Source organism: Vibrio ulleungensis, from assembly GCF_016900875.1.
Taxonomy (GTDB): Bacteria; Pseudomonadota; Gammaproteobacteria; order Enterobacterales; family Vibrionaceae; genus Vibrio; species Vibrio ulleungensis.
Genome location: NZ_JAFEUM010000001.1, coordinates 794,945 through 852,615, shown reverse-complemented (window position 1 = coordinate 852,615; position 57,671 = coordinate 794,945). Strand labels below are relative to the sequence as shown.

Genomic DNA, 57,671 nt, shown 5'->3' with positions numbered 1-57,671 from the left:
TGTGAAGAAAACTTCCACGGTTATTTTGGTAGCGACAGCAGCGCAGAGCTTACTGAAGACCACGCAAGGTATGGCGTTAAGACTGGCGATACAAGGTATCAGTGGCATAAGTCTGACCCACGATTCGACGTTGCGAAAAATCCACAAGAGCCGAATAGACACGGATGGGTCGTAGAAATAGATCCTAACGATCCTAAGTCAACGCCACTTAAGCGCACAGCCTTGGGACGCTTTAAACACGAAAATGCCGCCCTGCACGTGAATTCAGATGGGCATGTAGTGGTTTATTTGGGTGATGACGAACGCGGTGAACACCTCTATAAGTTTGTTTCTAAGAATCGCTACCAACAAGGTAATGATTCAGCCAATAGAGAATTGCTTGAGGAAGGCACTCTGTACGTAGCCAAGTTCAGTATGGACGAGAATGCGTTACAAGGCAGTGGCGAATGGCTTGAACTAACGTATGGTAAAAATGGCTTAACCAAAGACAATGGTTTCAATGACCAAGCCGAAGTTATGATCTTTGCGCGTCGCGCTGCAACGGTCGTGGGCGCAACCACTATGGATAGACCAGAGTGGGTTGCGGTACACCCTAAAGGCCAGCATGTATTTTGTACTTTAACCAACAACAAGAATCGTGGCGTCAAAGAGAATCAACCTGTTGGCGGACCAAACCCAAGAGCAGAAAACCATTATGGACAAATTGTTCGTTGGATGCCGACAAACAATGATCATACGTCCGATTCGTTTAAGTGGGATCTGTATGTCATAGCGGGTAACCCGACAGTACATGAGGGCAATCTGTATGGTGGTAGCCCTAACGTTAATGCAAACAACATGTTTAACAGTCCCGACGGGATTGGGTTTGATCAAGACGCAAGACTTTGGATCCAAACAGATGGCAACTATTCTAACGAAGGGGACTTTGCTGGACAGGGTAACAATCAGATGCTTTGCGGCGACCCGATCTCAGGAGAAATCAAACGCTTTGCGACTGGCCCTATTGCTTGCGAAATAACTGGATTGGCATTTTCTAGTGATAGCACGGCGATGTTTGTTGGTGTCCAACATCCAGGAGAGCGTGGCGCTCCCTCTCATTTCCCCCAAGGAGGCTCAACAAAGCCTCGTTCGACAGTAATGGTAGTTACTCGTGATGATGGCGGCATTATAGGCGCATAAAACACGATGTAAGGTATATGAGCCTACACTATGGGAGGTCTAGCGCCTCCCATTTATTTGTTTACCTAGGTAAACCGAACAACAAACTCACCGCTTCTTCAATGCCACAATGCCGCAAGTAACATCACAAACAGTACCAAACAGCAGCGTTGCCAAAACATGATTGGATTTTTTTCAATTATCGGTAATGCGCGGTGCTGCCGACTGTCTAAACTTGGCGCCTCTAACTCATTCACAAACTCCGACACTTCTAACTGTCTTTTGTCAGGTCGTAAATCACAACCTTTTTTAATGCAGTAGTCGACCCAGTTAGGAACATCATCCCTATGGCTTGCGAGTGGCACATACTGGAGGCTCTGTAGCTGTTTGGACGTATGGCATTTCGCTATGCCAGTTCCATACGGTAATTTTCCTGTCAGCATCTGGTAGGTGATCACGGATAAAGAAAACAGATCCGATTGACTGCTACCAATATCTCCCAAAAAGTACTCAGGAGCACTGTACTGCGCCGTGCCCATGATTAACGATGGTCTAGTATCTGTTTCGACAAGTCCAGCCACACGAGTAGCACCAAAATCAACGAGCATCACCGTGCCTTGCGCGTCAATCATGATATTGGCAGGACGAAGGTCTTGATGGACCATTTCTTGACGGTGCATAGCTTGGAGTCCCTTTGCAACCTGCGCCACAATTCGACGCACAGTTTCTAAGTCTGGCTCTGGATTGTCGAGCATCCAACGCTCCAATGTGCTCCCTTCAATAAAGTCACTGACAACATACAAAGCCGTTTTTGGGGCATCCAGTTTGGGAAAGGACAATAAATGTGGATTTCGTACTCGCTGCCCCACCCACTCTTCCATCAACATCGCTTCAATCGCTGTTTGATCATTGCTCAGCTCTGTCGACAAAACTTTCAGTGCATATAGCCTGTCGTCATTTTCCTGTTTCCGTGATGCTAAAAATACGTGACTTCGACTACTGACATACAATTCTCGAATCAGCTCAAAGCCATCAATCGAGTGACCGACAGCGGCCTGTTTTGGAGCTTTAAGCCCTTGCATTTGCAATTCATGAAAGCTGGCACTAGGTAGCTGATTTACCTCTACCACCACCGCGCTAAGGTTGTCATCGCTACCATTTTTTAGCGCCAAACTCACTAGTTGTTGCGCGCAGTCGTGAGCCGACAGTTGGCTCATTAAATCTACAATATCTTGCTCTGCGACAAAATCAAACACGCCATCACTGGCCAACAGAAACGAGTCTCCAACAGAAACTGACTGTTCTTGGAAATCTAGATGTATCTGCGAATGCAAACCCAGTGCGTTAGCGAGGTAGCTCTGTGTTGTTTGATAGGTACGATGATCTTGGGTTAACTGAGTCAGGGTTGCTTTTTTGTCGGGTAATGGCGCTGCTAAATGATAGATACGACTGTCGCCACAATGAAATATATACGCTGTATGAGATTTAATAATTAACGCACTTAACGTGCACACATAGCCGGTGTTTAAATCGAACCGCGATTCTGTTTTCATCGATTGCGCATGCAACCATGCGTTTGTTGCGCTTATCACCTTAAGCGCCGAGTTTTTTGTAGACCAAGCGTCTGGTGTCGAATAATAGTCATTAGCGAGGGCAGCAACCGCAGTTTGACTTGCCTGGTCACTGACTAAACTACTGCTAATACCATCTGCAACGGCAAAAACGGCCCCTTTGTTTTGAATTACCGACTCTTTAGGGATGACCGAAACAATCGCATCTTGATTAACCGGTTTATTGCCCTTATTGGTCGCGCTTCCAACGTATAACTCTAACGACTGACTCAATAGGCCTCCTCGCACTTAAGGTAGTAAGGAAAACAGAAAAAGGGGCAATGCCCCTTCTTAATTTATCGCAAAGCGGACGCTACTATGAAGACAAGCTTGCTTTTGCGGAAGTGTTTACCTTGCGCTCTGGATTGGTTTTTACGTGCGTCCAGTAAAGTGGCAAGCCAACTAATAAGAAGCCACCAACAAGGTTACCTAGGGCTGTAGGGATCTCGTTCCAAATAAAGTAGTCAACAACCGTAAATTCACCACCCATAATCATTGAGAACGGGAACAAGAACATGTTTACAATCGAGTGCTCAAAGCCCATAAAGAAGAACAGCATAACCGGCATCCACATCGCAGCCATTTTCCCGCTCACAGATGTAGAAATCATCGCGCCAACAACACCCATCGACACCATCCAGTTACATAACATGCCGCGAATGAAGATGGTCATCCAACCTGCAAATCCGTGCTCCTGATAGCCAAGTGTGCGAGACTCACCAATTGAACTTACTTTGGCCGCTAATGTTCCGCCATCTGTGTTGTAACCGTATGTCAAAATGAAAGAAGCAAAAAAGGCCACGGTTAACGCACCAGCGAAGTTGCCAACAAAGACTAAACCCCAGTTTCGTAGCATTTGATCGACAGTACATCCTGCACGCTTGTTAAGTACTGCAAGAGGCACCAGCGTAAACACACCGGTTAGCAAGTCAAACTTCATTAGGTATAGCATGATAAACCCGACAGGGAACAACATTGCTCCCACTATTGGCATGCCTGTTTGTACAATAACAGTAATGGCGAAAAAGGCAGCTAACCCGAGTATCGCTCCCGCCATAAAAGCCCTAACTAGTGTATCTTTGGTCGACATAAAGATTTTTTGTTCGCCAGCATCAACCATTTTGGTGGCAAACTCTTTTGGTTCAATATAGGACATGTTAACTCTCCCTGTTAGTCCGTCGATCTCATATGGATCATTTTGTTACTAAACAGGGTATTGCCAATCTCATGCCACAATATCATAACCATATAATACAACAACTTACGAATTTAGCATCAAACGCAAAACATCACAACGGTGCAACAAATCATTGACAGTGCGTTAAAGTGCACCAAATCAATGCAGAATGCGTTACTCTCATTCATAAGTATTAGCTGCAACGCTGTCAAACCAATAACTTAAGCGATGGTGTCTAACTGTCAGACATAAAAAAAGGCCTTTCGGCCTTTTAAAATCAATGTGCTGTTTACAAATACTCACATAGGTAAGCTGTGGGCTGCTCTACCTTTAGATCAAAATAGGAGTTTTCTTTTACATTAAAGCTTTGACCGTCTGCAAAGGTTGTCCACTCGTTTGCACCTTCAAGTTTTATCGTCAATGCGCCGCTAATGACACTCATTTTTTCTGCAGCCGCTGTATCGAAGCGATACTCACCGGGCATCATCACTCCAACGCTTTTAGGGTCACTTTGCTGAGTAAAACCTAAAGACTGAACACCACCATCAAAATACGTATTATGCTTAATCACTTCTCTTCCTTGATTGTTTGTAACCCCTCATTTGTATATCAAATAAACGTCAAACTCAACGGACAACGATTGATCACTCTAAAAATCAGGCAAAAAAAAACCAACCGCTAATTTGCGATTGGTTCGATTAAGTCTATTCGACCTATTGTGTGAACAATGTACATTCACTAACAACGTCAGTTGGCTAGGTGACTTCAACAATAAGATTATCGAAGTCACTGATATATATTCATAAACTGTGCCAATAATTACAAGCGATATTCGCTTAATTATTAATCAATATTTGAGCTATATTAACATTTTATTCATCTGGTTACATAATATTCACGGAAACAATTGCATTATGCGGCGCTCCTGTTGCAAAATGCAATAAGCAAAAGTCCTTAGAAGACCTCATTTACGTGGAAATAAAAGGCTGTTTCATCTTCAGCAAACCCAATATCGGCCCGTACATTGACTTTATCTTTGATGGCAAAACGAAAACCAGTTCCATAGGTTGTAAGCACATTGTCGCCCAATTGGTTTACTTCTGGTGCTACCGACCCTACTCCGCCCCAAAACACCATACCTAAGCGCCAATAAACAGGAACTCGATACTCAACTTGAGTCATTGCCATTTGGTTATCTCTGTACCGCCCTTTTAGGTAACCTCTCATGGCATTATCCCCTCCAAGGTCTGGTAGTCGGTTCCAAGGCACCTCTCCACTGGTAAACTCGCCTTGTACTTGCCATGCAAGCAGACCAGGAAAGGATCCCAATGCATAATACTGAGCATATTCGGCACTGTACTCCCCAAACCATTTGTCCGTTTCGGACGAGTGATAAGCACCAGCTTGCAAATCAAATAGAACGCCTTGCGTAGAGTTCGCCACATTGTCTCGTGAGTCATACACGCCGCTAATTGAGCCACCCCAGCTTACGTTAGGATAGAGATCAATAGCATGACTCATATCTTCTCCATCCACTTCGGCCGAGAAATCTGTCGCGCGCGTGCTGTTGTAGTTCAACCCAACACCTAAGAAATAGTTATTCGCTACACGCTTTAACCATGAAGGTTCTGCAATGAACGCGCGCTCAGCGTAATTGAGTCGGTTATTTTGGTCCTGACCTTGTTGGTAACCCACGCCATAATACGCACCAGCATCATCGTAAATCTCCATATCTAGATACAACCGATGAGAATCGTTTGGATAAAAGTGTCTGTTTTCGATGGTGATACCCATCGAGCCATTTGACGAGTAATAAGGGTTTAAGATCAATGTTGATGGCTGAGTAGTCCCGCCGTGTGTACTGCCATACAAGCCAACGTATAAAAGGCCAATACCTGCACCTTTTTCTGGTGTGTAGTAAATTGCAGGGATATAACTTGAGTCCATACCTGCTGACTCGTCATAGTCTTCCTCGGCACCAAATACTGCCATCACATCGTCCATGGCACCTGTCACGGCATTTGGTTCATGCTCAAAGATAGGCGTTATATCGTCTGCATAGAGTGCAGTCGACACTAAACTGGTTGCGAGTAATGCGCTAACCGAAAAATAATGCGCTTTAGGATTAAAACAATGCAAAGCCAAGTCCTTTTAATTAAGATCGCTGTATTGTAAAACATTCACCTCAGTTTTACCTTAATCAAAACGAATGCTGATATGCTAACCATAACTCAACAACAATAAAGTATTGCCATGACACACTTTTACCCAATTGGAACAGCCAATACCCCTTGGACCGCCGCAAATAAAACTCAATGGTTTGAGTCGCAAAGCATCAAAAGAAGCTATCTAAAAGAAGTGTTAGAGCCGATTAATCAATTATCTGATATATACACTGTAGAGCAATATGGCGCTCTCCCCATTGATGCTGTCCGTTATCCGCTGATGGTCCTTAAGTCAAAAAATTGGATAAACGACCTCCCCACCATCCTCATTACAGGCGGTGTGCACGGCTACGAAACAAGTGGAGTTCAAGGTGCGTTACTGTTTGCTAAACAATCAGCTCAGCACTATGAATCATTATTCAACTTTGTCATTGTGCCGTGCGTGAGCCCTTGGGGGTATGAAGTAGTCAATCGCTGGAACCCAAACGCCATTGACCCGAATCGTTCGTTCTACACCGACTCTCCATCAGAAGAGTCCGCCTACTTAATGGATATGGTTGCCGCTCTTTCAACCGAGGTTTATGGACACTTCGATCTTCACGAAACCACAGATTCAGATGAAACTGAGTTTCGCCCTGCACTTGCAGCGCGCGATGGGAAAGAGTATGAAGCCGGTATGATTCCAGACGGATTTTATACAGTTGATAACAGTGAGGCGCCTTGTGACGCACTGCAAAAGGCAATTATTGACAGCGTCCGTGAGGTTACTCATATTGCGCCAGCCGATCATAACAATCAGATCATTGGCTCGGACGTTGTGCAAGAAGGTGTTATCCGTTACCCACTCAAAGCCCTATCACTGTGTGCAGGTCTGTCCGGCGCTCGCTTTTGCACCACGACGGAGGTTTATCCTGATAGTCCCAAGGTTGATTCAAACAACTGCAATTTAGCTCAGGTAGCTGCGATTGAAGGCGCACTAAAATACCTTTCTAAGCAAATGTAACTTGAGAGCCCTCTTTTTGAGGGCTTTTTCTATTTGAGATGAAGCATCACAAGTATTGTGTCACTTGTTTCAAAATCACTGTGACGCGTTAAGCCAATCATCTCGTTTAATAGAGTAAATTGCATGATCGACTAACCTACCGTTAAAATTTTCACAATGAGGCAAGGTCCCTTGTAAATGAAAGCCTAAGCGCTCAGCGACTCGTCGACTATTCCTATTCTCGGTTGCAGCAGCAATCGTCACCACAGCCAGTTCCATCTTTACGAAAGCAATTTCTAACATGGCATTCACGGCTCTGCTCATGATGCCTAGCCCTTGCTTCTCTTGCGAAAGCCAGTAACCAATTTCTGCTTTTTTTAGTGAAAATGACACACTGTTAAACGAAATATTACCAACAAACTCGCCTTGATAAAATATCGAACACACCATGGATTTTTGAGTGGCGTAGTCGTGTAAAGATTGCTCGATAAAAGCGCTGAAATGTTCCTCTTTTGTACAATGCGGAGGCCATAATAACCATTGAGATAAGTACTCTCGCTGCGCAGAAACTAGCCGATGTATCTTTGGCGCGAACGTAGGGTGTATCAGCTGTAGCTCTAAGTCATTGTCAATTGTGTAAGAAAACATAAGTCATTCCATAACTGCGGTTAGCTCAAAGTAATCCATTGGTTAAACAAATGCAATTTAGCGACAATTATTGATCCAGCGCATGACCTTGCACGCACGACTCGCGTTAAGTAATAGTCATACAAATTGCTCCACACCATTAAAAGAGGCCAATCGCCAATATGATTTCAATTAACCGTGACCGTCTAGTTGACCATTTCATTTCGTTAGTAAAAATCGACAGTGAATCGGGTAACGAGCTTGCCATTGCTTCCACGCTTGATAAAGAACTTACAGCTCTAGGGTTTGAAGTAACTGCTCTGCCTGTTCCAAGCGACATTTCAAATGGCTTCAATATCTACGCAAAGTTAGCGGGGAAATTGGATGGTAGTGTCGTGGTGAGTGCGCACATGGATACAGTGGCTCCTGGTCAATCTATTGAGCCAATTATTGAAGACGGCATCATTCGCTCTAAGGGAAACACCATATTAGGCGGTGACGACAAGTCCGGAATTGCGGCAATTATGGAAGCGGTTCGTATTCTGCAAGCCAATAACCTTGAACACCAAACGCTAGAATTGGCCTTCACTGTATATGAAGAAGGCGGCCTTCACGGTTCAAAGCATTACGATATGAGTAAGATTGAGTCGCAGCAAGCTATCGTGCTTGATTCTGGCGGCCCTATTGGCACCATTATTACTACTGCACCTGGGCAACAAAACTTAAAAGTTACCATCACTGGTAAACCTGCCCACGCTGGCTTAGCCCCGGAAACCGGAATTAACGCTTTAACCGTTGCCGCCGATGCCATCGCGCAAATGAACCTTTCTCGCATCGACGAGGAAACGACGGCAAACATTGGTGTTGTTCGTGGTGGTGAAGCAACCAACGTTGTGATGCCGAGCTTATACATCGAAGCAGAAGCTCGCTCTCTCAATGACCAAAAACTTGCCGAGCAAGTAGACCATATGGTTGCAACGTTCGAAAAGGCTGCGTCGTGTCACGGCGCCGAAATTGACATAGAGTCTTCTCGTTCGTACAACGCGTTCCGTATCGAGCATAACCATCCGTTCATTCAAAAGCTGATGAAATCCTTTACTGCACTGGATATAGAACCTCTACTGGCGTCCACTGGCGGTGGAAGCGACGCTAATATATTCAACGAAAAAGGATTGGTCACGGCGAATCTTTCAACTGGCATGGCAAAAGTGCACACCACTGAAGAGTACATTGCCATTGATGATATGGAAAAAATCACTCAATTCTTAACCAGTTACCTCAGTAAATCGTGATCTAGATTCCTAAATCAATAACGCCCTGATATAGTCAGGGCGTTTTTTTTTTGCATTCAGGAATATAAACGTCTTGGGATCTAATTTTTCGTTTAATGAGACAGACTGAACCCAAAGACCCGAGTATTCTTTTGACAATCACCTTTGTTAGCTGGTAATTCTTTTTAGATGAACTATTTAAATACGTTTTTTAAGGGTATGGCAATGGGCGCAGCCGATGTCGTACCTGGTGTATCGGGTGGAACCATTGCCTTCATAACCGGTATCTACGATACCCTACTCGACAGCATTCGACGAATATCTCCCAAAGTGCTGGTGATGTGGAAAAAAGAAGGGTTTAAAGCCGCATTCAATTACATCAATGGCCCTTTTCTACTTGCGCTGTTTAGTGGCATCTTATTAAGTATATTAACCTTAGCTAAAGGGATCACTTGGGCATTAGACACGCACCCTATTCCCGTGTGGTCGTTCTTTTTTGGCCTCATTTTGGTGTCGGTGTGGCACATTCTACGGCAGGTCAAAATCGCTCATTTAGCGCAATGGATGGCGTTGCCCGTAGGGATGTTTTTTGCCTACAGCATCACCATTTTAAATCCGTTATCCATGGATCCAACCAGCCTCAATATTGTCATTGCGGGCTCAATCGCTATTAGTGCCATGATATTGCCTGGTATCTCTGGAAGCTTTATTCTGCTATTGCTTGGCATGTACACGCCCATTTTAGCCGCAGTTAAGAGTTTCGACATTGTGAGCTTACTTTTGTTCGCTTCAGGTTGCGTGATTGGCCTACTATCATTCTCGCACCTACTGTCTTGGTTACTTAAGCAGTACCGCGCAATTACCCTCACATTTTTGGTTGGGCTGATGATTGGCACTTTGCCAAAGATCTGGCCATGGAAACAGACTCTGTCATTTCGTACCAATTCGAGTGGTGAACAAGTGCCATTGATTCAAGAGAATCTTACCCCTCAGCAGTTTGAAGCGTTAACCGGAAACCCATCTCAGATCCTCATTGCCGTATTAATGATGTCTGTCGCCATAATTTTGGTACTAGCTCTAGAAAAGTGGGCGGAAAGATGAGTAAACAGCAAGCGATCCTTAGTAAACTAGGACTTGTGGTCATAGTGTTTGTCTTAGGTTATGGCTTAGCTGAAATACCCAACCTGCTAGAGCGCCACAACGAAACAGTTGATACAGAATCATTGTGCCATATGACTACCTCAGAATGTCGCTGGGACACTACAAGTGCCGCACTAGCTCAGGATGTTGTTAAGGCAATGCAGCCAACAATGATGACCGTAACATGGCCAAATACCGACGCAGACCATATTAAGGTCTCTCTAAAAGGTGTGGAGATGGAGATGGGTGAGCCTCGCTTTGTGCTTAACCGTACTCAAGAAAACACGTTTACAGGTGATTTACTTCTGCCGGTTTGCACCTCGGATGCAATGACCTGGGTTGGCGAAATTAATGATGGGCACAGTAGCCACACTTTTAAATTAAGCATGGAGCGTTAATGTGAGTAAAAATTGGACGTTAGTTCTGGTGGTTGCCTTTGCTCTGGGGTTTGCAACCAAACTTTATTTTGATGGCCAGCAAGAAATCACCCACCAGCAAGCTCAGCAAGGCAGTGCGATGGTGGTTGGTAATGACGGTGTGATGAATCTCTTCGACCCACAAGACAGCCGTATTCGCATTCTCTATTTTGGATTTACACGCTGTCCAGATGTTTGCCCTACTTCACTTGCCATGTTGTCGGGGGCCTATAATCAGCTCGACGATGAGACCCTTAATCAGTATTACCCCGTTTTTGTGACGCTGGATCCGGAACGTGATAAGGGCGAAGACGCTCACAAGTACTCTCAGTACTTTCATCCACGCTTTAGCGGTGTCGCTGGCACCACGGAAGTCACCGAAGAGTTGGCCAAACGCTACGGCGTTATTTACCAAAAAACCGAGATGGAAGACTCGGCGCTAGAGTACAGTATTGACCACAACTCTTATTTCTATTTTGTTGATAAGGAAGGTAAACTTATTAGCAAGGTGCCTCATACGCTTTCACCAGACCCAATCAAAGCAACCATGTTGCAACTGACTCAAGACGCAAAAGAATAAGGAAATCACTATGCGCAAAGGACTCGTTTTATTTTCAAGCCTGCTGTTAACATCGCTTTCTGTTCACGCATCAAATACCTTAATGATTGATGGTGCTTATGCGCGTGCTACACCACCTAATGCCCCAACCTCAGCGGTTTTTTTTACAGCGCATAACCATAGTGATTCCTCTATAGATATAGTGTCTGCAACGACGCCTGCCGCAAAAATAGTTGAGCTACATACTGTTGTGATGGACGGTGACGTAATGAAAATGCGACAGCTAGACGCACTCACAGTCGACGCTTCTGGTGAGCTAGTATTAAAACCTGGTAGTTACCATGTGATGTTGTTTGAACTGACCCGCGAGTTTGTAGAGGGCGACGATATCGAGGTGACGCTGTCACTTAGCGATGGCACAACACAAACCATTGTTGCTCCAATCAAAAAAGTCATGGCGGGTATGAGCCACCACAAACACTGATAGCGCTCTAAAACCTTTTCGAGATCAATTGTTATGGTGTTTATATCAATTTACGCCTTGCAAAGGTTTTTTACTGCCATAAAGCTGTGGTAGACTCGCAGCGTTTAACACGTTCCACATATTAGGAGGACAAGAATGATTGTATTCAACCCAAAGCGCCACGAGAGTAAGACAGGCCTTTAATTTCTATTACCCCTCTCCATCTCTCTTCGGTGCATGTGCTGGGCTTCGCCCAATTTTTAGCGCATTGATTGCGCACACATTCAATTTATGGCATCGAAACCAATGACAAACAATTCAAATACTAACCAGTCTCTAACCCTTAGTCAGTTAGGCTGGCAACCGTTTTTTCAACAACAACTAACACTCGATGATTACGATGGAAACATTGTTGCACGAGTCACGGCTCACCACCGTTCGCAATATAATTTGATCACAGAGCAAGGCGAAATAAGCTTGGCTATTCATGCCGACTTTCCCTCGCTCACTGTTGGTGACTGGATTATTTTAGACAGTGAACAGCGCTTTGTGCGTGAGCTAGATAGGTCTTCATTCTTTAGCCGCAAGGCTCCAGGAAGTAAAGTTGCACGTCAATACATTGCAGCCAATGTCGATACATTGTTTATCGTCTGTTCACTCAATCAAGACTTCAACCTAAGTCGAATTGAGCGCTACCTTGTATTAGCAAACGAAGCTCAAGTAGAGCCGGTTATCGTTCTAACCAAAGCAGACTTGTGCGACGACGTCGATGAGAAAAAGGCCCAAGTACAAAGCCTCGACCCTCTATTGATGATCGAGTCTGTTAATGCGCTTAGTCAAGAGGACGTATCCAAACTAAGCCAATGGTGCAATGCAGGGCAAACCGTTGCGTTTCTTGGCTCTTCTGGCGTAGGAAAGTCGACATTAGTCAACAGCTTGATGGGTGGCGAAACTCAAGCCACTGGCGGGATCCGTGAAGACGACAGTAAAGGCCGTCATACTACGACGTCTCGCTCAATTCATTTCCTACCCACTGGCGGTGTTCTCATTGATACCCCTGGAATGAGAGAGTTGCAACTTGCCGACAGTGAACATGGTGTCAGTGAAACATTTTCGGATATCGAAACATTGGCCGAACAATGCCGTTTCAGTAATTGCCACCATGAAAATGAACCTGGTTGCGCTATTCAAGCCGCATTGTCCGCGGGCGAAATAGACCAACGAAGGCTTAATAACTACTTTAAGCTATTGCGAGAACAAGCAAGAAATGGTGCCTCTTTGGCAGAGCTTCGCTCCAAAAACAAAGCTCTGGGTAAAATGTATCGTTCAATTCAAAGTGAATCTCGTCATCGCAAAAAAGGGTTTTAAACTTCATTTATCTGACGTTTAAGAACTAAACCACCCAGTGTTAGCGCCGTCACAGGTGCTAACACTTTTTAACACCTTCATACAATCAGCATAAATTTGTCACTTATTTGTCATTTGTCAAAGTCACACTTTTTGGCAACTAAATGACCCAAGTGATTGATACTAAAATGCAAAATTTAACGTTAAACCCTCTTGTAAAAACGACTGTTTCCATCTCACTTCTCGCTGTTTTAACAGCATGCTCCAGCAACAAGCCAGAGCAACATTCAACACAATTATGCAAAGTCGATCCGCCTCCACTGCATTCCGAGTTTTCTGTAAGTGGCCTTAAACCTATTGCCACCTTCGCCTCGGATTCACCGTTTGATACCTCTGCAGCAGAAATCGTTAGCTATGATTCATGCAGCGATCTGCTCTTTGTGGTCAATGCACAAGCCAAAACCGTTGAAGTACTGGCGCAACCCAACAATGCTATTGAGCGAATCGCATCGCTAGACCTATCACAGGCTGGCGACATGGCTGGGATAACTATTGGTGCGGCAAACAGTGTTGCGACTTTTGAGGGGTTAGTTGCTGTCGCCATCGAACATGAAGATAAGCAAAGCTCGGGGATTATTGCACTGTATGATGCACATACATTAACGTTACTCACTACTTTTAACGCTGGTGCACTACCAGATATGGTCTCATTTTCAAAGGACGGCGTGTGGATTGCCAGTGCGAATGAAGGTGAACCTTCCGGTGATTATGAGCGAGATCCAGAAGGAAGCGTTACGCTTGTAAACATCGCTAATGGATGGCAAGCGCCCAAGGTTGTACAGATAGATTTTCGAGACTTCAATCAAAATGGTCACCGCCATAACGAGCTATCCCCCATGGTTCGCCTCTCGGGTCCAAAGGCCACCGTGGCTCAAGATCTTGAGCCAGAATACCTTTCGTTCGCAGACAACGGTAAGCTTTATGTGAGCCTTCAAGAAAACAACGCTATCGCAAAAATCGATGTTGAAGCCGCTACCGTTGATGCAATTTTACCGCTAGGCACAAAATCTTGGACAAACCTAGATATCGATGCCTCCAACAAGGACAAGAAAGTCGCGAATTTTAGGCAATACCCAATGCTCGAGAGCTACTACATGCCGGATTCCATCAGCAGCTTTACTGTTGATGGCAACACCTACATCGCAACAGCCAATGAAGGTGATGGGCGTGAATACTTATACGAGACTACACGCGAACGTTGTGAGACTGCCGGTCATGAGTGGGATGATGATATCTGTTTGTCACACATCGATGAAGTTCGCGGCGCTAAATTAGACATATCAAGTGATCATCCTCTGTATTTGTCACTGCAAGATAACGCCCTACTCGGTCGACTAAAATTCATTTCACCAAACCGAACCATTGATGCAAGCGAGCCGGTTGTCGCCTTCGGTGGACGATCTTTTTCTATTTGGGATGAAGATGGTAAGCAAGTATTCGATAGTGGCGACCAGTTTGCCCACATCGTTGCACAGCACAGCCCTGGCTACCTCAATAGTTCTAACGACTCCAACCAAAGCGCTGATGATCGTAGTGACGACAAAGGCGTAGAGCCAGAGGCTATTACTACCGCGACCATAAACGATCGAGTTTACGCCTTTATAGGTTTAGAAAGACAAGGTGGGATCATGGTGTACGATGTTACTTCGCCGTCGCAAGCTTTATTCGTTCACTACACCAATCGCCGTGATTTTGCACAACCAGTATGTACAGTTATGGAAGACGACTCATGCGTAAGTGATGTATGGAACCCTGCTTCTGGCGATCTAGGTCCAGAATCAATCGAGTACTTCACCCGAATGAGTAAACACTATATTGCAGTAGGCAACGAAGTAAGCGGAACCACCACAGTTTACGAGCTGCAATTTTAAACTCGGCCTGTTAACTAAGACAATGCATGGCACTGCTTCCGCGATGCATCATCGGTAAATAGTTATCGTTTTAAGCTGGCAATTTACGACTAAAAACACTAATGTGGAATGTCACATTAGTGTTTTTTAGTAACAAGGACAGTCACTTGAGTGCGTTCATTGCAGGTTTTTCTCTAGGCCTTTCTCTGATTTTAGCCATCGGTTCTCAAAATGCGTTTGTATTGAAACAAGGGCTAAAAAGACACCACGTATTTGCCGTGTGCTTTGTATGCGCACTCTCTGACGCGCTGTTAATATCAGCCGGTGTGGCTGGTTTTGGTACGATAGTCCAACAATTTCCTACCATAGAAACCTTCGCCCGATATGGTGGCGCTCTATTTTTAACCGTTTATGCGCTACTCAGTTTTCGATCGGCTTTTACTCAAAAGCACGCCATCCAAACGAAGGATCAACCGACAACATCACTGGTAAGAACGATCTCTATTGCGCTTGCGTTTACTTGGCTTAATCCCCATGTCTATCTGGATACTGTTGTGTTGCTTGGTTCTATTTCAACCCAGTATCAACCACACCATTTTGTCTTTGGTGCGGGCGCAGTGTGTGCTTCTTTTTTCTTTTTCTTAAGTCTTGGGTATGGGGCTCGTTTACTTGCACCTGTATTTGAAAAACCGCGCTCTTGGCAAATACTAGAAGCACTCATTGGCGTGATTATGTTGGCCATTGCCTACAGTTTAGTCACGGGTTAGATGACTACTATGGATACTGTCACCTTAACGGGATACATTATTGTACCGTCAAAGCAACTTGCACAAGTTCGCGCCGCAATGGTTAGACATATACAACTTACTCGCCAAGAAAGTGGCTGTTTGTCGTTTACTATTTCGCAAGATCAGGCCAACCCTCAAAAGTTCTATGTTAACGAGTCTTTTGTCGATAAAGCGGCTTTTGAGTTTCATCAAAGTAGAGTGAAACGTTCGTACTGGGGACGAGTGTCGCAAGACGTAGAGCGACACTATAAAATCAATGGACTCGACAGGGACGAGCCAACAACAAGGATCGTTAACTGAGTTTTTCGCCTAAGGAGTGAACATATGGACATTAAATCGGGTGTGCTTCGACACCCACAAATCATAAGCTTGTTGGAAGAGCACCTTAGCGATATGCACGCAACCTCTCCAGCCGAAAGTGTCCATGCACTTGACCTTACAAAACTCAGTACGCCCGACATCAGTTTTTATAGTGCATGGCATGAAGACACTTTGCTTGGCTGTGCTGCCATTAGCCAGCATTGTGACAAAATGGCAGAGATCAAATCGATGCGAACTACCCAGGCATCGCGTAACAAAGGTGTGGCTAAAGCTCTTCTCAACCACCTTATTGAGACCGCAAAAAATAGAGGCTATGACGAACTCTATCTTGAGACAGGCACGATGGACTACTTCAAACCAGCCAGAGCGTTGTATAAATCTTTTGGCTTCACGCCCTGTGAGCCTTTCGCCGACTATCAACACGATCCCAATTCAACACATATGGTGCTATCGCTGACTAAAGCCTGACCCTTCTATTGGCGTCGATTATGTGTTGTGACTCGAAAAAGCCTCGTTAGAAACTGAGTAAGCTACTCTCGTGTCCAAGTTTTGTGAATAGGAGAGAAAATGCCGAATACACAGCTATATACAATTCCGCCTATCCGATGGTTTGTCCTCGGCCTTATTGTCTTGGGCTTTTCAGTCCCAACACTGCTGTATTTGGGCGCTGAGTCACTAGACAATGGTATTCCATCATATTGGTCTTGGTTGATCGGTGCCTTAGGGTTTCAACTGGCTTTTCTGATGGTTAGCTTGGTATTTATAAGGTGGAATAAACTCAATACTAAAGCGCTGTTTGGCCGACCAGTGTTATACGATGTGGGAGTCGCTGTAGAATTCTCCTTTGTTAATATCGCGCTCACTTATGTTGTCCTGTATGCCTTGTACTTTCCGCTGTCATACTCGGCAGACTATCAAAGTTGGGTTGTAAGCCTGTTGTTAGAAGCACCATCAATCATCCTATATGATGGTAACCATTTTCCTATCTTCGCCAACCTGGTGTCTTTTGCATCTATTGTGGTGTTCGCTCCGCTGATAGAAGAGTTTGTATTTAGAGGGGTCATCTACGCACGCCTCAACCAAAAATACACGGTGTGGGTTGCTGTATTCGTATCGTCGCTATTGTTTGGACTTTTGCATGGCGAAGTGTTCAGTGCCGCTCTATTTGGTGCTCTGTTATGTTACAGCTATCAAAAATCGGGTCGACTAATTGTCCCAATCATCATTCATTCGCTCAACAACCTCACCGTCTGGTTGGTTATGGCTTGGGACGCGATGGTTCACGGTAAACTAACCCTCTATTCACTCACGCAGTTTCAGTCTGAATGGCGCTATGGTTTGTATGCAGCATTCGCTATTTCGGTGTGGGCCATCTATTGCTTAGCTCGTAAGTCGACGCTGTTTACATTACCAGCCACCAACACTTCTAAAAGCGTATCAACCTCACAGCAAACGGAGGTAGTGTGAAGGAAATTATCTTGTATACTGCTGCCGGCTCCAATTGTAGCCAGCGCGTCGAATGGGTACTCAATTACAAACAAATCCCCTACGCAAAGATCGATGTAGGAGAAAGCAAGCGCTGGAAACAATACCTACACATCAACCCCATGGGTTACGTACCTTGTCTATCTCTAAGTGGCGTTATCATTCCAGAATCAATGGCGATCATCGAGACGTTAGAAGAAGGATACCCAACCCCAACAATACTGGGCAGCAACTGGCAGCAACGAGCTGAAGTTAGGGCGATGTGCGAGTTCGTTAACGGTAGTTTGCACATGCCGCAAAACCGAACCATCCTTACTCTATTGCGCCCCGACTTAGACGAGTCCGCAAAACAGCCACTACGAGCTGATTTCTTATCTCGTCAGCTGACGACACTCTCACCCCGTTTATTTAAACAAAGCCAGTTTGCAATAGGCAAACAATTTACACTCGCTGATATCTTTATCGCATCAATCTACAAAAAGGCCTTACAACACGGTATGGCCAAGCAGGCACCCTACCAATGTCACTTAAGCTACTTACGGAAGATTACTGCTGTTGCAGGCGCTGAGCCAAATTAGATTAATGGTTGAAAACCGAGCGACATAGGCAGTATGCTATTGTAATGCTTGTTTATTTTAGATAGGACGGTCATGATTTTAGCGAGGGAAATGCAGCCTGAGGACTATAACAACGTGATTACTCTTTGGCATGATACCAGTGAAATGCTTTTGCGCGATGCGGATTCAGAGCAAAACATTCACCGTTACCTAAAACACAACCCAGGACTTAGTTTTGTATTGTGTGACAGCGCCAAAATAGTAGGGGCAATACTGGTAGGAACTGACGGTCGTCGTGGCTATGTTCAGCACCTGGCAATTGCATCGACACACCGCGGTCAAGGATTAGGAAAACAACTGCTAAAGTGCGCGACAGTCGCTTTGCAAAATCAAGGCATTGATAAAACGCATCTGTTTGTTAATCAAGACAATGCAACCGCACAGCAGTTTTATCAAAAGCTAGGATGGGAAAGAAGAGAAGAAGTTAGAATGTACTCCCACAATGCGTCCAGCAATCACAATGTATAAGAGGTCGTTATAATGACAAAGCCCATTCATTTTGCACGATGCCATTGCGGTACAGTAGAACTTAAACTGACTCTACCCGAAGGTTTAAAAGATCCTAGACGTTGCACCTGCTCAATGTGCCGAAAACGTGGAGCCATTGCAATATCGGTTGATCTTGAGCACTTAGAGATTGTGCAAGGGGCCGACAACCTTAGCCTCTATCAATTCAATACCATGACAGCAAAGCATTACTTTTGTAAAACCTGCGGAATTTACACTCACCATCAGCGACGATCCAACCCACATCAGTTTGGTGTTAACGCCGCATGTGTGGATGGTGTGCAGCCTTTCGAACTTGAACCTGTTCGCTATGTCGACGGTGTCAATCACCCAAAGGATAAACCATGATAACGATTAAAGCCGTTTTATTTGATTGGGGCGATACCCTAATGGTGGATTACCCTCAGTTCAGTGGAAAAATGTGCGATTGGCCGAAAGTAGAGGCCGTCGAAGGAGCGCTAGAAGGGTTGAAACGGCTGTCTAAACACTGCCCGCTGTATCTTGCGACCAATGCCCAAGAGTCAACGGTAGATGATATTGAATTAGCTCTCGACAAGGTTGGCTTACGGCCTTATTTAAGCGGCATATTTTGTAAAAGTGAACTCGGCGTCGATAAAAAGAGCCCCGAATTCTACCCAGCAATAGTAAAGCAGTTAGCGCTGGAACCCCATCAAGTGGTGATGGTCGGCGACTCCATCGTAAAAGATATTTCACCCGCCAAACAGGCTGGTTTGCCTACGGTTTGGCTATCAAACAGTGACTTATCGCACCCTGACGCAGACCTAGTCGTCCCTAATCTAACTGTACTTAACTTGGAATTACTTACGTAACTACATGAAACCAACATTAATAACACCGCGACTCCAATTACAGGCAATCTCCCTATCCTATCAAAACGCCTATTGTGATCTTCTGGCAACGCCCGAAATTGCTCTGTTTCTCCCTCTAGGTCGCCCCTATTCAAAACAAGAATCCCTAGATGCTATTCAGCAAAGCATTGACCATTGGAAACACGGTTTTGGAACTTTTATGGTGTCTGAGCGGAGCAACCCTGACGATGTCATTGGTTATGCAGGTATAGAGCTTTGCCCTAATCCACAATACCGAGATATTCGATTCGCTATTAAACCGTCGATGCAAAGTAAGGGCTTTGCGAAAGAAGCAGCGCAGGCGGTCATTCAAGAATACTTTGTACAGCATAGCGAATCGATATTGGGCGTCGCTATCGACTCAAATGACGCAAGCCTTGCTCTGCTTAGCGTGCTGGGCTTTTGTAATGACGAAACTGCGACCCCATATTCAAGTCGAGAAGGTTTAATCATACTACGATTAAATAAGCCAATTTACAGTGTTAAGTGACCTAGCTAAACAGCACAGATTCATCGTGGCTCTGGGCAGTTACAGCTGTCGCGCTTTGTATAATCGATAAGATTACCCTGCGTATCTCGCGTGAATAAACAGCACCGATTAAACAATTGGTAAAGATCATCGCGAGCTCTTTGTACTCTTGATTTAACCGTTGAATAATTAATCTTGTGTTGCTCGGCATACTGTTTTTGACTCATGCCTTCAAGTTCTATTGCTTTTAGCAATTCCTGTTGCTCTGTAGCAAGGCAATTAATGAAGGGCTCAATGCAGGGGCCCATTTCAACGATGAGCAGTGTTTCCGATGCTTCCAGTTCGTGAAGCTGTTCAGAGAACTCCTCACTTGGCTTCTGTTTTCGGTAAAAATCCATCATCGCGTTATGAGCAATTTGAAATAGCCAAGACTTTAGCTTACTAACGTCATTTAACGTGTCGATGTTTTGATAGGTTTTTAGCATCACATCTTGAAGAATGTCGTCTACATCAGCTTGGTTTCGTAAGTTTTTAAACAAAAATGCTCGCAAACTCACTTCATACTGATGCCATATCTGCTCTAATTCCATATTGGTTACCTTCTTCAACACTGGTGACAGTATAACCGAAGCTACAAATGTGAAGAAAGTAAGGAGTTAAGCGTTCAACGCTTTCTAATTAAGGTTTTTTAAGCGATTATTCGTAACATTACCCTCTTTTTGGTGTTTAGCTTTCCATGCGCATGCCGATCTTTGTAAAACTGTTTACCTCTTTTGTACTCGTGAGTTTGATTTTGATTGTGGGCGCAGTCGCGTTATCAAACTATAGCTTCCAAAAAGGGTTTCAGAACTACCTAAATCAGACCGAACAACAAAGAGTTCAAGAGTTATCAAGCCTAGTCGCTGAAGTCTATTCAGACGAGACCCAGTGGAACACGCTATCCAGTAATCCTAGCCTGTGGGCAGAAATGTTTCGCGAGTTAGGCGAGACCCCTCCAGATAGAATGCGTCCTCGCCGAGGAGAACCAAAGCCAGAGCGAGCAATAGAAGGAGATCCTCCTATTACGGTGGGGCCATTTGGCGAACGAACCTTTTTGCAAGATATCGAAGGTCAATGGGTTGTTGGTCATCAACCGCCACTATCCGCTGATGCTCAGTTTTTCTACACTGATGTAATACACAATCAACAACTTGTTGGTCACTTGGTGTTGCTACAACAAGATTTGATGTCGGGCCCGCTAGTTGAAAGCTTTAAAAATCAACAAAGTAAGAACCTATTTTGGATTATCGCTGCCGCTGGCCTAGTTTGCTTGGTGGTTACGCTTATTTTAGTAAAACACTTTCTGTCACCGCTGACGCAGCTTAAAGAAGGTTCAAAAGCACTGGCCAAAGGCGATTACAATTACCCTATCGCAATTAAAACCAACGACGAGCTTCAAGATCTTGCTGAGAATTTTCGCTCGTTAAGGGTTCAATTGAAACAACAAAAAGCCAGTAGAGAGCAGTGGATTTCGGACATCTCGCACGAATTGCGAACCCCCATTGCCGTATTACGGGCCGAGTCAGAAGCCATACTCGATGGTATTAGAAAACCGGAACTGCGATACATAGAATCGATGCACCGACAAATCATGGTTCTTGCTGCTTTAGTGGACGATCTTTATCAGCTCATAAAATCCGATAGCGGACAATTTGACATGCAGTTCCATAATTTTAGTTTCAGCCAGTTAATGGAACAAAGCATCGAGCAGTTTGAGTTGCGCGCAAAACAGCACTCAGTGTCAATAAATACACGCATCACCCCCAAGCTTTTTATCGAAGGCGATAAGACAGCGCTAAGCCAAGTATTGATGAACCTATTTGAGAATAGCCTTCGCTATACCGACGCCCCTGGTCATATTCAGGTCGAACTGTACGAGACGGTTGAAGGGATCGAGCTGCATTGGCAAGATTCATCCCCTGGAGTCGAGTGCGAGCACAGACAAAAAATATTCGAACGGCTTTATCGAATCGATAAATCTCGTAGTCGTGAATTTGGTGGTTCAGGCTTAGGGCTCTCTATTTGTAAAAGTATCATTGAGCTTCATCAAGGCAACATCAGAGCAGAACAATCTACACTAGGCGGGCTTTGTATAATCATTCAGTTGCCAAATGGAGGGGCTTAACCATGACACCTGTAAAGGATCACATTTTAGTGGTCGAAGACGAGCCAACATTGGCCGAAGTATTGGCTGAATACCTAAAGGCAGCGGAATTTGATACTCATATCATTGGTGACGGTGGGTTAGTCATTGATTGGGTACAACGCAATCAACCCACTCTGATCATATTGGATCTAATGCTGCCCAATAAAAATGGGTTGGATATATTCAAAGAGCTTCGTTCATTCTCTGATATACCTGTCATTATGGCGACGGCAAAAGTTGAAGAGATTGACCGCTTGCTCGGCTTGGAGCTTGGTGCTGATGATTATATCTGTAAGCCTTATAGCGCGCGCGAAGTAGTGGTACGAGTTAAAAATATCCTTCGCCGCATTCGCCCATCGCACGCTAGCCAGCAACCGTCGCTCTCCTTGTCATTGGATCATGACACCATGCAAGTTCACTATCATGGCGAGTTAGTGACACTGACCCCAGCTGAGTTTCGGCTGTTAGCCAAACTTAACCATCGACAAGGGATTATTTTTAGCCGTGAAAAGCTCATGGATGCAATCTACGATGACTCGCGTATTGTTACCGACAGAACCATCGACAGCCATATTAAAAACCTGCGTAAAAAGCTGCTTTGTATAGATGACTCTCAAGAGTGCATTAAATCTGTCTATGGCGTTGGATATAAGCTCGAATTGTAAAAGGACATAACGTGGAAGCGACGATCGAAATACGAAAGGCCGCCCCTAGTGAACTAAACGATCTGTACGAGCTAGTCACAAACAACAGTGAGTGGACGCGATTTAACGGTCCCTACTTTCCATACAGCCACCCAACTTATGAGCAGTTTCGAGCTGATCTCTTTAATAAGCTGTTATTGGGTGAGTCCATTAAGTTAATAACTCTCAACGGTGTACCCGTTGGTTCAGTCAGTTATTACTGGGAGTGCGAGTCGACACGTTGGCTTGAAGTGGGCGTCATAATTTACGATCAAGCTCATTGGGGAAAAGGCATCGCGCGCCCTGCCCTTCGGTTGTGGATATCTGAGCTGTTTAACCGCTTTGATATTGCTCGGGTCGGATTAACTACCTGGTCTGGTAACCCACGAATGATGAAATGTGCAGAAAAACTCGGCATGACGCAAGAGGCTCGCCTTCGTAAAGTTCGCTACTTCAGTGGTCACTATTATGATTCGGTTAAATATGGTGTATTACGCGAAGAGTGGAAGCAGTTGATGGCTCGAGTTTGCGCATAAAGAGGAAATTTTTTGGTCATTAATTTTCTGTTTTATTGCCTCTAGTTTCAAGGCATTCTACGTCCAACAACAAGTTGCAAGTCATGCTCCGCAACACATTGGATTAGTCTCCCAATGGTTGTTATGTTAATCGTTGTTCCCCCTAAGAAACTGCGATAAAAAAGCGCCAATATCGATTTTGATGTTGGCGCTTTTAACTAAGTCTCGTGCTGATAGTTAGCTTACCTACTTCGCTATGACCCATTTCCTATTGACGATCTTTACGCCGAATAGTGGGTTGTAGACAAACACCATAAACGGCAAGTGAACTTTTCCGCCTCATCAGAGTCTAAAACTTTAGTTTAGATAATTAGGTAGCTGGCCTTTAATCAGTATGTTCGTTCGCGATGAGGACTCGCCTGAAAGTGACTCGGTTCTCCCTACATGTAGGTGGTCACTTCAATTACACACCAACCTTGCCACTCAAAACACTGTCAATGAATTGATTCATCTGCGCTACCGACTTGATGATCACAACATCTTTTGCGTTCGATCTTTCCTGTAATTTGGACTCAAATTCAGAATTCCAAAACGCTGGACAACGCCTTAGGGTTTTATAACTTTGTATTGTCCCTTTAAGCACCGAACTGCCATCAGGCCAACCTTCTGGCTTAACAAACGAACCTTTTAAAAAGCGCTTTGTTACCCACCAATAACTAAGTGGGTAAGGCAAATCGATATACACGAGGGTATCAGCAACGTCTAACCGCTGATGAAACGACGCCATCGGACCTAAACCTTCGATGATCCAGCGCTCAGCTTCCAAGATATTAGTATGCGTTTTATCATATACATCCCTTGCGACAAGCGAACCATCTGACGCATAGACAATAGAGTCCAGAGGGTGCAGTGGTATGCCTGTTGCGGCTGATAACCTTTTACTCAACGTCGATTTGCCATTACCGGGCTTTCCAAATATAGCGACTCTGTTCATTTCATCTCCTTAAAGCGTTTATCGATAAGGCAGATACTAAAAACCCACCTTAGAGGTGGGTTGGTTATCTCGCACGCGCACTCTATCCCACCACTCCTATGGAATGATGCTAATTCGGTGCATGTAAGACGTTTGATTACTATTCATACAAACACTGTCTAACAACAACCATTGTTTGTCAATGTTCTCGACGATGGAGCATAAGTATCACCAATATATTTTCTAGCAAAATAGCTTACTCACAATGCTCCAAACCTTTCCACAAAAGTGCTTGTCTGTCGCTTTTACCCTGCGTACGATAGCATCGGTACTTCTCTTATTTTAAGACCCTTTAATGAAACTTTTGGCGGACAAAACTGGCGAGCAGTTTCTCACCATACTCAAGCAATTAGATGATTCGGTTGTCGTTCAATTTATTACCAATGAAGGACAGCAAAAAGGTCAACCCTTTCAAGACTCGTTAAGAGGCTTAGCGCTAGCCGGTTGGACAGAAAGAAGCACCTCGTCTGCGATAGGTTTGTATCGGTTTAAGCAGGGGTACCTGGAAGATGCGCATGTTAGCTTCGCGCTACACCAACTTTACCCGTTAGGGCGGAAGGTCAAATTGCCATCTGGTGATGTGGCAAAAATAGCAAGTTACGCAAACACACACCCTGATGGGTATTATATGTTTGTTATCAAACAGGGTGAATCTCAACTAAGCCGCTTAAAAATCAGCCCAGACTGGGAGTTGTTGCCATCCGAAGAGTTGTTGAGACTGCCCTTTTATCCTCAACCAAAGACTCAACAAGAGATAGACACCATCGATGAGTTTCAACATTGGGCTGGCGGTTTCTAACACTTGCTCAAAGACAGTGCGTTTAGCAAAACTAAGTATGGTTTCTTTTGCTAGGGAGCATAAATAACGCCGTTATCGTTTAAGTAGGCCGCTTTGTCGACAACGTATAGCCCTGAAATATTGTCGGAAATAACGACTAGAGAATGGCCATAACGGTGTGAGCCAGGTTAATAGCGCGTTTTTAACCAAAAAAAGAACCCAATAAATTGGGTCCTTTATCCAGTCTTCTTTACAATGTAACCAGTAGAGCTTGTTATATCGTAATTAACTCTCCTGGCTCCGGCCACTGGTCGAATCGTTGTTTTTCAAATTGCATGCTCCCATCTTCCGCTTGAATGATGTTCAACCAGGCTTGCCAGTTTTCATAATCAATGTCTGGACAATCGACACGGTAATGACTGCAGCGGCTTTCCGTTCGTATTATTGAAGCTTTAAGCTTCATTTCGGCGGAGATCAACATATTTTCGGACTCGTGCGCAAGTCGCAGCGCGTGCAAATCGTCAGCAACCAACATTGGCAAATGACTTTCTTGAAGCTCTTCGACATAAGCCAAAGCAGCATTCATCATGCGCTCCTTTTTAATATAAAGAACAAAGTTAGGAATCATCACACCTTGTAAAACTTGCGTCACCCAAGCTGGGCTATATCCGCGTTCACGCTTTAACGGTGCTAAAATTTCTAGCTCAATATTTGCTAACGTAGATTTTGCTGGAAACGCGAGTGTAAGGTTGCGACATTCTCGTGCTGCAGCAATACCAGCTAAATGCCCTTGCACTGCAGAGCCGGCCAATGAGCTACCAATTTGCGTATAAATACCACCAGACATATAAGAGCCAAGGGCATCTCCGGCAGCGTATAGACCTTTAATAGTGCTTTGCCCATACTCGTCAATTGGGACTAACCCTTCCGCTTTGTGTATAGCCATCCCTGCGCTTGATCCGCCGACACGCATACCACTTGTCATGCCTGGAGGCCCACTTGGTTTGTCGCTACTAAAGAAGCTAAATAGCCCTCCTCCTTGCTGAGGTGGACCGCCATCCCCTTCCGGTGGTCGACCCGTTTGGCGAAACTCTGCAGGAGTAAACGGTCCACCGCTATCTGATTGAGAGCTCGTTGGGGGGCCACCCGCGCCTTCTCGTTGTGGTCCTAGTGCGTAAGCTTGATAGTTATCGTCTACACCAAGGTGATGGTTAATCTGAGTGCCAGTAACGTTTGGTTTTTCTTCAATCTGACCGTGCCAGTTGTCGTAACTTGATGCTGAATTCTCAGCCGAACCGGGATGGCCATCATTCCACTCTTTACCCGTCACTTTCGCGCCAATTTTATAGGCCATAATTGTGCCGTCATGGGTAAGGTCACAGACTGGAAAACCGTTTGGTTTAAACGCACCAGCGCCCGTACACATCACAACTGTTTTAGCTCTAAAGTGAACGATTTTTTGCTCATCTAAACTAAACCCAGAGGCTCCCACAACACGGTCTTCATCTTTGATGAGATGCGTGATCATGATGCGTTCATGTAATGGAATATTGCGTTGATTAATTGGCACCATAAACGAGTGATTACACAGCGGCGATTCAAAAAAGCCCCACTGCTTTAACTCTCCCACTCGTGCTGTTGAGTGTTCTGCTAATTGGCGAGTAAACACTGGATTGTTGGTCTCTATGGCAGAGCGACCAACCTTAGCGACAAAGTCGTCAACAGTCATGGTTGGATTGTTGTCGTAACTAAAGATGCCTTTTGCAAAGGGGGTAAGGCCTGAGCTGCCTAAACGTCCTTTTGATACAATCATAGTGCTCGCACCTTCATCAGCAGCACGCACTGCGGCAAACAATCCCGCCATGCCTCCACCAATTACTAATACATCGGTGGTTAATTCTGACACTTCGAAACTGTCCGCATTAATCTTTGGCTGATTGACCTGAGGAGGACGATTAAGATCTATAAGGCCTGCAGTATTTGCAAGTACTGCTGTCGAACCTAACACTCCACCTGCGACTCCCATAAACTGACGTCGGCTCATTTTTGATTCTGATTGACTCATAATTTATCTCCAAGAAACCATAACTGGGATTGTTTTTTCTGGGGTAATGGTAATTGCCCCGACAGGACAATACAGACGACACAAATGACAAATCTGACAATCTTCTGGGTAGGCAATGGTCGCTTTGTGTGTGTTGGGGTCCATTTTGATGACGTCGGTAGGACAGCTTTTTACGCACTCTTTACAACCGATACAGCCCGAAATTTGATTAATAGCCATGAGAATACTTCCTAAATTTTTTAAAACGATAACTGTTCGAAATGCACGCTTTTTGGCTTAATACCAAGCGCTTTAGTGTGTTGTGCAACAGCGTCGATCATTGGGGCTGGACCACAGGCATACACTGCCCAGTCAGGAATCGATTCCATATCGACACTGCTACCAATGGCAAACAAATCGATACGCCCACAATAGGAGGCCTTGGTTGCGGCTTGCTCACTCACAGTAAATAGTCGGAAATTGGGCATACGTCGTTCTAGCCTCTGCAACTCATTAACCATGACCATTTGATCCCAATGTCGATTACCGTAAATCAGTCGAATTGGGCGCGTGTCGCCATTTTCAGCAAGCTGCTTAAGTAGGCCCACCATAGGACCAATACCGGCACCACCTGCGATTAAGGTAATTCCTTTTGCATGAGCAGTTTTTTCCAACGTGAGCTCGCCATACGGGCCATCTACATACACCGCTTGTCCACTATTTAACTGCCCTAACGAGCGGGTAAAATCACCCAACTCTCGAATAATAAATCGAACTTTTGGCAACTCGGAGCGGCATGAGGCAATAGAAAATGGGTGGTAGTCGATATCGTTGGCTTTGCTTGTCGACAACCACACAAACTGACCCGCTTTAAAATCAAAGTCAGCGTGAGGTGCTTCTAACTCTATCTCCCAATCGCTGTCACTGATTTTTTCAATCGACGTTAATTCAAAAGGCGTTTTTGCGAGCGACATAGGCTTCATTAGGTAATTGTACGCGGAGCCTACAACCGCTACCGCACACAAGCCCCACCACCAGACATTAAACAAAGATTGGAACTGACCGTGACTGCCGACGGTAGTTAGGTGTAGCGTGACAAAAATAGCAATCGCGATAAAGCCTATGGTGTGTTGCAGACGCCACATTTGATAGCTCAGTGGCAACCTTTCTTTAAATATGGACATCAGCACCCATGCGATCATCGCTACATACGCAATCACACCGGTAAGCATTTGAGGTTGAGTGAGCACATTCAATACTACGTCTAGCGCCTCGGTCTGACTTTGTAGCAAGCGAGGTGCAAGTATCAGTAAAGGATGCAGTAAAAATACTAAACCGAGCCATTGACCGATTTTTTTATGTTGAGATACGCTTTTATCTATATTGGAGAACAGCGGCGCTCGCTTATAACGTGCGACCAGCGGAAACTGCACAAAAAAGGCCATTCCCGCAATTAGATTCACAACCCCAATTAACGACAAGTAGATCCCTTTCGAATCCATATTTTGAGTTAGCGAAAAGGCGAGTGGCAACGTGATAAGAAAACAGTAACCGGCAATCCAGTAACTGACTGAAAACTTGGAGATTAACTTCGCCCAAAGTGACGGTTTTGTCTCTTTTGCTGAGACCGCATTATGGTCAAGAGTGTCTGTTGGCGTGGCGTTCACAAGCACATCCTCAATGTAGTGTGTATAACCACATTATTGATGCGTAGATTGGGGCAATTATGAAGAAAATGTGGAGATTGCTAGTCACTGCACGAGCAACCTCCTAAGTTGACTATTTTAACATCGATATCAACTCACTGCGTGCGAACGTTGCCAAAACTCAAAACCCTCAATGACGCCGTTAGAATGATGGCCCTTGGCAACATACACTTTTGGCCGCTCTGCTAAATGCGACACCTCAGGGTAATGATTTCCCACCAATACCGCATTAACGCCTGGGAGCGTCAACATAGTGCTGTCATTAGCGGAATCACCAGCCACCACGACTTCTTGAGGTTTAATACCGAGCGAGTCCAGCAAGTATGAAAGTGCCGTGGCCTTATGAATTCCGGCAGGTGTAATGTCTAAGAACCAATCGTGTGAATAAGTTACGTCCACCTTATGATTATTATCAGCCAATACCTCATGTATTGCATCGATGTGCGATGGAACGAGCTTTCCTTCGAAGGTGAGTTTAAACTCGCCTTGATGCAGTCCATTTTGATCACCCACAAAAGGTAAACACTCTAACAGTTGCTCTAGATGTTCTCGATCCCACTGCTGTTGCACGTTGCTATGCCACCCTAGATCCGGACTTAACACTTTACCATGGTGCAGTTGAGTGCCAACATCGCTAATGATGCTTGTCGGTGCAGGGTAATCACCACTGGACAGCCCATCACAAATAGAAGGTAAAGTACGCCCCGTGGCAACCACAAAACTTAACGCATGGTTTCGCTCGATAAACTGCTTAAAGTCAGTAACTAACGACGCTTTCCCGCCTGAAATAGTGCCGTCAAAATCGCACACAAGCATTTTAATCATTTTTATGTCCCCTAGCCTTTTCAGCAAGCTTTCCTCACATTTAAAGCCAGCACAAGAAAATTATTGGAGGAGTCGTTACTTTTGCTATCGTCCTGACATTTGGTGCAATTAATACGCTGTATACGAGTGACATTTTATTGAGATATGACTCTCAACTTTTTAAGAAACCGCTTTCTTTAGGGCCATGCTCAACGCAAGATCACAGCAAGAAAACGAAAGGAATAACCAATGATTCAATTTTGGAACGGGAATAAAACGGCAGCTCGTCAAGCCCATGAATACGAACTGGTTTCTGAGCTTTTAAGCAGCAGAGAGATCCACAATGATCTAACCGACTACCCTAACGCTGAAGACGAAAGTAACATCTTTCATAACGGTGCAGATTTACTCGTTACCGTAGCAGGCAATCCCAAGTTTGCTCCAGGGACGTTTATCGAAGTTGCGCCACCGCTGTGCTTTGGATTGCTAGGGTGCCGGTTGCTGATTACCCGAAAAATCGATGTTCAGTTTGACTACATGACCCAGTTAGAACTCAAGCAAAAGATCGCTGGTGTCCCTGCAACATGGGCCGACGCCACATTACTGCGTGACAACGGCTGCACTGTGTTGGAAGAAGGTGATATCGAACATATTCTAACTTCCATCTCACAAGGAAATGCCGATTATCTCTCTTTAGGTGCCAATGAAGTGCACGCAGTATTTGACCAATTTAAATCGCGCTTTCCCGATCTCCATATTCACCCAGAAACGATGATTTACTATCCATTGCCACTTGTATTCTATGTCTCACCAGAACAACCAGAGCTCGCAGAACGCCTTTCAAAATGCATGCGTCGTATGTATCGTTCAGGTGACCTTTTAGGATTGTTGAAAGCGCATTATGGGGAGAGCATTCAAGCGTCATACATAGATAAGAAACATTGCGTGAAGCTCGACAATCCAGCTTTAACTGAAGAACAGAATCAATGGCCTTGTATATTTTTATCTTAGTAGCGCCAATACCCGTTGCTATCACAGTTTAGAATCGGTGGTACAGACACTTTTGAATGTTGTTTGAGAACGCATATTGTGTAAAGTGACCAACTTTCAGACGTACCATCCAGCGCCGATAACTTTAGAAAAAGTGTCTAGAAAACTAATATGGGGAAACACATTAGTCTATAGTCCATGATGTGAAGTCTATTGAAGAGGTGGATAACCAAAAGTTACTCCACCTCTGAATAGTTAACCTAATTTGCTACCGTTAACTCAAGATAATGCGTATTAACAGGCGCAGCATAGATTGCCTTTAATACGGCCGCAGCCGAAGTACTCCAAGCACCATTTGAATCGCCAAAGCCCTCGAAGTGGTTCCCCAACCCTACGATATGAGCAACCTCATGAACGATGAGTTCGTGGTCTACTTTATGTACATTGTTACACAGGTCATTTGCCTGCCCTAGATTTACCCACATCCACTGCTTTGGACTAAAGTAACCGTCCTTATCAACCAAATAGGTCTGAACATCCATGATGTAAGGGCCGTTAGTGGCATTCCCTTTATAAAAATCACATTTACCGGCTTCAATAACCGAAGAGTCGAAGTTAGTACCGAACGAGATGACTACCCCACCAGCAACACCGTCTTCAGCAATTAATTTCTCATACGTATCGCGCGCAGTTGGGCCAGTATTTGGCAAACCCAAAGAAGGTTCATAACCGTCCCATAAATTATGCGCGATACCTCGAGTTTCAGAGGCAAAGGTGTAACGAGAAAAATCAGCATGTCGGATCTTAATTTTCCCAGACTCATCAAATTGGAAGATCCGTTGTCCCGCATCCGCTTCAATTTGTTCCAGTGCTTTTATTATGGCGTTTTGGCGTGCCAGCGTGTATTCACTGCTCAAGTTAATATAAACGGGCAGTAGCTCTACCTCAGGATCGTTAACCTCACTCGCCGTACGATACCGAACAGTACGAAGCTCTTCATAGCTTAAGTCCAATGCATCGCGATGAGACTCCCAATCTGAATCAATCAAGCCATTCTCACCGTACTTCTGCATACACAACGGTGTATAAGCAGAGCATCGCTCAGTATCTTCGTGACGGTACTTAGCACTAACGTAACTGGCCCCATTAGAAAAATCATATCGCCAGAAAGTGTCGGAATCCTCAATGGTTAATAAGTCGTCAGGAACACAGTCATTACCCTTCTGATAACGACACGGATCCAATGCAACGAAATACTTTTGCTGTGATAGCTTTGCGTTCTTCTGCACAAACGCATCATTGATAGTAGGATTGTATTCATTGTCACTATCACTATCACAACCCGTTAACGCCAATGCAGTCACTGTAAGTAGCCAACTGATTTTTTTCATTATGTTGTTCCCAAATATACCGAATACTCACATGGGGCGAGTAAAAAGAAGTGTGCTTGTGAGTGTATATTTGTAATAGATAAGCTGACTTGTATGAGACATAACAAAAGCTTATAACTTTACTGATTGGTATCTAAAGAGTTTCCGTTGATAGTAATAGAGTAATAATAAGAAAAGGTGGGCATCATTCGAGTCAGAGTGCCACATACTCTCTGAGCATGCGTACTCACTTTTTGTTAGAAATAGGCATTCTCTTTAAAAACATGAGCATCATTTAGAATTATCCATGCTTTGATTTGTGACCCTTTTGCAAGCGTCCGAATTTAGATTCCTTGCTCGGTTGAAAACGTTTCGCTGCACTGCCCTATTTAAAGCCATGTCTAAAGCTCGCCTGCGAACAGCGACTGCGCTTTTCATGTTCAAGCTAGGAACTCCAATCAACTCTCACCCAGTTAATAAACGAACCACGTGCTGATAAACAGTTACAGAAGCTTAATCGCCAATTTCACTTATTCAATCTATTCGAGTAATAAAGGTTTGCTCGTCATTCACAAAAGCCACAAAGCCGCCGTGATAAATAAAGACCCGACCACGTCCTTCAACTAAGCAGGCAAGCTGAGGGTTCAAATCTTCTTCATTATCTTTGCTTTTAAAGGTACCGGTATCGGTGATTACGCCGCTATATGTAGGCAAGTATCCATAAGTGCGTTTGGCTTGATCAATCAGGTTCAATTCGCTGGTAGCAGAGAAGCAAGACGGTATGGCGCCAGCGTCTTCAATAAATAGAGTTTTTAGTTCTTCAAAAGCGGTTATGACTAGCCAGTCGATACCGTTAACTTGATGGATAAACATTGATTTTCTCGAAATTTTTGTTGCCGAGATTTTATCACCATCACAGTGGTACATAGTAGAGATTTAATGACTAAAGTTAGTATTTCTGTGCGAATAGCAATCATGCCCTAGGTCCGCATCAAATTCGACTTTCTCTAAGGGCACGTTTGGTCGTGGTAGTTGACAACAAGGTTCTGCCCCTAAATGAGTTGCAATCAGCACCAGAGCGAATGGAGGGCAAAAGGCCAAACCTGACCCTTGTCATTTTTTGCTATCAGAGCTATTTAGTAATTGCTTCTGATGATGTTTCCCAATGGCTGAGGCTCCTAGATGTGATATTGATGAGCGCATTTAATGATATAAATCGTGATTTATATCAATAATATATTGGGTTTATAAAAAACAGCCAATGCTACTATACACATAATAGATAACCTTGAACGGTTGCAGTTTCAATCTTGAAGCAACCATTCATATAGATTGGTTAGGTGATGCATTTGGACAAAATTGATAAAGAATGGGGATGTACCCATTCTCGTTACCACGACAGCAGCAACGTCAAAGCATGTATTGTGGCTGTTTCCGATTTAGACAAGATCTCTGAAAAACTAACTTCGGCAGTGCTTGATTCTTCATGGATGCTTGATCTAGATAAAGGTACCAGAAGGACTTATGAATATACAGCTAGAGATACCGCTAATGCTTTAGTGGAGATCTTTAAGAAGTTTTCTGATGACCATCAATTAGGTGCTGAGTTTGGCGAAGTTATGGTTTCTATCAGTTCAGCTCGTTCATTATCAGTTATCTTTGATCATCTAGCATTACCTATCGCCGAGATATGGAAACCTCAGCTAAAACAAAATGAAGGTTTTGATTTCCACACCGAGTGTACAGAACAGCTAATAAACTTTGGTGAGGCAAAATTTTCTGGGAGTGTAAACCCTCATGGTAAAGCAATACCACAAGCAGAAGGCTTCATTAATGAAGAAAAGCATTTTAGGGATCGAGTACATTTAGTCAATTTAGCGTCCCCAAAATCTATAGAGAATTTGGACGATGACAAGTTTGGTGCCATAGCTGCATTTTCTATAAATTCAAAAGATCACAATTCAATAATGGATAATGCAATAGAAAGTATTCAGGAGTCTGGACTGTTTGAAAAAGTTCAATGTGCTTACGTTATTGGAGTTGTTGTATGTTAGATATTAGAAGCATTAAGGCAGATGCTCGCCCGAAAGCTAGTGTTGGCGAATTAATAGAAACACTTCATAAAGATGGCCCAGTGGATCGTGAAGTCATACAGGCGTTAACCTATTACAAACTGTTTCATTCTGAAGTTTTTAAAAGCTTTGAATCTAAGGTGCTTTCAGTTCTTGGATTGTTTTATAAAGATGAGAATCCAGCGGACTTATATTCTTTTTTATTGGCAGGAATTGGAAGAGAAAACAAAAAAAGATTTGGTGAATGGCTTACCCCAGTTCAAGCGAGTGTGCGATTAGCGGTAGAAGAAAATCGATACACCTCAATATCAGCGCCAACCAGTGCAGGTAAATCTTTTTCTCTAAGGGATTATATTTTTGAGCAAGAAGAAGATAGCGTAATAGTTGTTCCATCTCGAGCACTTATTGCTGAGTATATGGCGACCTTGAGGGAGCGTTTTAAGGACAATAAGCAGGTTATGATCTCTTCCTTTGTTGATTGCGTGTTTACAAGCAGAAAGTTGCGACGAATTTTCGTTCTCACCCCTGAGCGCGCTAGAGAAATTTTTTCACATAAAGACAAATTAAATATATCGTTATTCTTTTTTGATGAGGCTCAAGTATCAGAAGAAGCTGAAAGAGGGGTTATTTTTGATGTTTTAGTAAGGCGAGTTAAGGCTGCCTACCCAGAAGCAAAACTAGTCTTTGCACATCCTTTTGTAGATAACCCTGACGCCCAAATGAAGAAGCATGCGTTAGACGAGAGTCAGGCGTATTCTCGGTCATACCCCCATAATACTGTTGGTAAAGCATTTGTATTTGGTCACAGTAACAAGAAAGACTACTATTTCTCACCGTATAAAGAGCAAGGTCATCATGTAAAGAATAGTATTCAATTGAATGAAAAATTTGAGAAAGTTGCTTTCAATGGTATTCATACAGTTCTGGTTTTTGTGTCTAAAGCGTCATTATATCGAGGAGACTTTATTGATGATTTTCAGAAGTATGTCGACCGATTTGGCTTAATTGAAGATGAATCTGCAAAATCTATAATTCAAGAGGTTGAATTGTTGATTGGAGCAAATGAGCAAGAGCATCGTTCTAATCTTGTTAGTTTGCTAAGAAAAGGGGTAGTCATTCATCATGGTTCTGTACCTCTTGAAGTGAGGTTCCTGATTGAAGAATTTATCAGGCAGGGGCATGCAAAAATTTGCTTTGCCACTAGTACACTAGCCCAAGGTATCAACATGCCATTCGATGTTGTTTGGTTAGACAATATGAGAATGCAGGGTGGTGATGAAGAAGACAAAGCACTAGCATTCAAAAATTTGATAGGACGTAGTGGGCGACTTTCTAACGGGGCAGTGTTTGATTTTGGGTATGTATATACAAAGAGTCCTATATTACTTTCATCGCGTTTAAATACACCATTTACTTTATCTGAAGAGTCACTTCTCGAACAAGATATAGAAGGCTTGGATGATGAAAGAGAGCTTATTTCTTCAATAATCGAAGGTACATTTGATGAGGATATGAATCTTCCTTTAACTAAAGTGGATAGGCTCTCAACGAAAGAAGCCCTAGAGCTAATGGAGTCCGTTTTATATTTTATGTATGAAGATGGATTTGGAGCAAAGCTGTTTGGCAGGGACAACAGAGAAAATAGGCTAGTTACAAAAGACTGTCTAAGGGCTATTTATGAAATCTCGCTAGGTAGAGCTTTGTTTTCTGGAGAGAAGAACGTCTTTGATACTGCAATTGAAATATTCTTTCATTTGATTCAGGGACGAAGCTTTAAGGAAATTGTAGGAATTAGGTATAGTTATATTTCAAACAGAGGCAAAAACCAAAACTTGGATGCCAACTTCGTTCAGCCTGCGAATAAACTACCAGATAGTGGGTTATTTAATGAATATCCACTGTTTAAGAATACAAAATCAAAGGATGTGAGTTACGATGCTGTCGTATTTGATACCTACGATTATTTGGATACGGTAATCTCATTTTCTTTATCAGACGTGCTTATCGGAGCTTTTAGTATTTATCATAATCATACTAAAGATACCAAGGCGTTAAAGATGGTAGAGCTATTAAAGTACGGCACTAACGATACGGTCCATACATTGTTGCTACGGTATGGATTTCCTCCAGAAGAGGTTAAAGAAATATCAATGTACGTAGAATCAATTTCTGAAGAAAATATCTTGTTTAAACCAGATGTTATTGGTTCCCCAGATAATGTGAGTGAACTCGTAGACTGGTACCTACCATAAGGCTGCAGGCGGAATCAACAGACAGCGCGGATCTGTGGGGGCAGGTCATTGCTTATGCCCTGATACTTTCTACATACATTTACTAACCTTATACGGGAGAGCTAGTCTGTAAAGTCTAGCTCACTTTTGTCCAAAAGCTTCTTAAAGCGGAAGTCGTATTCCAGAATTACCCCATTTCAAGTTTCAAGACAAGTTACGCAATCGCCAGTAACTCTTTGTTCAATAAAAAAGCTAATGTCATTTGGTTTGGAAAATCTCGCTATGAGCAAAAAACGGTGTAAGAAAAAACAACTACTCAAAGGGGTGCTGTAGGGTCAGTACGATGAACGCGTGTGATTCAATTTAAGATGGGTTATGCGATGACGCAGGGATATGGTTAATACGCTGCGACCAAACTGGCAAATAGAATTTGGAAATGGCCCCGGTCATCGACTTACCTTTAAATCGAGTTCAATGTACTATTACCCCCAACTTTTTCAGAAAAAAGAATGTATTAGGCGAATGGCTGATGCAATACGTTAATTAAGAGGAACCCTATGGTGTGGGCTGAGTTTATGTTTGCGCATGGCGCGGGCGCAGGGATGGAGAGCGAGTTCATGCAAACGATATCTGCAAAGCTTCGCGAGCGTGGCGTGGCAGTGCGTTTGTTTGATTTTCCCTACATGCAAAAAGCCAAAGCGCTCGCTAAGCGCCGTCCACCGGATAAAATGGATAAGCTTGAGCAAGCCTTTTTCGATGAGATAGCTAAGCGCGATGTTGATTTACCGTTATTCATTGGTGGCAAATCCATGGGTGGACGTGTGGCGTCGATGATTGTCGAAAACACGCAAGCACAGGGGTGCATTTGCCTTGGTTATCCGTTTCATCCCCCAGGCAAGCCTGAGAAATTAAGAACTGAACATTTGCACACAATGAGCAAACCGCTACTGGTAATTCAAGGCGAGAAAGACACTTTTGGTAAACGCGCTGAAGTGGAAGCGTATTCGTTGTCGAGCGCCATTGACGTTCTGTTTTTGACCGATGGTGACCACAGCTTTAAACCAAATAAACGCTCTGTTGCGACCCTAGAAAGCAATATAGATGCCGCGGTAGATGCCATGGTGTCGTTTATGGAGAACCATCGATGAGAATATTAGGACTGCTTGCTGCGCTACTAGGATTAACTGGGGTGGCTCTTGGTGCATTTGCTGCACATGGACTGAAAGCATATTTAGCACCAGAGTCACTTGAGGTTTTTACAACCGGTGTCCATTACCAAATGATGCACGCACTCGCCGTGTTAGCGTTGGTGGGCGTATATCAGGGTATTCCTGATAAAAAACTCATTTGGGCAGGGCGCTGGATGGTGGTGGGCGTGTTGCTATTTAGCGGCAGTTTGTACCTTCTGGCCACCACTTCCATTCGCTGGTTTGGTCCCATCACTCCATTGGGTGGCGTCGGTTTTTTAATTGGTTGGGCGCTAGTGGCGTTAACTTTTTTAAAGTCTACTGACTCACGCCTAAACCGTTAAAGGTACCTTATAATCATGCTCTCGCACACTCTACATGAGTGCTTTCGATTTCTTTGTGCTTCGGCAAATTGGCAGCTGTAGTGAACTTAGGTGTGCGCAGTATGTCATTGCTATAGAGATGATCTGTTCCTATAAAGCTGGGCATTCGGTTAAGTATTTTTGCCGCACCAACAGTTATGCATGGATTGCTACATTTTTTCCGAAACTCGTTGCTGTCCAATAGTTTGTATCGTCACATTGCGTCAACGCAAATTAAGATACAAAAACAAAGGATAGTGTTAGTGTATAGCTCTCTTTCAAACACCAGCAACTAGGCTGAACACTCAATGGCTAAAGGATAATGAAGTCGAATTTAGAGCTTAAATTAGTAGCTGTAGCTATTGTAATAGCGCTGCTAAACATCATAGCGCACCTACTAATGAGCGAGTTTTTTCACGATTTCCCATTGCTCGAATACTCTCTGGCCTCCATCCCTATCATGATGCTGTTGTTATGTCTTGGGGCGCTCCGCGCAGCAACTCGCGCATGGCGAAATGAAAATGAACAAAATAACCGAAGCATGTCGGCAAGTGATGATGGCTCCTAAGAAACACAGTATCAATGTGAGTCTCGCAGTGATTAACAAGCTCTAGCAGGAACAAAAGCTCAACATCAGAACGCTTACTACTAAATATTCACATTCAGCAAAAATCGACGTAAAAGACAAAAGCACTGAACCTGCCTAGAATGTAAACGCTTCTGGGATTCCCATTCGCGAGTATAAACGCCCAAGGCTAATCACTTTGGACTTTTTATTGTGGTGGTAAAGTAGCATTCGACGACAAATGTTCAAATGCTATCAACACTCTTGAGTTAACGGGTAAAACACAATAACTAGGTGACGCATCATGAGTAGCACACTGGTATTACTTACTATTCTGGTAACCGGCGTAATCATCGGTTTATTAGCACTGTATTCGCCACAGCTTTCTAAATGGAGTCACGATAAAGTGCGCGAAGCACAAAAAAACAAAGACCAACGTTAACCTTAATGGACGTCTATGTGGTCACTTAGTTGGGCGTTTACAACACCTAAAATTATCCGTGCAAAGCTAATTTAGTACGGGTCACGGTCAAAAATTAAAGACAAAAAAAAGCCAGTGACAAGTCACTGGCTTTTCTATCTTGTGAATGTTCTACGCGATTGACACTTCAACACGTAACACTTTTCCGTCACGATTGAAAATAGACGACGATACTTCCTTAGTAAGCGTCATGTCTGACATAGACAATGACTCACCATTGGCCAATATAACCGTAATTGCACTATCCTGAGCAGCCGTGTACACAAAAGGTACTTGGCAATAGCTATAGCCAAGTTGGCCTGCCGCTAGTTCAATGTCACAGGTTTCACCTTGAACGTTTTGGAATTGATAAACCGCTTTTTCTTGCAACAGTTCATCGCGGTTTAACAACGTTGGTGAAATACTGACTTGCCCACCTTCGACAAATAGACCCAATTCGACAAAGCGCGTTAAGATTTCTTCTTTCACCTGGCCTGTCATACCCGGTTGTTGAGCGCCGGCTTGTTTTGGCGTGTGAGAGTATGGGTCAGTTGGGAATGCACCATAGTTTTCAGCACTCTTATTAAAACCAATACCATCGCGCACTCGGTAGTAGTATTTAGCAAGCCCTGCCACTACCTCACTTGGTGCATCTTGTTCCAATGCGAGCAAGTAGTTTTCTTGAGTCGCAAGCAACAGTTTTGACACCATATGCCAGTAGATACACCCCAAACCTTCGTAACCAAACATAGTACCAGAACGGCCAGTAAAGGCTTTGTGGTTAAAGACCTCTTCAAAGATGCCTTCTACCTGCTGCCAATCTTGCTCTGAAGCATCAACATAATCGCCTTTTACTTTCACAATGGCGTCACGCAGGTAACCTACATTTTCAAACTGCGCGTTAAAGTGCAATGCGCCATTTAGGTCAGCTTCGACCAGTCGACGATCGCCGTTTTCTAGCATGCTTGATAGCAGCTTACTTTGCTCAAGGGTTGCTGCTGGGATCTGGTTTTTAGCCAAGAAGCTCGATAGGTCGCGATCTGGATACAACATAAAGCTGTCTTGATCTTCTCGGTACATCTCACTAGCAAACAGCGTTTCGATTAACTCAATGCTTTGTTCTGGCGTTAGTAGCCCAGAACTCAGTACCGACACCTGCCCTTCCAACATTGGGTACAGCTCTTCAATGTTCAGTGCATTATCGGTGTAAGTGAGAATGTTGTATGCGTTGTACAATCCATCTTCACGTAAGTTATTACGAATGCTGCTGTCTAAAATCTCCAAACTAACAGTCAGTAACTCCGACACTGTCTGGGTGTCTATAGATTGTTTACCACTAAAGCCCGCTTCATACACGTTAACGCGGTATAGCTCGGCCGCACCTGCCAATTGCTTAAGCACTAGCATACGACGCTCACCATCCATTTCGCCTTCAGAGATCGCTTGAGACGTCTCATTCAAAATGGTAGAGGTGGTGTTAATCCACTGTACAACCTCAGCCGACAATTGTGCGTTGCTTGGCAATGCCGCGACAATTTGCTGCATAAACGCTACATAGCGACGCATATAGTACAAGGTCACCATTGATAGGCCGTTACCGACAATGGCATTGTTGGCGTCGTTCCATTCTGGGCGTTGGGTGTTGAGCCAAATACCACCATCAACCACCAAGTTACTCAGTTTGCTAAGTAATGGAACAAGCACTTTCTCAAGCAAGTTCACTTGGTAAACCGTGTCATCGCTATTTAGCATCAAACGACCGTCACTGCCAAGTTTCGCGACTTTCTCGTCAATAAAATCTTGCTTCTGCTGGTTAAAGCTTACGGTGTCTTTAGGGTTAGCGAACAAGCCGTCAACGCCACAGATTTCGTATGGAACATGTGCGTAGCTAAACTGGTCTTCAGTCAGCATGTTGATCAATGCTTCACGATCAAATTTGTCTGCCAGTTCTAGGAACTTAAGCAAATAAATGATCTGATGATCACCCCAGTATCCGATGTTGCTCCACGGGTCTGTTGGGTCAAGGATCTCCCAATCGATACCTTGTTTGGTAATGCGGTATGGATTGTAACCATCGGCAGTAGAGGCATTCACAAACTTAGCGATAAACGACCCAATAAAACCTGGGTAGCTTAATGCCATTGCTTCCCAGTTTTGGAAGATGTCACGCCAGTTGCCTTGGTAAGACAATAGACGATCGCCGTTTTCATCTTTTAGCTTAATTTCGTAGTGGTTCCATGGACGACTTGGGTCACCATGACGTCGGCCAAAGGTTAGCGGTAAGTATTCGTAACAAAGACGAACCAGTTGTTGATCACCGGTTTTCTTAGCTGCAGCAATCAACTCTGCATGAGTCAATTCGCTTTCTAAATTGCTCACAAACTCGGTTTGATTTTGCATGACCTGCTGGTTGTAGGCAGTCAGCGTTTTCACTACGTCTGCTTTATCTATCTGGTAGTTGTTTTCAATTACGCCGCCGCGCATGTTATTAAACAGCACGTTCGCATAGTGGTGAACGGTAGTGTTCTCTTGAGCCGTGCACTGCCAAGCATCCGCACCAGACATAAGGTTAACCAGTTCTGTTTGGTTCTCGGTGATACTTTGTTCAACCAAACGCGCTGTGTCCACAGGCACTTTTAGAGTATCGCGTAGTTGTGCGACGTCTTTATGGCTTTTATCGATATCGGCCACAATGCTCCAGCTGTTACTGCTGCCCGCACCAAGAGCGACGGTTTTATGGATCAAGTAACTGCCACGAACACCTTTAGTGAGTGTTTCGGCCGTGATCGCGCGCCCTTTTCTAAATGCCGTAACTTGCTGGCTGCTAAGTAACACTTGGCTTGCGTCGCTATCGATGCTAAAGACCGTTGTCGCCAATAGTGATTCAGCAGGGTCAGCTCGATCGCTCAGTTTGGCGTACATGGTGTAAAGCGCAAGGCTTGAATCTTCGACCTTTTCGTTCCATTTGTAGGCATCAACCAATGCGCTACGCGTTTGCAATGCGCCTAGCGGTGCACCTGGTGGTAAAAGGTTCTGAATACCGTCGAGCATTTCAACTTCAACAGTAGCTTGGGTAAGGTTGGTTAGCTCTGAGCGACGCACGAAACCAAATTGCTCACTGCTGCTCCAGCTATATTGAAAACGAAGCCCTAGAGAGTGGTTCGTTTCTTCAAAAACAATTTTGTCGCCAATGGCATTTTTATAGAGGTTACGTTCAACCTCGTATAAGCCGTCATGATGAGGGTTAAACGGTTCCCACATCGATACGCCACTTTGTTGACGAACTTTAAAAATAGATTTTGCGCCGGTGTTGTCAGCACTTTCGTGAATGTAGTCTACCGACTTGTATGGAAATAGAGCATTTTCGGGGCGAATTCGACCCGCAGACAGTGAACCGGTCGATGAAATAAACAACCAATGGTCACTGGCGGAAACCACACTGATAAAAAATGGGTTCATATGATCGACATTGCCGATCTTGTAGAAACGCTCATTATTGAGCGTGACAAACTCACCTTGAACGGTGGTATTAGGTGCTGCTTGCATTGTCATGAAATGCTCCAAAAATTAAAAATAAAAAATTTCGTCTTTAGAAAGGAGCAATACATGTTGCTTAATACACTCTCCAAAGATTCTGAGATAATTGTTGTTTACCATTGCCAGTATAGACAGCAACGGTAAACAATACTGTGGTATAGAGAACACTATAACCGCTTTTCTATTAAGGAATTATTGCGGGTTATGACAGCGAATAAAGTGGTCCTCTGCCAACTGAGTAATGCCAGGGAAATCACCTTGACACTTCTCGACTGCACGTGGGCAACGCGCAGCAAATGGGCACCCTTGACTGTCTGGCTTCCAAAGTGGAATTTCACCTTTCTTCGCACCAAGTTCGCGACGCCCACCACGACCCGGCTCTGGTACTGCTGATAGCAATAACTGGGTATAAGGATGTTTTGGGGTTTGCGTTACTTTGTCGCTGTTACCCCACTCCACCATATGTCCGACGTACATTACTGCGGTCTTCTCAGCAAAGTAACGTGCGGTAGCGATGTCGTGCGTGATGTACATAAACGAAATGCCGTGCTTATCTTTTAAATCCGCCATTAAGTTCAAAATGCCCAATCGTACGGATACATCAAGCATCGAAATAGGCTCATCCGCCAAAATAACTTCTGGGTCAACCGCAATCGCGCGGGCAATAGCAACGCGCTGGCGTTGACCACCACTAAGCTCGTGCGGATATTTTTCAGCCGTTTCAACAACAGGCGTCAAACCAACAAGCTCAAGAAGCTGATACACCAACTGATCAATGTGCTCAGTCCCTACTCGGTTGTGGATCTGTAATGGTCGAGCAATATGGTGGTGGATTGTATGCACCGGATTAAGCGAGCCAAATGGGTCCTGGAAGATCATCTGCACCTGACGTGCATACTCTAGCGTCCCATTTTCTTCAATGTAGTCATCGATAGGCTGGCCTTTAAACTCAATCTGCCCATCTGTAGCGTCGTAAATTCGAGTAAGAACACGGGCACCAGTACTTTTACCAGAACCGGACTCGCCCACTATCGCAAGTGCTTCGCCCTTGCAAAGATCAAACGATACATCGTTCACAGCGCGCATGTACGCGTCTTTTTTCTTACTGGTACCAACACGGAAATCTTTAACTAGGTTTTTAACCGAAAGAATCACTTCTTGACCGTTATTCATCGTACTTCTCCGTGGGCAATAGTGTGTGAGGCAGTGAGTAAGTTGCACGCTGCGTGGTAGTCTTGACTCACTTCAATGAGCTGAGGATCGACTTGCTTACATGCTGCAACGCAGTCGTTGCAACGGTCTTGGAAGTTACAGCCTTGAGGCAAATTAAGTAGATTCACAGGGTTACCCGGGATGCCATACAAGCGCTCTTTTGGCCCATGGATACTTGGGAACGAAGCAACCAAACCTTTTGAATACGGGTGGACAGGGTCGTTAAACACTTTTTCTGCTTCACCAATTTCAATAAGATTACCTGCGTACATCACACCGATTCGATCCGCAATCTCACCCATTAAGCTCAAGTCGTGCGAGATAAATAAAATCGAGAATCCGAATTTGGTTTTTAGGTCATAAAGCTCATTCAAGATTTCGCGTTCTACCACAACATCCAGTGCAGTAGTAGGCTCATCCATGATGATCAGCTTAGGCTCTAGTGCCAGTGCAATCGCAATAACCACACGTTGACGCATACCGCCGGACAATTGGTGTGGGAAACTCTTAAGGCGGTCGCCGTGAATACCGACAATGCCCAGTAACTCAACCGCTTTCTCGCGTGCTTGTGTATAAGGCACGTTTTTATGGGCAATGATCACATCGATGAGCTGTTCACCAATGGTGATAACTGGGTTTAACGAGTTCATTGCGCTCTGGAATACCAGCGATGTTTCGTTCCAACGGAATTTACGCAGTGCACGGTCATTCATTTTTAGAATGTCAGTACCTTTGTAAAGGATTTCGCCCTCAGAGATGAGTGCTGGCGCTTTGTGCAGCCTAGCTATAGCGAATGCTAAGGTACTCTTACCGCACCCTGACTCGCCGGCAATGCCTAAGGTTTCACCAGGCATAATTTCTAAGCTGACGTTGTTAACCGCACGTGCCACACCATTTGGAGAGACGTAGTCCACGCACAAGTTGTTAATTTCTAATAATGGCTGGCTCATGCTAGACCTCGACGCTTATCTGCTTCTTTTTTCATTTTCGCCCACAGTTTCATGTGCGCGCCTGTTTTCAGTTTTGGATTACTTACTTGGTCAATGGACATATTGATCAGTGCCAATGCACCACCTGTCACAGCTAAAGCAATTGCAGGAACAATCATTTCCCACCATGCGCCTGTGTATAGCGCTGCTGAAGTTTGTGCCCAGTAAAGCATTGAGCCCCAGCTGACTTCAGTTGCATCGCCCAAACCTAAGATGCCAAGACCCGCTTCTGCACCCATAGCGTAGATAACCGCGCCAAGAAAGCCACCAAACACAATTGAGGTAAGGTTAGGTAAAATTTCTACAAAGATGATGCGTAATTTAGACTCACCCATCACTTCTGCAGAGATGATGTACTCTTTATTACGCAGTGCTAGGGTTTGCGAGCGGATAACCCTTGCGCCCCATGGCCAGGAGGTAAATCCTAGCAACAGCGTTATTACCAGGGACCCTACTTGCCCCAAGAATGCGGCGAGCACTATCAAAAGAGGTAACTGAGGGAAGACCAAAAATACGTTGGTGATAAAGTTAAGCCACTCGTCAACCTTACCGCCCATGTATCCTGAGGTAACACCAACAATAACAGCCAATGTCATGGCGATAACACCAGCAGTCAAAGCAACGGTTAGTGTTTTCTTACCGCCATGCAGCACTTGGCTGTACACGTCACGGCCACTTCGAGTTGTACCCAGTAGGTACTCAGAGCTTGGTTCTTGGTGTGGTCTAGCGACACGTTTTTCTGGGTTGTGAGTCATCAATACTGGAGAAAACAACGCACCAGCCAAAATGATAGTAATTAAAAAAGTACCTATGATCGCTGGCGGATTACCATGGAAGAAGTTCTTAAGAATGTGCTTCCATTTGCGAAATGAGGTCGCTAAGTTTTTTGGGCGAGACGCCGGAATCTTCGACGTATCCATGCTTGCAGTTAATTTGTTCATAATTGTTCTCTTTCTCTGCTACTGCGTTATTCGTCGATACGTGGGTCAAGCCATACGTATAACAGGTCGGCGACAAAGTTTGCGGTCAGTACCGCAGACACTAAGATAAGTAGAATGGCTTGAATAAGCGGGTAGTCACGCGCGGTGATCGCTTTTAGCAAAATGTTGCCAAGGCCTTGGTAGTTAAACACCACTTCCGTCAAAATCGAGCCCGCGAAAGAGAAACCAATCGCCATCGCAATAGCGGTTGCAACAGGTAATATTGCGTTGCGTCCAGCATAGCGATACATCACTCTAAAACTGGTTAAGCCTTTCGCTTCCGCCATGGTGACGTAGTCTTCGCCCAACACATTGATCATCGCATTACGCATGTTAAATACCCATGTTGCAATACCGACTAATATCATCGAACCCATTGGTAGCACTGCGTGATAGGCCACGTTGCTAATGAACTCCCAAGTAAATCCAGGTACTAAGTTAGGATCATAGGTGTAGCCAAGCGGGAACAACTCCATTTTTAGACCGAAAATGTAGAACAGCAATAGCGCGGTAACAACATAAGGAAAGTTACTGATGAACGCCAATACAGGCGGAACGACTTGTCCAAAAAAGCCTTCACGTCGGTAAGATGCGTAAGTACCAATGCTTACTCCAATGATCAGCGCGACTATCAGAGAACCAAGTGCAAGGAACATGGTCCACGGAAGCGCCATACCAATAACGTGGGTCACTTCTGTAGGAAACATCAATACCGATGGCCCTAGGTCTAAAGTGAATACACTTTTAATGTAGGCAAAGTATTGCTCTGCAAGAGAGCCATCGACAAAGCCGTACATTTCTTTAACGGCTTCCATTTGAGAAAGATCCATTTTGCCACCAGCTGCTGCAAAAAGAGCGTCGACGGGGCTTCCTGGCATTATGCGTGGCAAGAAAAAGTTAAAAGTTATTGCCACAAAAAAAGCCGTTAGATAAAAACTAAAGCGGCGAACGATAAAATTCATAAGACATCCCAAGATAGTGCTATAACCGGCAAAACACCGAAATCAAAAAGGTTTGGGCAACTCTCCTCCCGCCTCAACAGTGAGAGGAACGAGGAGAGTCTAGGGGGTTGACTGTATAGAGTGGGTAGAGCCACCAGTCCCAACTTACTGATGGCCTTCCCCTATTCGATTACTTCTGATGAAGGTTGTCGAAGATTTTCACTTTCTTGTCTGCTTGGTAGTAGTTAGGGTGAATGTACGGGTTTTCCGCATTTGGCCAACCTACTACTTTCTCGGTGCGGTACTGATACCATACTGCGTTAGAGAACAGCGGGATAAATGGCATGTTTTCCGCGGTAAACTCTTGCAACGTGTTGATGATTCGAGTTTGCTCTGCCGCGTCGTTAGTGCTACCGAAAGATTCGATTAGGTCAGACATATCTTTAGAGAAAATGCCGTGATTTGCGTGCCATGAAGTCCCTACAGCGCTCGCTGCAAAGTAGTCTTGGTAAGACTGGATTGGGTGCGCATTGTTTGTGTTTGACCAGTTGATAGACATGGCGTAGTTGCCGTCTTTTAGGTTCTTGTCATATACAGACCAGTCAACTGTTTTAACATTGGCTTTAATGCCAACTTCTTCAAACATCTCTGTTACGATTTGTACTGTTTGAACCCAATCAGTCCAACCGTTTACGACTTCAATGTCGAAAGAAATTGCATCGCCATTTGGTAGCTCACGGAAGCCGTCACCGTTTTTATCGGTGTAGCCTGCTTTGTCTAGAATTGCCGCTGCTTGCTCTGGATCGTACGATGTGTACTGAGAGTATTTTTTCTCCATATCTTTATCGACGTAAGAGTCAAAGTAGTCACCTAGACCGCCAAGGTAATGGTTAGGCGTTGGGTAACCGTAGGCTGCGATATCAACGATCAATTCACGATCAAGAGACATCGACAGGGCGCGACGAACTTCTAGGTTGTCAAATGGCGCCGTTTTAGTGTTCATGTAAAGATGGATAGCATCGTTACCTGGGTACCAGTAATGGTTGTTTTCTGGATCCGCTTCTACAAACGTTTTGTCGATATCGGCAATGAAGTTTGAACCCCAATCAATCTCACCTTTCATTAGTGCAGCTTGAATTTGAGAGTTGTCATTGTATGAACGAGCAACAACACAATCTAGGTAAGGACGGCCTTCTGCTGCTTGCCAGTAATGCGGGTTACGACACAGTTTCATTTGCTGTGCGCGCATAAGTGCAACTTCAGTAAAAGGTCCGTTACCCACTGGATTTGGGTTAGTAAAGGTTGTTAGGTTTTCAACTTCACCCCAGATATGCTTAGGAACGATGAAGTAGTCTTTTAAGCCCCAAACAAACGTCGAATCAGCAGCGTTCATTTTGAAAACAACTGTTGTCGCATCGGTTGCTGTTACGCTGTCTAGTTTACCTGCGTCACCCCAAATTCCTTTTACGTCGAATGCACGAGTCTCTTTAGTCAGGTTGTAGCTGTAAGCAACATCTTCTGCAGTCAGTGGAGTGCCGTCAGACCATTTTAAATCTGGGCGAACTTTAACGGTTACAGACATTAGGTCATCAGCAACGGTGATTGATTCAGCCAAACGAGGTTCAATTTCACCAGTCTTACCGTTATGAATGAAAAGTGGCTCGTACATAGTACCGCCCATCAAATCTTTAACCGTGTATGGGTTAAAGTTTTCAACGAAACCTGTACCGATTGCAGGAACAGTAACTTCGCCCCCTTGCTGGATTGAGGTATCTGCGATTGCAGAGCCCGCAGCCATCAAACCGATAACAAGTGAAGAAACAACGCTTTTGTTAAACATAATGTCGTAATCCTTTTTGTTCACATTAATTGTGGATTTTTGAATCCAAAAAGAAACCGCTACCTTTTGGTTTTCAAAAAAATGCGCTTAGTGGAGCGCAATAATTTGTTATAAGGCTGTAATTGTGGCCACGCAATCGATAAAACAGCTACGCTGACCCATAACGCCTTTTTAATAGAAGAAAGACTAAAAGGAACCGCTTTCTTGAAATGAAGATTAAAGGACTGCACACACAAATTCAGGGAAGTGGATCTCATTTTATAAACAATAGCGATTTTGTGGGTAATTTCGTGATCTAAAGCGTCCATTCGCGCTTGAAAGGTGGCTTTGGTCGATATCTAGAAGGGTGAAGTTTTAACAATAGTGGATTGCTGGCCTAATAAACCAGCAATAAAATGAAAGCGCTACCACTAACGCTGTTATTTCTGAGTGGTCATAACGGTTTTTGCTGCCCCAACATCAAGCAGCCTTTGGTAAGCTGAAGTTACGGTGTTCACAAAACCATGTTGATTCTTTAAGTCCGAGCCAAAGATAGACTCAATCGCTAATAGCTCAGGCACAACGTTCGCACTGAGCCCATGCTTGTCATAAATCGCGTTAAAGGTATCTGCCATAGGATCATTGATCGTTATCTCCTGCCCTTTTTCATCCACACCAGACACATACCTCATCCAACCCGCCACGCCTAATGCTAGCCATTGGTAATTAGATTGGTGCTGCAAATGAAAACGAAGTGAATCGCCAAATCGCTGTGGTAGCTTTTGGCTTCCGTCCGTTGCGATTTGGCCGGTACGATGCTTCAAACTTTGATTTGAAAAACGCTCGATGAGTTCAAGGGCGTAAGTTTCGAGCACTGTCCCTTTTGGCATATCGAGAGTGGGTGCCTGTTCTCTTGTCATTAAGTTGAAGGTCGCAACTCTAAAGTGCGGATCTTGCATTGTTTCAAAAATATAATCGTAACCTGCGAGATACCCCAAATAGGCTAAGAATGAATGACTGCCATTGAGCATCCGCAGTTTCATTTCTTCGTAAGGCACAACATTAGAAACAAATTCAACACCCACTTCGTTCCAATTGGGGCGACCATCGGCAAAGCTGTCTTCTATGACCCACTGCCTAAAAGGTTCGCACTCAATCCCACAAGGATCGGGTTCACCAATAATCTCTTGCAGCTCTAAATACATCTCTTGCGTTGCTGCAGGGACAATTCTATCGACCATGGTACTTGGAAAAGTCGCATTTAGCTCAATCCAAAGCGCCAGATCGGCATCGATTAACGACGCAAATTCTACGACCGCTGACTTAGCGGCTTTACCATTTTCTTGAATGTTGTCACAAGACAACACGGTAAAAGCTCGACTACCCTGCTCCTTTCTTCTGCGAAGCGCAGCGACTATATAGCCGATCGCACTATCGGGTTGTAGAGGGTGTGCTAGGTCATGTTGAATCAAAGGGTGACTACGATCTAACCGTCCACTACTAGGGTCAATGCAGTACCCTTTTTCGGTTATGGTCATTGACACAATTTTTACGTTGTCGTCCGACATCGTCTCTAATATGGCTTCTCGACCATCTGTGCCAGCGTGCAAAGACTGACACACCGAACCAACAAGTTTTGCCGTTCGCTTTTCGCTGCCCTTCTCCAACACCGTAAACAAATGCTGCTGTTCACGAAGCTGTCTTATTAATCGGCCATCACCAAACAAACTGACTTCGCAAATGCCCCAATCGCTATTGCTGTGCTCAAGCCAGTCATGGTGATAAAGCGCTTGGTGGGCACGATGAAAAGCACCACAACCGATATGCACGATACGCGTAGTAAGTTGGTTTCTGTCGTAACTAGGCTGCTTTAACTGTTTGAAGTGTTTGACTGCTTCGTTAGTCATTATATTCCCTTAACGGCTATGCGTCTCATGTGCCTTGTCTTGCAATGGCTTGAACAATAGTAGAGTCGAAAGTATGCCTACCCAAAAATTGGAATACCAAAATTGGTATGCCATTTGTGATTTCGCTCAATAAATATTGACGTTGCGTTTGACTGAACCGTGCGGATAGGCAACGATTCACTAATATTGGTATACCTATTTAATCGCTATTCCGATACTTTTCATTCTCGCTTAACATTAAAGGTAGCACTATGGAACAGACTTGGCGTTGGTACGGTCCAAATGACCCCGTTTCTCTCAATGATATTCGTCAAGCGGGTGCCACGGGTATAGTGACCGCTTTGCACCACATTCCTAACGGTGAAGTGTGGTCACTCGACGAAATTATGGCGCGCAAAACTTTAATAGAAAGTAAAGGCCTCACTTGGTCTGTGGTGGAAAGTGTGCCGGTACACGAAGAAATAAAGACCCAATCAGGACAATATCAAACTTGGATAGATAATTATAAGCAGACGCTTATTAACCTAGCCGAAGCAGGTATAGACACTGTTTGCTATAACTTTATGCCAGTATTGGATTGGACACGCACCGACTTAGAATATGAACTCGATGATGGCTCCAAGGCGCTTCGCTTTGACCAAACCGCCTTCGCTGCATTTGAACTGCACATTCTTAAACGACCAGGCGCAGAAGCGGACTACTCATTACAGCAACGTATTAGCGCCAGTGACTATTTTGATCAGATGAGTGATGAGCAAATTACCACGCTAACCAACAACATCATCGCAGGGTTGCCGGGCGCGGAAGAAGGTTACAGCCTTACCGAGTTTCAAGCACAATTAGACCGCTACAAAGCCATCGAGAAAGCTCAATTACGTGAAAATATGGCGTATTTCTTAACGCAGCTAACACCAACCTGTGAACAATATGGTTTAAAACTCGCGGTACATCCCGACGATCCACCCCGTCCTATTCTTGGTTTACCTCGTATTGTCTCGACGATAGACGACATTCAATGGCTTACTAACGCTGTACCCAGTCAGGCAAATGGCCTCACCTTGTGTACCGGTTCTTATGGTGTAAGAGACGACAATGATTTGGTCGACATCGTTCGCAAATTTGGTGACCGGGTCTACTTTACCCACCTACGTTCGACAGAACGTGAAAAAGATAACCCTGGTAACTTCTATGAAGCCGCTCACCTTGACGGCGATGTAGATATGTACAACGTTGTGCTAGCGATTTTGAAAGAAGAACAGCGCCGTGAGAAAGGGGGTGATGTTCGCCTCATTCCTATGCGTCCCGATCATGGGCATCAGATGCTTGACGATTTAAACAAAAAAACCAACCCAGGTTATTCTGCCATTGGACGTTTAAAGGGTCTGGCCGAAATTCGCGGATTGGAATTTGGCATTAAGAAAGCTCTGTTTAACCAATAAAAACTCATAACAATGGTTGGGCATTGAAACACGTGCCCTCCTCCCTTTTACACTTGCCATCGAGACGACTATGCGATTGACACCATCTCAAAAAACGCCATTTATGATCGACGCCACAGAAGATTCAATTTCCTCGCACTATCAATCACTCGCTCGCTGGATGAGTCAGGATGTATTGCCTTTATGGATCGACGAGGGTTTCAATTCAACTACTGGCGAATTTGCTGAGTCGCTCGAACTGACCAACGGTAAAGACCCGCTGTTAGTTCGCCGAGGACGCACTCAGCCAAGGCAAATTTTCTCAATGTTGCTGGCCCACGAAATGGGGCTTTTGGACGAGCAGGCGCTCACCATTGCCGAAAAAGGCATTGAGTTTTTGGACACTTTCTCGAAGCTTGAAGATGGCACCTATACCTTTGGTTTTGATGCTAACCAAGGCACAATCAATCATGAGTTTGGGTTATACAAGCAAGTGTTTGTATTGTTTTGCTACGCTGTTGCCGCTCGAGTCACACCCAACAACAAATCATTGTATGAGCAGCGCGCATTGGACCTGTACAACGTTCTCAAGGACAAGTACAAACATCCGCAGATAGGTTTTATGGAAGACACTGAGGGCAAAAAGAACCTCTGCTCTAACCCACATATGCACATGCTGGAGGCAACACTTGCGTGGGAGTTGGTGTCTGACGCTCCTATATGGCCAACTTTGTCTGATGAACTCGTCACTGTGGCTACAACCCATCTCATCTCCAAAGAAACCGGCGCGCTTAGCGAGTTCTTCACACCTAATTGGGAAGTACCGTCGGATGCCATTGATAGACTTGTAGAGCCTGGGCATCAATTCGAATGGGCATGGCTACTCAGCGACTGGGCTAGACGACGTAATAGTAGTGACGTTAAACAGACCGCTAAAACGCTGTTTGATATTGGCCAGCGTCATGGTGTGGACACAGAACGAAACTTAACCCTCGATCAACTCAATGATGATCTAACACTTCGGTCTGCCAGCGCGCACTTATGGCCACAAACGGAATGGATAAAAGCGTCACTGGCTCTTGCTCGTGAGGCAGAAGGCGCCGAAAAACTCCGCTATCTAGATCAGGCGGTCAATGGCATAACGGCAATGAAAACCTATTTAAACACCGAGGTTTCTGGACTTTGGCACATTAAGCAAGACGACAAAGGAGCCTTTGATAGCTCACCCGCTCAAGCCGGATTGTTGTATCATGTGCTCATGGCACTGGCCGAAATCAAAAACTACATCGAACACTGATCGAGTGTTTGTTTTCTCGCTCAGCAAGTAACTTTATTAGGAACAATTCATGTCTACAAGCGGACGACGCTACGTTGCCATTGGTAATAGTATTCGTAATGATCTTCTATCGAGCAATTACAAGGTGGGCGATCGCCTGCCAACCGAAAGAGTGATTGCCGAGCAATACGGCGTGAGCAGAACTGTGATTAGAGAAGCGGTGATCATGCTTGAACTGGAAGGCTTGGTCGAGGTCAGAAAGGGTTCTGGCGTCTATTTGGTTACTGATCCTGCCTCTGTGGCAGAGCCACAAACAGCCAGCGAGCTTAAATTAACGAGTAACCATAGTACGCAGCCCGACATTGGACCATTTGAAATGCTTCAAGGCCGTCAGCTTATCGAGAGTAATTTAGCCGAGTTCGCGGCGCTAAACGTGACAAAAACTGAAATTCTTGCAATGCGCAATATTCTTGCTAGAGAGAAAGAGCTTGTAGAGTCTGGGTTACCCAGTGATGATCTAGACAAACAGTTTCATCTTCATATCGCACAGGCCAGCAAAAATAGTTTACTCATTGAAATATGCGAAACCATGTGGCAGCGACGCGAACAAAGCCCGATGTGGAAACAACTCCACACCCGCATAGATAACACCAATTATCGACTCAAATGGCTTGATGATCACAGCGCCATTCTTACCGCATTACAACGCAAAGACGGCGTTGAAGCTAAACGGGCAATGTGGCAACACTTGGAAAATGTTAAGCAAGTGCTTCTCAACTATTCCGACGTTGATGACGATCAGTTCGATGGGTTTCTCTTTGATAGCTATCCACTCAGTTAATGCGAGCAATGTGTAACTCTTTTCATTGAGGTCACATTAGAACACTCAAACAAGGCAAAAGTCTTTCGCTTGCGACAAGTCTAATCGTTACTTTGATGCGGTATTTGCATTGGCTACATTGATTAAACCGCCGTATCTCTGTTGATTTGTTCGTTCAATCACATCTGCAATATAGTCTAAAAAGACTTTTACTCTTGCAGGCATTAACCGACTGTGTGGTCGAACTGCCCAAATTTTACTGTCTGGCCACAACACTCGCGGCATTGACAGCGCTGCAAGCCTTAAAAGGTCGCGTAAACAAAGGCGATGAAGTATTGATCCACGCTGGTTCTGGCGGCGTTGGTCACTTTGCGGTGCAAATCGCTAAAAAGCTGGGTGCACATGTCATTTCTACAAGTTCTACAAAGAATCGAGACTTTATCATGAACCTTGGGGCTGATGAGCACATCGATTACCGCAGTCAATCGTTTGAACAGGTACTAACTGATATTGACCTAGCATTTGATACCGTCGCTCCGGATATTGCCGAAAAATCGCTTAATGTGGTGCGAAATGGCGGCCATCTTGTATCGATTTCGATGATGGACGTGCCTGCTAAAGTGCAAGAGAAAGCGAATGAACGCGATATCACCGTGACGCCTATCCTCGTGCGTTCAAACGGTGACGATATGGATACATTACGAGACATGCTTATAGAAGGATCACTAAAGCCCCATGTCTCTAAAGTATTTGATTTCCAACATCTTGGGGATGCACATATCGCGATAGAAAGTGGTCGAACAGTCGGTAAGATTGTGGTTACAGTGTAACTATGAGGTAGTGCCCTGCATAATCAGGGCGCTATCTAATTCAAGTCAAAATACCTTCGATCTTTCAAGTTGGCCTACTTACTGAGCCACTGTGCAATTAGATAACCGATCCTAAGCTCCATTTACTATTTCTACTAATATACTTTCCTGTCCAATATTGAAGCTAAGCGATTTATCTAAGCCACTACTTACGAACACTAAAACAATCGTAAAAAAAATCGCACCCAATTGGGTGCGATAGTTAATTTTAGAATGACTTTCTTAAACTGTTTCAGCAACGGCTTCTGGTGCAGGGTTACGAATGAGGTAATCAAACGCTCCTAAACTCGCTTTTGCACCCTCGCCCATCGCAATGATGATTTGCTTGTAAGGAACCGTCGTGACATCACCAGCCGCGAATACACCGTTCATTGAGGTTGCGCTGTGTGCGTTAACTTCAATTTCACCACGAGGCGACAATTCTACTTTGGTGCCTTTTAGCCATTCGCTGTTTGGCATTAGGCCGATTTGAACAAAAATACCTGCCAATTCGATTTGTTTGATTTCGTCGGTTTCACGGTCTTTATATTCAAGTCCAGTAACGCGAGTGCCATCGCCAATGACTTGAGTCGTTTGTGCCATTTTGATGATGTCGATGTTTGGCAACGAGTTGGCTTTATCAATCAATACTTGGTCTGCACGTAGCGTATCGGCAAACTCTAGTACGGTAACGTGCTCTACAATACCCGCTAAATCAATGGCCGCTTCAATACCTGAGTTACCACCACCAATGACTGCTGTGCGCTTTCCTTTAAACAGTGGACCGTCACAGTGTGGGCAGTAAGCAACACCTTTATTGCGATACTCTTGCTCACCCGGTACGTTCATCTCTCTCCAGCGAGCACCTGTGCTAGTGATGACGCTGCGGGCCTTAAGCACTGCACCGCTTTCTAGTTCAACATGAATGTATCCGTCTTTAGTTTCTGCCGCGTCGATAATGTTTGCTGCACGCTGCTCGGTGATCACTTCCACACCGTACTCTTTTACATGCTCTTCAAGGCTAGCAACCAGCTTAGGTCCTGTTGTGGCTTTGACTGAAATGAAGTTTTCAATCGCCATGGTATCCATCACCTGACCGCCAAATCGCTCTGCAACGATACCCGTTCGGATCCCTTTACGCGCTGCGTAAATCGCGGCAGACGAACCTGCTGGACCACCACCAACGACTAACACATCAAACGGTTTTTGGTCGTTCAGTTTTTGCGCTTTCTTCTCAGCTGCGCCAGTGTCTACTTTGTTGAGGATTTCAGCCAGTGACATACGGCCTTGGCCAAACAGCTCGCCGTTAACGAAGACACTTGGGACCGCCATAATGTCGCGTGATTTCACTTCATCTTGGAATGCTGCGCCGTCAATCATAGTAGTCTTAATGCGAGGATTGATCGCAGACATCATGTTGAACGATTGAACCACTTCTGGGCAGTTTTGACACGATAGTGAAATGAAGACTTCAACGTTTAGGTCGCTATCAAGTTCGGCGATTTGGTCAATAACGTCTTGTTCCAATTTGATTGGGTGACCGCCACTATGCAGAAGTGCCAGTACCAAAGAGGTAAATTCGTGCCCCATTGGTAAGCCTGCAAAATTAATGCTAGTGCCCTTGGTTGGGTTAACGACTTCCATCACGGGTTTACGAGCCGATGTACCCGTTTCAATCACAGATACTTTGCTGCTCAATGAGGCGATATCTGTCGCCAACTGATGGAGCTTACTAGCGGTATCGCTATCATCCAAACTTAATACCAACTGTACCTCTGTCTTAAGATTCTCAAGGTACGATTTCAACTGCTGCTTCATGGCTTGATCTAACATAATAGTGCCTATTCCTAAATTCATTTGAGTCTGGTTGTTCACTCTTTACTGACTGAACGAAATACTGTCTTGCTTAAAAAGGGAGTAACTAAAAAGGGGTCGCAAGTGACACAGTGACTTTGGCTTGTTGGTAATGCATTTGGTGATAAAGAAAAGAGCGCCTAACTCTTTGATGACTTGCCGCAGCTAGTAGTCCGGGACAAACAGTTGATTGTTAGGCGCTCTAAAGTCAGTACGGTTTAGATTTTGCCGACTAGGTCTAGAGAAGGAGCTAGTGTTTCTTCGCCTTCTTTCCATTTAGCTGGGCAAACTTCACCTGGGTTTGCTGCAACGTACTGCGCTGCTTTCACTTTACGCATTAGGTCTTCAGCGTTACGGCCAATACCTTCCGCAGTGATTTCCATTGCTTGAATCACGCCTTCTGGGTCAACAAGGAACGTTGCGCGGTCTGCAAGACCTTGACCTTCACGCATTACGTTGAAGTTGTTAGTGATGGTGCCAGTTTGGTCGCCTACCATGAAGTAGTTGATTTTGCCGATTGTGTCAGAGCTATCGTGCCATGCTTTGTGAGTGAAATGAGTGTCAGTCGATACTGAGTACACTTCTACGCCACGTGATTGAAGCTCTTCGTAGTGATCCGCTAGGTCACCAAGTTCAGTTGGACATACGAAAGTGAAGTCTGCTGGGTAGAAGAAGAATACAGACCACTTGCCTTTTACGTCTTGCTCAGTGATTTCTACAAACTCGCCTTGCTTGAATGCCGTTGCGTTGAATGGTTTGATTTCAGTGTTGATCATGATGTTTCTCTCTTAGTTGTTTGTAGTGGTTAACGCTTTCCTGCGTCGATGGAGATATATTGCATCGAACTAAGAGATTGGTAAATTCGGAGGTTTCTATTAAATCAGTAGGTGAAACCTATTGATAAATAGTCACCATGATTGGTTTGACCTAACAACAGATACACGCTCCATACTTTATGTTTATAGCATCGTTTAAGCCAAACTTTCAGAGCGGGAAATAGCGCTTATCAACTTGTCACGTAGCCATAAATGAGCATGACTTTTCATGGTTCGATTGTGACTGATCATATTGTGAACCACAGGATGGGTTGTATATGGGATTTCCATGACTTGCAGGTTAAACATCTCTTTGTACTGATGCGCGATAGACTCTGGTGATAAGCAAATAATGTCGGTTTTACTGGCGAGAGCCAATCCCGAAATGA

At 44.5% G+C, this 57,671-nt stretch carries 56 protein-coding genes (2 of these 56 running past the window's edge); 33 read left to right on the top strand and 23 right to left on the bottom strand.

Annotated elements, in window-relative coordinates:
• Positions 1-1,179, top strand: the 3' portion of a protein-coding gene (locus JQC93_RS03925) for a PhoX family protein (protein ID WP_205157140.1). Its footprint begins 696 nt before the window's first position; the window shows 1,179 of its 1,875 coding nt (coding positions 697-1,875); its start codon lies off the left edge, out of view; its stop codon occupies positions 1,177-1,179.
• 98 nt (positions 1,180-1,277) lie between these two features.
• Here the strand turns inward: JQC93_RS03925 and JQC93_RS03920 are convergent, their stop codons facing one another.
• From JQC93_RS03920 to JQC93_RS03905, 4 genes are all read right to left on the bottom strand, one after another.
• Positions 1,278-3,002, bottom strand: a complete 1,725-nt coding sequence (locus JQC93_RS03920; protein WP_205157139.1) for a bifunctional protein-serine/threonine kinase/phosphatase — start codon at positions 3,000-3,002, stop codon at positions 1,278-1,280.
• Between the two features lie 82 nt (positions 3,003-3,084).
• A complete protein-coding gene (locus JQC93_RS03915; RefSeq protein WP_205157138.1) occupies positions 3,085-3,924 on the bottom strand; it encodes a formate/nitrite transporter family protein in 840 nt (279 codons plus the stop codon).
• A 310-nt stretch (positions 3,925-4,234) separates the two neighbouring features.
• Positions 4,235-4,516 (bottom strand): pyrimidine/purine nucleoside phosphorylase, encoded by a 282-nt coding sequence (gene ppnP / locus JQC93_RS03910; protein ID WP_205157137.1) that lies wholly within the window; start codon positions 4,514-4,516, stop codon positions 4,235-4,237.
• 383 nt (positions 4,517-4,899) lie between these two features.
• On the bottom strand, positions 4,900-6,084 hold the full coding sequence (locus JQC93_RS03905) for a BamA/TamA family outer membrane protein (protein ID WP_205157136.1): 1,185 nt from the start codon (positions 6,082-6,084) through the stop codon (positions 4,900-4,902).
• Between the two features lie 114 nt (positions 6,085-6,198).
• Between JQC93_RS03905 and JQC93_RS03900 the strand changes: the two genes are divergently transcribed.
• Positions 6,199-7,113: a M14 family metallopeptidase gene (locus JQC93_RS03900; RefSeq protein ID WP_205157135.1), complete on the top strand. Its 915-nt coding sequence runs from the start codon at positions 6,199-6,201 to the stop codon at positions 7,111-7,113.
• A gap of 75 nt (positions 7,114-7,188) precedes the next feature.
• On the opposite strand, the gene JQC93_RS03895 is transcribed toward JQC93_RS03900, so the two are convergent.
• Positions 7,189-7,740, bottom strand: a complete 552-nt coding sequence (locus JQC93_RS03895; RefSeq protein ID WP_205157134.1) for a GNAT family N-acetyltransferase — start codon at positions 7,738-7,740, stop codon at positions 7,189-7,191.
• A gap of 161 nt (positions 7,741-7,901) precedes the next feature.
• On the opposite strand from JQC93_RS03895, the gene JQC93_RS03890 reads away from it, so the two are divergent.
• From JQC93_RS03890 to JQC93_RS03815, 16 genes are all read left to right on the top strand, one after another.
• Entirely contained in the window at positions 7,902-9,011 is a 1,110-nt protein-coding gene (locus JQC93_RS03890) for a M20/M25/M40 family metallo-hydrolase (RefSeq protein WP_205157133.1), read from the top strand.
• A 168-nt stretch (positions 9,012-9,179) separates the two neighbouring features.
• A complete protein-coding gene (locus JQC93_RS03885; protein WP_205157132.1) occupies positions 9,180-10,091 on the top strand; it encodes a DUF368 domain-containing protein in 912 nt (303 codons plus the stop codon).
• Positions 10,088-10,528 (top strand): hypothetical protein, encoded by a 441-nt coding sequence (locus tag JQC93_RS03880; RefSeq protein WP_205157131.1) that lies wholly within the window; start codon positions 10,088-10,090, stop codon positions 10,526-10,528. The genes JQC93_RS03885 and JQC93_RS03880 overlap by 4 nt, the downstream gene beginning before the upstream one ends.
• A 1-nt stretch (position 10,529) precedes the next feature.
• Positions 10,530-11,126 carry an SCO family protein gene (locus tag JQC93_RS03875; protein WP_205157130.1) on the top strand — a complete coding sequence of 199 codons (597 nt, stop codon included), beginning with the start codon at positions 10,530-10,532 and terminating at the stop codon, positions 11,124-11,126.
• A 10-nt stretch (positions 11,127-11,136) separates the two neighbouring features.
• Positions 11,137-11,589 (top strand): copper chaperone PCu(A)C, encoded by a 453-nt coding sequence (locus tag JQC93_RS03870; RefSeq protein ID WP_205157129.1) that lies wholly within the window; start codon positions 11,137-11,139, stop codon positions 11,587-11,589.
• A gap of 285 nt (positions 11,590-11,874) precedes the next feature.
• Entirely contained in the window at positions 11,875-12,936 is a 1,062-nt protein-coding gene (rsgA, locus tag JQC93_RS03865; RefSeq protein ID WP_205157128.1) for a ribosome small subunit-dependent GTPase A, read from the top strand.
• A gap of 143 nt (positions 12,937-13,079) precedes the next feature.
• A complete protein-coding gene (locus JQC93_RS03860; RefSeq protein ID WP_205157127.1) occupies positions 13,080-14,846 on the top strand; it encodes a choice-of-anchor I family protein in 1,767 nt (588 codons plus the stop codon).
• Between the two features lie 146 nt (positions 14,847-14,992).
• Entirely contained in the window at positions 14,993-15,592 is a 600-nt protein-coding gene (locus tag JQC93_RS03855) for a LysE/ArgO family amino acid transporter (RefSeq protein ID WP_205157126.1), read from the top strand.
• A gap of 9 nt (positions 15,593-15,601) precedes the next feature.
• Positions 15,602-15,913 (top strand): putative quinol monooxygenase, encoded by a 312-nt coding sequence (locus tag JQC93_RS03850; RefSeq protein ID WP_205157125.1) that lies wholly within the window; start codon positions 15,602-15,604, stop codon positions 15,911-15,913.
• Between the two features lie 24 nt (positions 15,914-15,937).
• On the top strand, positions 15,938-16,402 hold the full coding sequence (locus tag JQC93_RS03845; RefSeq protein ID WP_205157124.1) for a GNAT family N-acetyltransferase: 465 nt from the start codon (positions 15,938-15,940) through the stop codon (positions 16,400-16,402).
• A 99-nt stretch (positions 16,403-16,501) separates the two neighbouring features.
• Entirely contained in the window at positions 16,502-17,401 is a 900-nt protein-coding gene (locus tag JQC93_RS03840) for a CPBP family intramembrane glutamic endopeptidase (RefSeq protein ID WP_205157123.1), read from the top strand.
• Positions 17,398-17,997 carry a glutathione S-transferase family protein gene (locus JQC93_RS03835; protein WP_205157122.1) on the top strand — a complete coding sequence of 200 codons (600 nt, stop codon included), beginning with the start codon at positions 17,398-17,400 and terminating at the stop codon, positions 17,995-17,997. The genes JQC93_RS03840 and JQC93_RS03835 overlap by 4 nt, the downstream gene beginning before the upstream one ends.
• Before the next feature lie 72 nt (positions 17,998-18,069).
• The gene (locus tag JQC93_RS03830) at positions 18,070-18,504 is read left to right on the top strand and encodes a GNAT family N-acetyltransferase (RefSeq protein WP_205157121.1); all 435 of its coding nucleotides are present in this window, start codon (positions 18,070-18,072) and stop codon (positions 18,502-18,504) included.
• 12 nt (positions 18,505-18,516) lie between these two features.
• Positions 18,517-18,891 carry a GFA family protein gene (locus JQC93_RS03825; RefSeq protein ID WP_205157120.1) on the top strand — a complete coding sequence of 125 codons (375 nt, stop codon included), beginning with the start codon at positions 18,517-18,519 and terminating at the stop codon, positions 18,889-18,891.
• Positions 18,888-19,373 carry an HAD family hydrolase gene (locus JQC93_RS03820; protein WP_205157119.1) on the top strand — a complete coding sequence of 162 codons (486 nt, stop codon included), beginning with the start codon at positions 18,888-18,890 and terminating at the stop codon, positions 19,371-19,373. The genes JQC93_RS03825 and JQC93_RS03820 overlap by 4 nt, the downstream gene beginning before the upstream one ends.
• 4 nt (positions 19,374-19,377) lie before the next feature.
• Positions 19,378-19,902 (top strand): GNAT family N-acetyltransferase, encoded by a 525-nt coding sequence (locus tag JQC93_RS03815; RefSeq protein ID WP_205157118.1) that lies wholly within the window; start codon positions 19,378-19,380, stop codon positions 19,900-19,902.
• Positions 19,903-19,922: 20 nt separating this feature from the next.
• Here JQC93_RS03815 and sigZ read toward each other — a convergent pair whose 3' ends face one another.
• Positions 19,923-20,471: an RNA polymerase sigma factor SigZ gene (gene sigZ, locus JQC93_RS03810; RefSeq protein ID WP_205157117.1), complete on the bottom strand. Its 549-nt coding sequence runs from the start codon at positions 20,469-20,471 to the stop codon at positions 19,923-19,925.
• Between the two features lie 146 nt (positions 20,472-20,617).
• Between sigZ and JQC93_RS03805 the strand changes: the two genes are divergently transcribed.
• Genes JQC93_RS03805 through JQC93_RS03795 form a run of 3 tightly spaced genes read left to right on the top strand, consistent with a single transcriptional unit; the run spans position 20,618 to position 23,285 of the window.
• Complete coding sequence (locus tag JQC93_RS03805; RefSeq protein ID WP_205157116.1) at positions 20,618-22,045, top strand: ATP-binding protein; 1,428 nt, start codon at positions 20,618-20,620, stop codon at positions 22,043-22,045.
• Positions 22,046-22,047: 2 nt separating this feature from the next.
• On the top strand, positions 22,048-22,731 hold the full coding sequence (locus JQC93_RS03800; RefSeq protein WP_205157115.1) for a response regulator: 684 nt from the start codon (positions 22,048-22,050) through the stop codon (positions 22,729-22,731).
• An 11-nt stretch (positions 22,732-22,742) separates the two neighbouring features.
• Positions 22,743-23,285: a GNAT family N-acetyltransferase gene (locus JQC93_RS03795; RefSeq protein ID WP_328833126.1), complete on the top strand. Its 543-nt coding sequence runs from the start codon at positions 22,743-22,745 to the stop codon at positions 23,283-23,285.
• A gap of 442 nt (positions 23,286-23,727) precedes the next feature.
• Here JQC93_RS03795 and JQC93_RS03790 read toward each other — a convergent pair whose 3' ends face one another.
• On the bottom strand, positions 23,728-24,258 hold the full coding sequence (locus tag JQC93_RS03790) for a P-loop NTPase family protein (protein WP_205157114.1): 531 nt from the start codon (positions 24,256-24,258) through the stop codon (positions 23,728-23,730).
• Positions 24,259-24,592: 334 nt separating this feature from the next.
• Between JQC93_RS03790 and JQC93_RS03785 the strand changes: the two genes are divergently transcribed.
• Entirely contained in the window at positions 24,593-25,096 is a 504-nt protein-coding gene (locus JQC93_RS03785; RefSeq protein WP_205157113.1) for a hypothetical protein, read from the top strand.
• A 253-nt stretch (positions 25,097-25,349) separates the two neighbouring features.
• Here JQC93_RS03785 and JQC93_RS03780 read toward each other — a convergent pair whose 3' ends face one another.
• The 4 genes from JQC93_RS03780 to JQC93_RS03765 all read right to left on the bottom strand — a co-directional run bounded on the left by JQC93_RS03780 (position 25,350) and on the right by JQC93_RS03765 (position 29,650).
• Positions 25,350-27,140, bottom strand: a complete 1,791-nt coding sequence (locus JQC93_RS03780; protein WP_205157112.1) for an FAD-dependent oxidoreductase — start codon at positions 27,138-27,140, stop codon at positions 25,350-25,352.
• Between the two features lie 3 nt (positions 27,141-27,143).
• The gene (locus tag JQC93_RS03775) at positions 27,144-27,359 is read right to left on the bottom strand and encodes a 4Fe-4S dicluster domain-containing protein (protein ID WP_205157111.1); all 216 of its coding nucleotides are present in this window, start codon (positions 27,357-27,359) and stop codon (positions 27,144-27,146) included.
• Between the two features lie 20 nt (positions 27,360-27,379).
• Positions 27,380-28,786: a ferredoxin reductase family protein gene (locus JQC93_RS03770; RefSeq protein ID WP_205157110.1), complete on the bottom strand. Its 1,407-nt coding sequence runs from the start codon at positions 28,784-28,786 to the stop codon at positions 27,380-27,382.
• Positions 28,787-28,915: 129 nt separating this feature from the next.
• The gene (locus JQC93_RS03765) at positions 28,916-29,650 is read right to left on the bottom strand and encodes an HAD-IIB family hydrolase (RefSeq protein WP_205157109.1); all 735 of its coding nucleotides are present in this window, start codon (positions 29,648-29,650) and stop codon (positions 28,916-28,918) included.
• A gap of 228 nt (positions 29,651-29,878) precedes the next feature.
• Between JQC93_RS03765 and JQC93_RS03760 the strand changes: the two genes are divergently transcribed.
• The gene (locus JQC93_RS03760) at positions 29,879-30,640 is read left to right on the top strand and encodes a type 2 periplasmic-binding domain-containing protein (protein WP_205157108.1); all 762 of its coding nucleotides are present in this window, start codon (positions 29,879-29,881) and stop codon (positions 30,638-30,640) included.
• Positions 30,641-30,879: 239 nt separating this feature from the next.
• Here the strand turns inward: JQC93_RS03760 and JQC93_RS03755 are convergent, their stop codons facing one another.
• Together JQC93_RS03755 and JQC93_RS03750 are read right to left on the bottom strand one after the other, a co-directional pair.
• Positions 30,880-32,010: a hypothetical protein gene (locus JQC93_RS03755; protein ID WP_205157107.1), complete on the bottom strand. Its 1,131-nt coding sequence runs from the start codon at positions 32,008-32,010 to the stop codon at positions 30,880-30,882.
• Positions 32,011-32,523: 513 nt separating this feature from the next.
• Positions 32,524-32,862 carry a cytosolic protein gene (locus JQC93_RS03750; RefSeq protein ID WP_205157106.1) on the bottom strand — a complete coding sequence of 113 codons (339 nt, stop codon included), beginning with the start codon at positions 32,860-32,862 and terminating at the stop codon, positions 32,524-32,526.
• 476 nt (positions 32,863-33,338) lie between these two features.
• Here JQC93_RS03750 and JQC93_RS03745 point away from each other — a divergent pair, with 476 nt between their 5' ends.
• From JQC93_RS03745 to JQC93_RS03720, 6 genes are all read left to right on the top strand, one after another.
• Positions 33,339-34,043, top strand: a complete 705-nt coding sequence (locus JQC93_RS03745; RefSeq protein ID WP_205157105.1) for a hypothetical protein — start codon at positions 33,339-33,341, stop codon at positions 34,041-34,043.
• Complete coding sequence (locus JQC93_RS03740) at positions 34,037-36,313, top strand: DEAD/DEAH box helicase (RefSeq protein ID WP_205157104.1); 2,277 nt, start codon at positions 34,037-34,039, stop codon at positions 36,311-36,313. Before JQC93_RS03745 ends, JQC93_RS03740 begins: the two co-directional genes overlap by 7 nt.
• Positions 36,314-36,849: 536 nt before the next feature.
• Positions 36,850-37,440 carry an alpha/beta family hydrolase gene (locus tag JQC93_RS03735; protein WP_205157103.1) on the top strand — a complete coding sequence of 197 codons (591 nt, stop codon included), beginning with the start codon at positions 36,850-36,852 and terminating at the stop codon, positions 37,438-37,440.
• Entirely contained in the window at positions 37,437-37,823 is a 387-nt protein-coding gene (locus tag JQC93_RS03730; protein WP_205157102.1) for a DUF423 domain-containing protein, read from the top strand. The genes JQC93_RS03735 and JQC93_RS03730 overlap by 4 nt, the downstream gene beginning before the upstream one ends.
• Positions 37,824-38,163: 340 nt before the next feature.
• Positions 38,164-38,409: a hypothetical protein gene (locus tag JQC93_RS03725; protein WP_205157101.1), complete on the top strand. Its 246-nt coding sequence runs from the start codon at positions 38,164-38,166 to the stop codon at positions 38,407-38,409.
• A gap of 301 nt (positions 38,410-38,710) precedes the next feature.
• A complete protein-coding gene (locus JQC93_RS03720; RefSeq protein ID WP_205157100.1) occupies positions 38,711-38,848 on the top strand; it encodes a hypothetical protein in 138 nt (45 codons plus the stop codon).
• 150 nt (positions 38,849-38,998) lie between these two features.
• Here JQC93_RS03720 and JQC93_RS03715 read toward each other — a convergent pair whose 3' ends face one another.
• The 7 genes from JQC93_RS03715 to JQC93_RS03685 form a co-directional block, all read right to left on the bottom strand.
• Positions 38,999-42,418 (bottom strand): hypothetical protein, encoded by a 3,420-nt coding sequence (locus JQC93_RS03715; RefSeq protein WP_408068581.1) that lies wholly within the window; start codon positions 42,416-42,418, stop codon positions 38,999-39,001.
• A gap of 177 nt (positions 42,419-42,595) precedes the next feature.
• Complete coding sequence (locus tag JQC93_RS03710) at positions 42,596-43,576, bottom strand: ABC transporter ATP-binding protein (RefSeq protein WP_205157099.1); 981 nt, start codon at positions 43,574-43,576, stop codon at positions 42,596-42,598.
• The gene (locus tag JQC93_RS03705) at positions 43,573-44,565 is read right to left on the bottom strand and encodes an ABC transporter ATP-binding protein (RefSeq protein WP_205157098.1); all 993 of its coding nucleotides are present in this window, start codon (positions 44,563-44,565) and stop codon (positions 43,573-43,575) included. The genes JQC93_RS03710 and JQC93_RS03705 overlap by 4 nt, the downstream gene beginning before the upstream one ends.
• Positions 44,562-45,524: an ABC transporter permease gene (locus tag JQC93_RS03700; protein ID WP_408068585.1), complete on the bottom strand. Its 963-nt coding sequence runs from the start codon at positions 45,522-45,524 to the stop codon at positions 44,562-44,564. The genes JQC93_RS03705 and JQC93_RS03700 overlap by 4 nt, the downstream gene beginning before the upstream one ends.
• Before the next feature lie 47 nt (positions 45,525-45,571).
• Entirely contained in the window at positions 45,572-46,546 is a 975-nt protein-coding gene (locus JQC93_RS03695; RefSeq protein ID WP_084882628.1) for an ABC transporter permease, read from the bottom strand.
• Positions 46,547-46,715: 169 nt separating this feature from the next.
• On the bottom strand, positions 46,716-48,365 hold the full coding sequence (locus tag JQC93_RS03690; RefSeq protein WP_205157096.1) for an ABC transporter substrate-binding protein: 1,650 nt from the start codon (positions 48,363-48,365) through the stop codon (positions 46,716-46,718).
• Between the two features lie 419 nt (positions 48,366-48,784).
• Entirely contained in the window at positions 48,785-50,251 is a 1,467-nt protein-coding gene (locus tag JQC93_RS03685; RefSeq protein ID WP_205157095.1) for a mannitol dehydrogenase family protein, read from the bottom strand.
• Positions 50,252-50,502: 251 nt separating this feature from the next.
• Between JQC93_RS03685 and uxuA the strand changes: the two genes are divergently transcribed.
• The 4 genes from uxuA (at position 50,503) to JQC93_RS03665 (ending at position 54,595) form a co-directional block, all read left to right on the top strand.
• A complete protein-coding gene (gene uxuA, locus JQC93_RS03680) occupies positions 50,503-51,690 on the top strand; it encodes a mannonate dehydratase (protein WP_205157094.1) in 1,188 nt (395 codons plus the stop codon).
• A gap of 70 nt (positions 51,691-51,760) precedes the next feature.
• On the top strand, positions 51,761-52,966 hold the full coding sequence (locus JQC93_RS03675) for an AGE family epimerase/isomerase (RefSeq protein WP_205157093.1): 1,206 nt from the start codon (positions 51,761-51,763) through the stop codon (positions 52,964-52,966).
• 49 nt (positions 52,967-53,015) lie between these two features.
• Positions 53,016-53,786: an FCD domain-containing protein gene (locus JQC93_RS03670; protein WP_205157092.1), complete on the top strand. Its 771-nt coding sequence runs from the start codon at positions 53,016-53,018 to the stop codon at positions 53,784-53,786.
• Between the two features lie 194 nt (positions 53,787-53,980).
• Positions 53,981-54,595 carry an NADP-dependent oxidoreductase gene (locus JQC93_RS03665; protein WP_236009279.1) on the top strand — a complete coding sequence of 205 codons (615 nt, stop codon included), beginning with the start codon at positions 53,981-53,983 and terminating at the stop codon, positions 54,593-54,595.
• A gap of 261 nt (positions 54,596-54,856) precedes the next feature.
• Here JQC93_RS03665 and ahpF read toward each other — a convergent pair whose 3' ends face one another.
• From ahpF to JQC93_RS03650, 3 genes are all read right to left on the bottom strand, one after another.
• A complete protein-coding gene (gene ahpF / locus JQC93_RS03660; RefSeq protein WP_205157091.1) occupies positions 54,857-56,446 on the bottom strand; it encodes an alkyl hydroperoxide reductase subunit F in 1,590 nt (529 codons plus the stop codon).
• A 239-nt stretch (positions 56,447-56,685) separates the two neighbouring features.
• Positions 56,686-57,243: an alkyl hydroperoxide reductase subunit C gene (ahpC, locus tag JQC93_RS03655; RefSeq protein WP_205157090.1), complete on the bottom strand. Its 558-nt coding sequence runs from the start codon at positions 57,241-57,243 to the stop codon at positions 56,686-56,688.
• 195 nt (positions 57,244-57,438) lie between these two features.
• Positions 57,439-57,671, bottom strand: the 3' end of a protein-coding gene (locus JQC93_RS03650; protein ID WP_205157089.1) for a LysR family transcriptional regulator. It continues 679 nt past the right edge of the window; the window shows 233 of its 912 coding nt (coding positions 680-912); its start codon lies off the right edge, out of view; it ends in the stop codon at positions 57,439-57,441.

Excerpts from the sequence above, each read along its gene's own strand:
- JQC93_RS03755 (WP_205157107.1), bottom strand. The coding sequence starts at position 32,010 with ATGAAAAAAATCAGTTGGCTACTTACAGTGACTGCATTGGCGTTAACG.
- JQC93_RS03775 (WP_205157111.1), bottom strand. The coding sequence starts at position 27,359 with ATGGCTATTAATCAAATTTCGGGCTGTATCGGTTGTAAAGAGTGCGTA.
- JQC93_RS03885 (WP_205157132.1), top strand. The coding sequence starts at position 9,180 with ATGAACTATTTAAATACGTTTTTTAAGGGTATGGCAATGGGCGCAGCC.
- JQC93_RS03715 (WP_408068581.1), bottom strand. The coding sequence starts at position 42,418 with ATGACAATGCAAGCAGCACCTAATACCACCGTTCAAGGTGAGTTTGTC.
- JQC93_RS03700 (WP_408068585.1), bottom strand. The coding sequence starts at position 45,524 with ATGGATACGTCGAAGATTCCGGCGTCTCGCCCAAAAAACTTAGCGACC.
- JQC93_RS03760 (WP_205157108.1), top strand. The coding sequence starts at position 29,879 with ATGATTCAATTTTGGAACGGGAATAAAACGGCAGCTCGTCAAGCCCAT.
- JQC93_RS03880 (WP_205157131.1), top strand. The coding sequence starts at position 10,088 with ATGAGTAAACAGCAAGCGATCCTTAGTAAACTAGGACTTGTGGTCATA.
- uxuA (WP_205157094.1), top strand. The coding sequence starts at position 50,503 with ATGGAACAGACTTGGCGTTGGTACGGTCCAAATGACCCCGTTTCTCTC.
- JQC93_RS03765 (WP_205157109.1), bottom strand. The coding sequence starts at position 29,650 with ATGATTAAAATGCTTGTGTGCGATTTTGACGGCACTATTTCAGGCGGG.
- ahpC (WP_205157090.1), bottom strand. The coding sequence starts at position 57,243 with ATGATCAACACTGAAATCAAACCATTCAACGCAACGGCATTCAAGCAA.
- JQC93_RS03815 (WP_205157118.1), top strand. The coding sequence starts at position 19,378 with ATGAAACCAACATTAATAACACCGCGACTCCAATTACAGGCAATCTCC.
- JQC93_RS03790 (WP_205157114.1), bottom strand. The coding sequence starts at position 24,258 with ATGAACAGAGTCGCTATATTTGGAAAGCCCGGTAATGGCAAATCGACG.
- JQC93_RS03845 (WP_205157124.1), top strand. The coding sequence starts at position 15,938 with ATGGACATTAAATCGGGTGTGCTTCGACACCCACAAATCATAAGCTTG.
- JQC93_RS03820 (WP_205157119.1), top strand. The coding sequence starts at position 18,888 with ATGATAACGATTAAAGCCGTTTTATTTGATTGGGGCGATACCCTAATG.
- ahpF (WP_205157091.1), bottom strand. The coding sequence starts at position 56,446 with ATGTTAGATCAAGCCATGAAGCAGCAGTTGAAATCGTACCTTGAGAAT.
- JQC93_RS03800 (WP_205157115.1), top strand. The coding sequence starts at position 22,048 with ATGACACCTGTAAAGGATCACATTTTAGTGGTCGAAGACGAGCCAACA.
- JQC93_RS03705 (WP_205157098.1), bottom strand. The coding sequence starts at position 44,565 with ATGAGCCAGCCATTATTAGAAATTAACAACTTGTGCGTGGACTACGTC.
- JQC93_RS03785 (WP_205157113.1), top strand. The coding sequence starts at position 24,593 with ATGAAACTTTTGGCGGACAAAACTGGCGAGCAGTTTCTCACCATACTC.
- JQC93_RS03750 (WP_205157106.1), bottom strand. The coding sequence starts at position 32,862 with ATGTTTATCCATCAAGTTAACGGTATCGACTGGCTAGTCATAACCGCT.
- JQC93_RS03670 (WP_205157092.1), top strand. The coding sequence starts at position 53,016 with ATGTCTACAAGCGGACGACGCTACGTTGCCATTGGTAATAGTATTCGT.
- JQC93_RS03675 (WP_205157093.1), top strand. The coding sequence starts at position 51,761 with ATGCGATTGACACCATCTCAAAAAACGCCATTTATGATCGACGCCACA.
- JQC93_RS03690 (WP_205157096.1), bottom strand. The coding sequence starts at position 48,365 with ATGTTTAACAAAAGCGTTGTTTCTTCACTTGTTATCGGTTTGATGGCT.
- sigZ (WP_205157117.1), bottom strand. The coding sequence starts at position 20,471 with ATGGAATTAGAGCAGATATGGCATCAGTATGAAGTGAGTTTGCGAGCA.
- JQC93_RS03720 (WP_205157100.1), top strand. The coding sequence starts at position 38,711 with ATGAGTAGCACACTGGTATTACTTACTATTCTGGTAACCGGCGTAATC.
- JQC93_RS03850 (WP_205157125.1), top strand. The coding sequence starts at position 15,602 with ATGGATACTGTCACCTTAACGGGATACATTATTGTACCGTCAAAGCAA.
- JQC93_RS03890 (WP_205157133.1), top strand. The coding sequence starts at position 7,902 with ATGATTTCAATTAACCGTGACCGTCTAGTTGACCATTTCATTTCGTTA.
- JQC93_RS03710 (WP_205157099.1), bottom strand. The coding sequence starts at position 43,576 with ATGAATAACGGTCAAGAAGTGATTCTTTCGGTTAAAAACCTAGTTAAA.
- JQC93_RS03825 (WP_205157120.1), top strand. The coding sequence starts at position 18,517 with ATGACAAAGCCCATTCATTTTGCACGATGCCATTGCGGTACAGTAGAA.
- JQC93_RS03805 (WP_205157116.1), top strand. The coding sequence starts at position 20,618 with ATGCGCATGCCGATCTTTGTAAAACTGTTTACCTCTTTTGTACTCGTG.
- JQC93_RS03860 (WP_205157127.1), top strand. The coding sequence starts at position 13,080 with ATGACCCAAGTGATTGATACTAAAATGCAAAATTTAACGTTAAACCCT.
- JQC93_RS03830 (WP_205157121.1), top strand. The coding sequence starts at position 18,070 with ATGATTTTAGCGAGGGAAATGCAGCCTGAGGACTATAACAACGTGATT.
- JQC93_RS03900 (WP_205157135.1), top strand. The coding sequence starts at position 6,199 with ATGACACACTTTTACCCAATTGGAACAGCCAATACCCCTTGGACCGCC.
- JQC93_RS03735 (WP_205157103.1), top strand. The coding sequence starts at position 36,850 with ATGGTGTGGGCTGAGTTTATGTTTGCGCATGGCGCGGGCGCAGGGATG.
- JQC93_RS03780 (WP_205157112.1), bottom strand. The coding sequence starts at position 27,140 with ATGAGTCAATCAGAATCAAAAATGAGCCGACGTCAGTTTATGGGAGTC.
- JQC93_RS03840 (WP_205157123.1), top strand. The coding sequence starts at position 16,502 with ATGCCGAATACACAGCTATATACAATTCCGCCTATCCGATGGTTTGTC.
- JQC93_RS03895 (WP_205157134.1), bottom strand. The coding sequence starts at position 7,740 with ATGTTTTCTTACACAATTGACAATGACTTAGAGCTACAGCTGATACAC.
- JQC93_RS03870 (WP_205157129.1), top strand. The coding sequence starts at position 11,137 with ATGCGCAAAGGACTCGTTTTATTTTCAAGCCTGCTGTTAACATCGCTT.
- JQC93_RS03695 (WP_084882628.1), bottom strand. The coding sequence starts at position 46,546 with ATGAATTTTATCGTTCGCCGCTTTAGTTTTTATCTAACGGCTTTTTTT.
- JQC93_RS03725 (WP_205157101.1), top strand. The coding sequence starts at position 38,164 with ATGAAGTCGAATTTAGAGCTTAAATTAGTAGCTGTAGCTATTGTAATA.
- JQC93_RS03730 (WP_205157102.1), top strand. The coding sequence starts at position 37,437 with ATGAGAATATTAGGACTGCTTGCTGCGCTACTAGGATTAACTGGGGTG.
- rsgA (WP_205157128.1), top strand. The coding sequence starts at position 11,875 with ATGACAAACAATTCAAATACTAACCAGTCTCTAACCCTTAGTCAGTTA.
- JQC93_RS03685 (WP_205157095.1), bottom strand. The coding sequence starts at position 50,251 with ATGACTAACGAAGCAGTCAAACACTTCAAACAGTTAAAGCAGCCTAGT.
- JQC93_RS03915 (WP_205157138.1), bottom strand. The coding sequence starts at position 3,924 with ATGTCCTATATTGAACCAAAAGAGTTTGCCACCAAAATGGTTGATGCT.
- JQC93_RS03740 (WP_205157104.1), top strand. The coding sequence starts at position 34,037 with ATGTTAGATATTAGAAGCATTAAGGCAGATGCTCGCCCGAAAGCTAGT.